General features: G+C 61.4%; 48 protein-coding genes (1 of these 48 running past the window's edge). 20 read left to right on the top strand and 28 right to left on the bottom strand.

Going from position 1 to position 57671, the window contains the following annotated elements; genetic code table 11:
• Window positions 1-319 carry the beginning of an L-aspartate oxidase gene (locus HMPREF9463_RS00760; protein WP_232219716.1) on the bottom strand. The gene continues 1058 nt to the left of window position 1, outside the view, so 319 of the gene's 1377 nt are visible here — the first part of the coding sequence; its start codon is at window positions 317-319; its stop codon lies beyond the left edge, outside the window.
• A gap of 57 nt (window positions 320-376) precedes the next feature.
• Window positions 377-1402, bottom strand: coding sequence for a quinolinate synthase NadA (gene nadA / locus HMPREF9463_RS00755; RefSeq protein ID WP_035136619.1), 1026 nt, complete (start codon window positions 1400-1402; stop codon window positions 377-379).
• Between the two features lie 292 nt (window positions 1403-1694).
• Between nadA and HMPREF9463_RS00750 the strand changes: the two genes are divergently transcribed.
• Both HMPREF9463_RS00750 and HMPREF9463_RS00745 read left to right on the top strand, forming a co-directional pair.
• Window positions 1695-2417, top strand: coding sequence for a LytR/AlgR family response regulator transcription factor (locus HMPREF9463_RS00750; RefSeq protein WP_035136618.1), 723 nt, complete (start codon window positions 1695-1697; stop codon window positions 2415-2417).
• Window positions 2417-3694: a sensor histidine kinase gene (locus HMPREF9463_RS00745; RefSeq protein WP_052043977.1), complete on the top strand. Its 1278-nt coding sequence runs from the start codon at window positions 2417-2419 to the stop codon at window positions 3692-3694. The genes HMPREF9463_RS00750 and HMPREF9463_RS00745 overlap by 1 nt, the downstream gene beginning before the upstream one ends.
• An 18-nt stretch (window positions 3695-3712) precedes the next feature.
• On the opposite strand, the gene HMPREF9463_RS00740 is transcribed toward HMPREF9463_RS00745, so the two are convergent.
• Window positions 3713-4288 (bottom strand): hypothetical protein, encoded by a 576-nt coding sequence (locus HMPREF9463_RS00740; protein WP_035137124.1) that lies wholly within the window; start codon window positions 4286-4288, stop codon window positions 3713-3715.
• Window positions 4289-4424: 136 nt separating this feature from the next.
• On the opposite strand from HMPREF9463_RS00740, the gene trxA reads away from it, so the two are divergent.
• The 8 genes from trxA (at window position 4425) to HMPREF9463_RS00700 (ending at window position 11725) form a co-directional block, all read left to right on the top strand.
• Window positions 4425-4745, top strand: coding sequence for a thioredoxin (trxA, locus tag HMPREF9463_RS00735; protein WP_035137123.1), 321 nt, complete (start codon window positions 4425-4427; stop codon window positions 4743-4745).
• Window positions 4746-4976: 231 nt separating this feature from the next.
• Window positions 4977-5225 carry a hypothetical protein gene (locus HMPREF9463_RS00730; RefSeq protein WP_006235225.1) on the top strand — a complete coding sequence of 83 codons (249 nt, stop codon included), beginning with the start codon at window positions 4977-4979 and terminating at the stop codon, window positions 5223-5225.
• Window position 5226: 1 nt separating this feature from the next.
• The gene (nikR, locus tag HMPREF9463_RS00725; RefSeq protein WP_198019884.1) at window positions 5227-5739 is read left to right on the top strand and encodes a nickel-responsive transcriptional regulator NikR; all 513 of its coding nucleotides are present in this window, start codon (window positions 5227-5229) and stop codon (window positions 5737-5739) included.
• Between the two features lie 117 nt (window positions 5740-5856).
• Window positions 5857-8328 carry a carbamoyltransferase HypF gene (hypF, locus tag HMPREF9463_RS00720; protein WP_035136617.1) on the top strand — a complete coding sequence of 824 codons (2472 nt, stop codon included), beginning with the start codon at window positions 5857-5859 and terminating at the stop codon, window positions 8326-8328.
• Window positions 8329-8459: 131 nt separating this feature from the next.
• Window positions 8460-8720 carry a HypC/HybG/HupF family hydrogenase formation chaperone gene (locus tag HMPREF9463_RS00715; protein WP_006235228.1) on the top strand — a complete coding sequence of 87 codons (261 nt, stop codon included), beginning with the start codon at window positions 8460-8462 and terminating at the stop codon, window positions 8718-8720.
• On the top strand, window positions 8720-9832 hold the full coding sequence (gene hypD / locus HMPREF9463_RS00710; protein WP_232219715.1) for a hydrogenase formation protein HypD: 1113 nt from the start codon (window positions 8720-8722) through the stop codon (window positions 9830-9832). The genes HMPREF9463_RS00715 and hypD overlap by 1 nt, the downstream gene beginning before the upstream one ends.
• An 84-nt stretch (window positions 9833-9916) precedes the next feature.
• Window positions 9917-10951, top strand: a complete 1035-nt coding sequence (gene hypE / locus HMPREF9463_RS00705) for a hydrogenase expression/formation protein HypE (protein ID WP_035136616.1) — start codon at window positions 9917-9919, stop codon at window positions 10949-10951.
• A gap of 105 nt (window positions 10952-11056) precedes the next feature.
• Window positions 11057-11725, top strand: coding sequence for an HAD family hydrolase (locus HMPREF9463_RS00700; RefSeq protein WP_035136615.1), 669 nt, complete (start codon window positions 11057-11059; stop codon window positions 11723-11725).
• A 478-nt stretch (window positions 11726-12203) separates the two neighbouring features.
• On the opposite strand, the gene HMPREF9463_RS00695 is transcribed toward HMPREF9463_RS00700, so the two are convergent.
• Window positions 12204-12761, bottom strand: a complete 558-nt coding sequence (locus HMPREF9463_RS00695; RefSeq protein WP_035136614.1) for a hypothetical protein — start codon at window positions 12759-12761, stop codon at window positions 12204-12206.
• 236 nt (window positions 12762-12997) lie between these two features.
• A complete protein-coding gene (locus tag HMPREF9463_RS00690; protein ID WP_035136613.1) occupies window positions 12998-13534 on the bottom strand; it encodes a PTS sugar transporter subunit IIA in 537 nt (178 codons plus the stop codon).
• Between the two features lie 581 nt (window positions 13535-14115).
• On the opposite strand from HMPREF9463_RS00690, the gene HMPREF9463_RS00685 reads away from it, so the two are divergent.
• A complete protein-coding gene (locus HMPREF9463_RS00685; RefSeq protein WP_035136612.1) occupies window positions 14116-15288 on the top strand; it encodes a Fic family protein in 1173 nt (390 codons plus the stop codon).
• Between the two features lie 353 nt (window positions 15289-15641).
• Here the strand turns inward: HMPREF9463_RS00685 and pyrE are convergent, their stop codons facing one another.
• Entirely contained in the window at window positions 15642-16322 is a 681-nt protein-coding gene (gene pyrE / locus HMPREF9463_RS00680) for an orotate phosphoribosyltransferase (RefSeq protein WP_035136611.1), read from the bottom strand.
• 437 nt (window positions 16323-16759) lie between these two features.
• Between pyrE and mgtA the strand changes: the two genes are divergently transcribed.
• Window positions 16760-19528, top strand: coding sequence for a magnesium-translocating P-type ATPase (mgtA, locus tag HMPREF9463_RS00675; protein WP_035136610.1), 2769 nt, complete (start codon window positions 16760-16762; stop codon window positions 19526-19528).
• A 182-nt stretch (window positions 19529-19710) separates the two neighbouring features.
• Here mgtA and HMPREF9463_RS00670 read toward each other — a convergent pair whose 3' ends face one another.
• Complete coding sequence (locus HMPREF9463_RS00670; protein ID WP_084591721.1) at window positions 19711-21255, bottom strand: helix-turn-helix transcriptional regulator; 1545 nt, start codon at window positions 21253-21255, stop codon at window positions 19711-19713.
• Between the two features lie 377 nt (window positions 21256-21632).
• Between HMPREF9463_RS00670 and HMPREF9463_RS00665 the strand changes: the two genes are divergently transcribed.
• The 4 genes from HMPREF9463_RS00665 (at window position 21633) to HMPREF9463_RS10300 (ending at window position 25930) form a co-directional block, all read left to right on the top strand.
• Window positions 21633-22370 (top strand): DUF4428 domain-containing protein, encoded by a 738-nt coding sequence (locus HMPREF9463_RS00665; RefSeq protein ID WP_035136607.1) that lies wholly within the window; start codon window positions 21633-21635, stop codon window positions 22368-22370.
• Between the two features lie 24 nt (window positions 22371-22394).
• On the top strand, window positions 22395-23717 hold the full coding sequence (locus HMPREF9463_RS00660; RefSeq protein WP_035136606.1) for a hypothetical protein: 1323 nt from the start codon (window positions 22395-22397) through the stop codon (window positions 23715-23717).
• Window positions 23718-23765: 48 nt separating this feature from the next.
• Window positions 23766-25007, top strand: a complete 1242-nt coding sequence (locus HMPREF9463_RS00655; protein ID WP_035136605.1) for an SPFH domain-containing protein — start codon at window positions 23766-23768, stop codon at window positions 25005-25007.
• Window positions 25008-25087: 80 nt separating this feature from the next.
• Complete coding sequence (locus HMPREF9463_RS10300; protein ID WP_052043976.1) at window positions 25088-25930, top strand: hypothetical protein; 843 nt, start codon at window positions 25088-25090, stop codon at window positions 25928-25930.
• A gap of 109 nt (window positions 25931-26039) precedes the next feature.
• On the opposite strand, the gene HMPREF9463_RS00645 is transcribed toward HMPREF9463_RS10300, so the two are convergent.
• From HMPREF9463_RS00645 to HMPREF9463_RS00615, 7 genes are all read right to left on the bottom strand, one after another.
• Window positions 26040-26660 carry a response regulator transcription factor gene (locus tag HMPREF9463_RS00645; protein WP_035136604.1) on the bottom strand — a complete coding sequence of 207 codons (621 nt, stop codon included), beginning with the start codon at window positions 26658-26660 and terminating at the stop codon, window positions 26040-26042.
• Window positions 26657-28150: a sensor histidine kinase gene (locus tag HMPREF9463_RS00640; RefSeq protein WP_035136603.1), complete on the bottom strand. Its 1494-nt coding sequence runs from the start codon at window positions 28148-28150 to the stop codon at window positions 26657-26659. The genes HMPREF9463_RS00645 and HMPREF9463_RS00640 overlap by 4 nt, the downstream gene beginning before the upstream one ends.
• A gap of 2 nt (window positions 28151-28152) precedes the next feature.
• A complete protein-coding gene (locus HMPREF9463_RS00635; protein ID WP_035136602.1) occupies window positions 28153-29952 on the bottom strand; it encodes a histidine kinase N-terminal 7TM domain-containing protein in 1800 nt (599 codons plus the stop codon).
• A gap of 253 nt (window positions 29953-30205) precedes the next feature.
• The gene (locus HMPREF9463_RS00630) at window positions 30206-30850 is read right to left on the bottom strand and encodes a DUF4867 family protein (protein WP_035136601.1); all 645 of its coding nucleotides are present in this window, start codon (window positions 30848-30850) and stop codon (window positions 30206-30208) included.
• A gap of 135 nt (window positions 30851-30985) precedes the next feature.
• Complete coding sequence (locus HMPREF9463_RS00625; RefSeq protein ID WP_035136600.1) at window positions 30986-31474, bottom strand: S-ribosylhomocysteine lyase; 489 nt, start codon at window positions 31472-31474, stop codon at window positions 30986-30988.
• A gap of 103 nt (window positions 31475-31577) precedes the next feature.
• Complete coding sequence (locus tag HMPREF9463_RS00620) at window positions 31578-32552, bottom strand: nucleoside hydrolase (protein ID WP_084591719.1); 975 nt, start codon at window positions 32550-32552, stop codon at window positions 31578-31580.
• Between the two features lie 30 nt (window positions 32553-32582).
• Window positions 32583-33545: a ribokinase gene (locus tag HMPREF9463_RS00615; RefSeq protein WP_035136599.1), complete on the bottom strand. Its 963-nt coding sequence runs from the start codon at window positions 33543-33545 to the stop codon at window positions 32583-32585.
• 186 nt (window positions 33546-33731) lie between these two features.
• On the opposite strand from HMPREF9463_RS00615, the gene HMPREF9463_RS00610 reads away from it, so the two are divergent.
• The gene (locus HMPREF9463_RS00610; RefSeq protein ID WP_052043975.1) at window positions 33732-35948 is read left to right on the top strand and encodes an acyltransferase family protein; all 2217 of its coding nucleotides are present in this window, start codon (window positions 33732-33734) and stop codon (window positions 35946-35948) included.
• A gap of 110 nt (window positions 35949-36058) precedes the next feature.
• Here the strand turns inward: HMPREF9463_RS00610 and HMPREF9463_RS00605 are convergent, their stop codons facing one another.
• From HMPREF9463_RS00605 to HMPREF9463_RS00570, 8 genes are all read right to left on the bottom strand, one after another.
• Window positions 36059-37255, bottom strand: coding sequence for an Nramp family divalent metal transporter (locus HMPREF9463_RS00605; protein ID WP_052044049.1), 1197 nt, complete (start codon window positions 37253-37255; stop codon window positions 36059-36061).
• Between the two features lie 74 nt (window positions 37256-37329).
• A complete protein-coding gene (locus HMPREF9463_RS00600; RefSeq protein WP_035136597.1) occupies window positions 37330-39174 on the bottom strand; it encodes a magnesium transporter in 1845 nt (614 codons plus the stop codon).
• 328 nt (window positions 39175-39502) lie between these two features.
• A complete protein-coding gene (locus HMPREF9463_RS00595; protein ID WP_232219714.1) occupies window positions 39503-40909 on the bottom strand; it encodes a polysaccharide deacetylase family protein in 1407 nt (468 codons plus the stop codon).
• 72 nt (window positions 40910-40981) lie between these two features.
• A complete protein-coding gene (locus HMPREF9463_RS00590; RefSeq protein ID WP_035136594.1) occupies window positions 40982-41737 on the bottom strand; it encodes a PRC-barrel domain-containing protein in 756 nt (251 codons plus the stop codon).
• Window positions 41737-42126 carry a YtxH domain-containing protein gene (locus HMPREF9463_RS00585; protein WP_035136593.1) on the bottom strand — a complete coding sequence of 130 codons (390 nt, stop codon included), beginning with the start codon at window positions 42124-42126 and terminating at the stop codon, window positions 41737-41739. Before HMPREF9463_RS00585 ends, HMPREF9463_RS00590 begins: the two co-directional genes overlap by 1 nt.
• Window positions 42127-42262: 136 nt before the next feature.
• Window positions 42263-43096, bottom strand: a complete 834-nt coding sequence (locus tag HMPREF9463_RS11250; RefSeq protein WP_232219713.1) for a cyanophycin synthetase family protein — start codon at window positions 43094-43096, stop codon at window positions 42263-42265.
• Window positions 43097-43120: 24 nt separating this feature from the next.
• A complete protein-coding gene (locus HMPREF9463_RS00575; RefSeq protein ID WP_035136592.1) occupies window positions 43121-44494 on the bottom strand; it encodes a hemolysin family protein in 1374 nt (457 codons plus the stop codon).
• 113 nt (window positions 44495-44607) lie between these two features.
• The gene (locus tag HMPREF9463_RS00570) at window positions 44608-45291 is read right to left on the bottom strand and encodes a PAQR family membrane homeostasis protein TrhA (protein ID WP_195445615.1); all 684 of its coding nucleotides are present in this window, start codon (window positions 45289-45291) and stop codon (window positions 44608-44610) included.
• A 186-nt stretch (window positions 45292-45477) separates the two neighbouring features.
• On the opposite strand from HMPREF9463_RS00570, the gene HMPREF9463_RS00565 reads away from it, so the two are divergent.
• On the top strand, window positions 45478-46443 hold the full coding sequence (locus tag HMPREF9463_RS00565) for an alpha/beta hydrolase (RefSeq protein WP_035136591.1): 966 nt from the start codon (window positions 45478-45480) through the stop codon (window positions 46441-46443).
• 131 nt (window positions 46444-46574) lie between these two features.
• Here HMPREF9463_RS00565 and HMPREF9463_RS00560 read toward each other — a convergent pair whose 3' ends face one another.
• The 6 genes from HMPREF9463_RS00560 to HMPREF9463_RS00535 form a co-directional block, all read right to left on the bottom strand.
• Window positions 46575-47771, bottom strand: a complete 1197-nt coding sequence (locus HMPREF9463_RS00560; RefSeq protein ID WP_035136590.1) for a DUF362 domain-containing protein — start codon at window positions 47769-47771, stop codon at window positions 46575-46577.
• A 275-nt stretch (window positions 47772-48046) separates the two neighbouring features.
• Window positions 48047-50713 carry an ABC transporter permease gene (locus tag HMPREF9463_RS00555; RefSeq protein WP_035136589.1) on the bottom strand — a complete coding sequence of 889 codons (2667 nt, stop codon included), beginning with the start codon at window positions 50711-50713 and terminating at the stop codon, window positions 48047-48049.
• An 8-nt stretch (window positions 50714-50721) separates the two neighbouring features.
• On the bottom strand, window positions 50722-51435 hold the full coding sequence (locus tag HMPREF9463_RS00550; protein ID WP_035137112.1) for an ABC transporter ATP-binding protein: 714 nt from the start codon (window positions 51433-51435) through the stop codon (window positions 50722-50724).
• Between the two features lie 93 nt (window positions 51436-51528).
• Window positions 51529-52734 (bottom strand): ABC transporter permease, encoded by a 1206-nt coding sequence (locus HMPREF9463_RS00545; RefSeq protein ID WP_035136588.1) that lies wholly within the window; start codon window positions 52732-52734, stop codon window positions 51529-51531.
• The gene (locus tag HMPREF9463_RS00540; RefSeq protein ID WP_035136586.1) at window positions 52721-53908 is read right to left on the bottom strand and encodes an ABC transporter permease; all 1188 of its coding nucleotides are present in this window, start codon (window positions 53906-53908) and stop codon (window positions 52721-52723) included. The genes HMPREF9463_RS00545 and HMPREF9463_RS00540 overlap by 14 nt, the downstream gene beginning before the upstream one ends.
• Window positions 53909-53917: 9 nt before the next feature.
• Entirely contained in the window at window positions 53918-54856 is a 939-nt protein-coding gene (locus tag HMPREF9463_RS00535; protein WP_035137111.1) for an ABC transporter ATP-binding protein, read from the bottom strand.
• A gap of 199 nt (window positions 54857-55055) precedes the next feature.
• Between HMPREF9463_RS00535 and HMPREF9463_RS00530 the strand changes: the two genes are divergently transcribed.
• Both HMPREF9463_RS00530 and HMPREF9463_RS00525 read left to right on the top strand, forming a co-directional pair.
• Complete coding sequence (locus tag HMPREF9463_RS00530) at window positions 55056-56201, top strand: sensor histidine kinase (RefSeq protein WP_035136585.1); 1146 nt, start codon at window positions 55056-55058, stop codon at window positions 56199-56201.
• Entirely contained in the window at window positions 56198-56827 is a 630-nt protein-coding gene (locus HMPREF9463_RS00525; protein WP_035136584.1) for a response regulator, read from the top strand. The genes HMPREF9463_RS00530 and HMPREF9463_RS00525 overlap by 4 nt, the downstream gene beginning before the upstream one ends.
• Window positions 56828-57671: the final 844 nt, after the last annotated feature.

Raw genomic sequence — 57671 nt, 5'->3', positions numbered from 1 at the left:
GCTCAAAATCCACGCCCATGGCCAGCAGGTCGTTGATGACCGAGCGGCTCGAGCGAATCATGATGTCGACGCTCTCGCGGCGGTTTTCGTAGTGGCCGGCGTGCATGGTGTCCTCAAAGAAGGCATCGTAGTCCGAGCCCTCGGGCAGCACGCAGATGCCGCCCTGCGCAAGCATCGAATCGCACTCGTCGACGGCGCCCTTGGAAAGCATGATCACGCGTGTGCTCGTCGGCAGGTTGAGAGCTGCGTACAGGCCCGCCACGCCGCAGCCGGCAATGACGACGTCGCACTCCATATCGGGGTATTGCTTGGTTTCCACAGGAATCCTCTCCCTTGTAATATGGCATAAGGGATGGTCCCTCATGTCACATCTGGCTTAGCGTGCTGCGCACTCGAGCATACGGTCGAGCGTAAGTTTGGCCTGGTCGGCAGCCTCGTCCGACACGCCGATCTGCACCTCGCCCTCGCCCGTCTCCAGGCAGCGCACGAGCTTTTCGAGCGTGATGAGATCCATGTTGACGCAGGTGGGCTGCACCGCGGGGAAGTAGAACTTCTTGCCGGTGCCCTGGCAGCGGCGCTCGAGCTCGTAGAGCACGCCGCGAACCGTCACGATAATGAACTCGCTCGCATCGGACTCCTCGGCATACTTGATGATGCCGGCAGTAGAGCCGATGTAGTCGGCCTCGGCCAGGACGTCGGCCTTGCACTCGGGGTGCGCCAGCACGAGCGCGTCGGGGTGCGCCTCCTGCGCGTCGACGATCTGCTCGACGGTGATGATGTGATGACGCGGACAGTAGCCGTTGTTGAGGATGACGTGCTTTTGCGGCACCTGCTCGGCTACGAAGCGGCCCAGGTTTTGGTCGGGAATGAACAGAATATGCTGCTGCGGCAGCTCGGACACGATCTTAACGGCGTTGGAGCTGGTGACGCACACGTCGCTCCAGCTCTTGATCTCGACCGTGGAGTTGACGTAGCAGACGACAGCCAGGTCGTCGCCGTACTCGGCGCGCGCCGCGTCGACCGTCTCGCGCTTGACCATGTGCGCCATGGGACAGTCCGCGCCCGGCTCGGGCAGCAGCACGGTCTTAGTGGGATTGAGCAGCTTGGCGCTCTCGCCCATAAACTCCACGCCGCACAGCACGATGGTCTGCTGCGGCAGGCTCTTGGCGAGCTTTGCCAGGTAGAAGCTGTCGCCGACGTAATCAGCCACGGCCTGCACCTCGGGCGCCACGTAATAGTGCGCCAGGATTACCGCGTCACGTTGGGTTTTTAGTTGCTGAATGGCCTCGACGAGCTCTGCGGGCACCAGTGCCGCGCGCTCCGTTGCCGTCGTTGCCGATGCTAGGCCGGCCGCGATATCGCGTGCAAGCTCCGACGCATCCATGTTCGCGCTCTGTGCCATCAAGGCCCCTCTCTTTTGGCGAATCTTGGGGCTTTAGTATGACACCTAGGTTTACAGCTGACAAGACAGCTGTAAACCTAGGTGTAAAGTTGAAATAAAGATTCAATCATATGGCAGGTCCATTTTCGAACTGGCAAGCTGAGGATAGCCGAGCTCTCGATAGCGCAGGAAGCATCTTTCGCCACCGCAATACCGCTCGGCGCGAGTTGCACGCCGTGGGGCGCAAACGGTCCGCACCCCCGCAAGCGGCGCGTGCCCGATGTGGCAAAATCGAACTACTTAAGGGGGCCGAATGCTCAAGATTATTGCCTGCGACGATGATGTCGCTTTTCTAGATAGACTGCACCGGATGATCGACCGTTGGTCGACCGAGACGGGCACGGCGGTCGATGTTGCGCTCGTCACGCGCGGCGAGGATCTGCTGGCCCGCCATGCCGCATCGCGCGCCGACATCATTCTGCTCGACATGATCATGCCGCTCGTCAACGGCATGGACACCGCACGCGAATTGCGCCAGGCCGACACCGCCGTGCGCCTGGTGTTCCTCACCTCGTCGCCCGAGTTCGCGCTGGAATCCTACGAGGTCCGTGCCTTCGACTATCTGCTCAAGCCTATGACTTACGAACGCCTGGCGCAGTTACTCGACGAGCTTTCGAGCATGCGCCCGGCGGCAACCGACGAGCTCGTGATCAAAACTTCCTTTGGCTACCACGCCCTGCGCCTGTCCGACATCGAATATGCCGAGGCGCGCAACAAGCACGTGGTCTTCCACTTGCGCGACGGACGCGATATCGAGGCACTCGAGTCGTTCCGCAGCGTCGAGGACCGCTTGGAGCAAAACGCGGTCTTCTTTAAATGCCACCGCAGCTACCAGGTCAACCTGCGCAATATCGATCACTTTGACCGCACGGACATCGTCATGCGCTCGGGCGCGTGCATCCCGCTTTCGCGCAGCTGCAAGCAGGGATTCCAAGACGCCTACTTTGCGGCGCGCTTTGAGGGTGGGAGACACTGATGGTCTCCTCGGTCGAAATGGTCCTTTGGGCAATCCACCACGCCACGACGCTGCTCTTTGGCGTCTTTGCCTCGGCGGCGTTGTGCGGTGTCGAGATCAACCGGCGTCATGCGCTTGAACTGGTGCTGGTCGGCGTCGTGACCGGCGCTGCCTTTTCGATCGCCAATGCCGTCGGCGGTGAGCTTTTCGCCCGCCAGGTATATCCGCTCGTCGTGCATCTGCCGCTCGTCATCTATTTGTGCGCGCGCTACCGTCTGAGCCCGCTGCTTGCCGTGCTCGGCATTACGAGTGCCTATCTGAGCTGCCAGTTCAGCAATTGGATGGGCATCGCCGCATTTGCCGCAACCGATTCTCAGATCGCGTACTATCTGGCGCGCATCGCGACCACACTCGCCGTCTTTGCCGTCCTGCTGCATTGGGCCGGCGACATCGGTCCGCGCTTGGCGATTAAAAGCACCACCGAGCTGGGCATCCTTTTAATCCTGCCGCTCGTCTATTACGTCTTTGACTATGCCACCAACGTCTACACCACGCTGTTCCACTCGGGCTCGGTGGTGACGGTTGAGTTTTTGGCCTTTGCGCTCTGCGCGTTCTACCTTATGTTCCTCGCCGTCTACCTGCGTGAATACGAAGAAAAGGAAACCGCCGAGAGAGAGCGCTGGATGCTCGAAACCCGCGACAGCGTCGCCATCAAAGAGCTCGAGGCTTGGCGTCAATCTGGGCGCGAGCTGTCGATTCTTCGCCACGATATGCGCCACTTCCTACGCGGCCTGGCCGCTTTAATTGAGGAGGGCCACACCGACGAGGCGCTCAAACGCATCGATGAACTCTGCGAAGCCGGCGATCGCACCGCCGTACGCCGCTTCTGCGCCAACGAGACCGTAAACATCGCGCTTTCGTCATTTAACTCGGATATCAATAGAAACGGCATTACCGCCAACCTGCGCGCCGCCGTACCCGAAACCATCCACGTAGGTGACGCCGACCTGTTTAGCGTGCTCTCAAATGCCTTGGAAAACGCTATCACCGCCGCAAGCGCCGCACCCCAAGGAAAGCGATTCGTCGACTTTGACCTGCGATTAGAGGACGGCCAGCTGCTGCTGTTAGTTTCCAACACGTTTGACCGCGCGCCGCGCATGGTCGACGGCATGCCCGTGACCCGGCATGCGGGCCACGGCTTTGGCACCAGGAGCATCAAACTTGCCGTGGAGCGCATGAACGGCAACTGCCAGTTCCGCATTAACGGCGATCGGTTTGAGCTGCGCGCCGTGATGTAGGGGCTGCCGCCAGCCTCGCTACAGCGGAGCGGCTGCCGGGGTCAGCTGCTTGATGTATGCCCACATGCGCTGCTTGGCGGCTTTGTCAGTGAGTGCCGCCTCAAAGCCGTCGAGCGCGAGCACGCGGCGGCCCTGCACATGGGCGACCAAGCCGGGCTTGAGCATAGCGGTATCGAAGTCGTCGATTGCCACAAGCATGTCGGCATAGGTCTCGCGCATGGTATCGGCCGCGCGATCGTCCAGCAGCAAGACCGCCTCGGGGTCCAAGGCCTCGAGCGCCTCGCGGAACAGCTCGCACGGTAGGCCCTCGCCTGTCGCGACCGCCCCGTCACCCACGCCGGCGACGCTTGACAGCACGCAAAAATCCTCGGGCGCGTAGCCGATGGCCCCAAGCGCCTTGCGCAACGCCGCGCCATCCGGGCCGGCGGCAAGCTCGCCACCCGAACGCTCGGCCTCGTCCAAATCGCCTTTGACCAGCACGATCGGCGAGCACGCGTTGCCCGCGATACGCACGCCGCGACCCGCGAGCGATGCGAGCTCCTGCTCGGCCGCCTGGGCGATGGCTTCTTTTTTCTGGCTTTGTGACGTGGACATGCGCTCTCCAATCGTTTGCGTGCCCACCATTATATAAAAGAGCTGCCCGCGAGTGGTTGCTTTGCGGGCGGCTGGGTATAAGCACGGTCGTACTGAGTTTTACGCGGCCGAGCCGCGTCGCATTATGGAGGTCACCATGGCTGACATTAATCAGATTACCCCCGAGAACTTCGATTCCATCGTTAACGACAGTCTGCCCGTGCTGGTCGATTTTTGGGCACCGTGGTGCGGGCCCTGTCGATCCCTCTCGCCCATCGTTGACGAGGTTGCCGATGAGCTGGCGGGCAAGCTTGCCGTTGCCAAATGCAACGTCGACGACAACCAGGACCTGGCCATGAAGTATGGCGTCATGAGCATCCCCACGCTGGTTGTGTTTAAGAACGGCGAGGAGATTGACCGATCGGTTGGCGCTCTACCCAAGGCGAGGCTGCAGGCGCTGCTGGAGAAGCATCTGTAATACGCTTGTTACATGTTGCCGTCTGCCTGCCGTCCATGAGCGCTTTTGCACCGCTCGCCGGACTTCTGGATGCACCGAGTGCAACCACGGATAGTATGGTAGTCACAAACAGCCCCCAGTGAACGGGTGCGGGTCGCACAGACTCGCACCCGTTTTCTTATGCAGCTGCGCACAGAGCGGGCGTAGTAAAATCTGAACCACTGAACTGCCCCATACAAAAGGAGATTTTCCATGCATGACGTCGGAATGAACATGAGCCAGCTTGCCATGAGCGTCAAGCAGGTCGACGACACCATCGAGCTCGCTCACGAGTGGAGCCATCAGCTGCTGCATGCGACCGAGAATTTTGACATGGAGCGCATCGGCGCCAAGCTCGAGGCCGCCATGGCCGCGCTCCACGAGGCCCACGACGCACTCGAGGGCTACGAGGAAGCCATCGAGGCCGACCACAACTCCGTCGGCTCCGTGAAGCTGGTGTAAGGTGGCCGAACACGAGCACTGCTGCGGGTACGAGCACGAGCATCCGCACGGGGCGGACGGTGACGCGGGCTGCCACTGTAGTGGCTCCGGCTCCGAGCTGGTCCGTTTTTCGGTTACCGCACCCGACGACCTGCTGCGCCGTTTTGACGAGCAGATCGCGCGCCGCGGCGACGTGGCCAACCGCTCCGAGGCCGTGCGCGATTTGATTCGCGCCTCGATCGCCAAAGAGCAGATGCGCACGCCCGATGAGCACGTTATCGGGTCGCTCACCATGATCTACGACCATCACACCGGCGATCTGACGCGCCGCCTGGACGAAGTGCAGCACGACTACACCGACGAGATCGTATCGACCATGCACGTGCATCTGGATCACCACAACTGTTTGGAGATTCTGGCGCTCAAGGGTCGTGGCGAGCGCGTCTACGAACTAGCCGACCGCCTGCTGGGCCTGCGCGGCGTTAAGCACGGCGAGCTCACCTGCGCCGCCACCAAGCAGAGCCTGGGGCTATAGCGGGATTTCCCGCAGCGCACCTGCCAAAAAGGGACAGGTTTGTTTTGGCAGGTTTAGAAGTTTTACCTACCAAAATAAACCTGTCCCTTTTTGGTCGGTTTTGATGAGGGGTGTCGCATGCGGCATGCGCATATTCATGTGACGGGCATTGTGCAGGGCGTTGGCATGCGACCGTTTGTGTATCGCGAGGCCATGGCACATGGCATTTGTGGATGGGTGCTCAATGCGGGCGACGGCGTGCATATCGAGGCGCACGCTCCGGCCGATGCGCTCGATGCTTTTGTTGCCGCGCTTTCTGAGCATGCGCCTGCGGCAGCCCGCGTAGAGCATGTCGAGGTTGTGGACTTGGCAGCCAACGGTTGGGATGCCGCCAACGAACAGGGCTTTCGCATCGTAGCATCGCAGGACCAGACCGCGCACACGACGCTCGTCTCGCCCGATATCGCCACCTGCAACGATTGCTTGCGCGAATTGTTCGATCCCGCCGACCGACGCTATCACTACCCCTTTATCAACTGCACTAACTGCGGCCCACGCTTTACCATCATCCGCTCGCTGCCTTACGATCGAGCGGCCACCTCGATGGATTGTTTTCCCATGTGTCCCAAGTGCGCCGCGGAGTATGCCGACCCACTCGACCGGCGTTTTCACGCGCAACCCGATGCCTGCTTTGATTGCGGGCCGCATATTACGTGGCGCGAGGCTGTAAACGGCAATGCGTGCGGGAATTCGTCCGCGACACCGACCGTCGGCACCACACGCGAGGCCAGCGACGCTATCATCGAGCGCTGCGTTGAGCTGCTGGCCAGCGGTGGCATCGTCGCCATCAAGGGCCTGGGCGGATTCCATCTAGCCTGTGACGCTGCCAACGAGCAGGCGGTGGCCGAGTTGCGCCGTCGCAAACGCCGCAGCAACAAACCACTTGCCGTCATGGTACGCAGTCTTGCTGATACCGAGCGCCTGTGTCATATCGACGATGCTGAACGCGATCTGCTCGCTGGCAGTATCCGCCCCATCGTGCTGCTGCGCCGGCGCACTGTTAGCGAGGACAACGACGGTTCCCCCGACATCCTCGCCCTCGCGCCATCTGTCGCGCACGACCTGCCCGAGCTCGGCGTCATGCTCCCCTATACGCCGCTTCAACATCTGTTGCTTGCCGCGGCAGAAGTCTGCGGTATGCACGCGCTCGTCATGACCAGCGGAAACCTGAGCGAAGAACCCATCGAGACCGACGACGACCTTGCCTGGGAACACCTCGTTGCTGCCGGCATCGCCGACGCGTTGCTCGGTAACGACCGCGCGATCCTCTCGCGCTACGACGACTCTGTAGTGCGCGTGGTCGACGGCGCCATTATGCCCGTTCGCCGCGCTCGCGGATATGCACCCCAGCCGCTACCGTTGCCGGCGCTCGACGGCGCTCCGTCCTGCGTGCTAGCCTGCGGGCCACAACAAAAGGCCACGATTGCGCTCACGCGTGAAGGGACGAACGGCGAGGCAACCTGTTTTGTGTCGCAGCATATCGGCGATGTTGAAAACGGCGGGACCTTCGATGCCTGGAACGCCGCGCGCACGCGCTTGGAAGATCTCTTTGACTTGGCGCCCGCCGCCTTGGCCTGCGATGTACACCCCAGCTATCTATCGGGCCAGTGGGCGCGCGAGCAGGCACGAAAATGCAATCTGCCGCTCGTCGAGGTGCAGCACCATCATGCGCATATCGCGAGCGTAATGGCCGAAGCCATCGCCGCGGGCCAGCTTACAACCGACGCGCGCGTCCTTGGCATCGCCTTTGACGGCACCGGCGCCGGCACCGATGGGACCATTTGGGGCGGCGAGTTTCTTGTTGCCAGCCTTGGCGGCTTTGAGCGCGCCGCGCATTTGCGCACCTGGGCGCTCCCCGGTGGGGCGGCCTCCGTGCGCGACGCCCGCCGCAACGCCTTCGCCCTGCTCAGTGAGCTCGGCCTGCTCGAGCACCCAGGTGCCGCTCGGCTTTTGGACGGCCTCGACGAACAAACGCGCAGCGTGACAGCCACCATGATCGAGCGCGGCATCAACAGCCCGCGTACCAGCAGCATGGGGCGTCTCTTTGATGCCGCGGCAGCAATTCTGGGCATCTGCGACAAGGCAACCTACGAGGGCGAACCCGCCATCGAGCTTGAGGCTGCCGCCTGGCGCGCGCTCGACAACGAAATCGCCCATTTTCCCGACGACAACGCCGGCTATTTCGCATCTGGCCCATCGTGGCTGGACGGCCCCTATGTTCTGGACCAGAAAGCACTCTTTGAGGCACTTTTGGGAGGAATTGAAGCCGGAGCGCCCGCCTACAGGCTCGCGCTCGACTTCCATATCGCCATCGCGCGCTCTTCGGCACGAATCGCACGCGAAATCTGCGCGCGCGAAGGCATCGATACCGTCGCGCTCTCGGGCGGCGTGTTCATGAACCGACTTTTGCTCCAGCTCCTCACCCGCGAGCTCAAAAGCATGGGTCTCACTGTCTTGATTCCCCAAACCGTGCCCGTTAACGACGGCTGCATCGCCTACGGTCAGGCGGCAGTCGCAAGCGCTCGTCTTGCGCAGATTGCATCGCAGTAGGCTGTTCGGCCAGCCCGCAAGCCGCCGTCTCACAGGTGTAGCGCGTTTGCCCGCAGCGCCCGCGAGCGCTACCATCAACTGATGGATTATTAAGCGCCCATCCAGCGCAAAGCGTATAAAAGGGGAACAATATGTGCCTTGCCGTTCCCGGCAAAGTAGTCAAACGCGACGACGACCTCAAGGCCACCGTCGACATGATGGGCATCGAGCGCCCCGTGTCGCTGCGGCTCGTGCCGACGGCGCAGGTTGGCGACTATATTCTCGTACACGCCGGCTTTGGCATCCAGATTGTCGACGAGCAGGAAGCACAGGAAACGCTCGAGCTTGTTAATGCCATGTCCGAGCTGGTCGAAGAAGACCAGCTGGCCACCAACCCGGCGGAGGCTTACTAGTGGCGCCCGAGCAGCCGGCTCGCTCCGGTATCGATTTCTCGGCATTCCGCGATCCCAAGCTGGCTCGCGAGCTCATCGAGCGCATTCATGAGCTTGTCGGCGACCGCACCATCAACCTTATGGAAGTCTGCGGCACGCATACCGTGAGCATCGGGCGCTATGGCTTTCGCTCCATTATGCCGGCCGGGCTCAAGCTGCTGAGCGGCCCGGGCTGCCCCGTCTGCGTCACCGCCAACCGCGACATCGACCACGCAATCGCGCTCGCCAACATAGACGGCGCCATCATCACCACCTTTGGCGACATGATGCGCGTGCCCGGATCATCCACCTCGCTCGCTGCGCAAAAGGCGGCGGGGCGCGATATCCGCATCGTCTATTCCCCGCTCGACGCGCTCGACATTGCCGAGCAAAACCCTGATCGCCCGGTCATTTTTATGGGCGTGGGCTTTGAGACTACGACGCCCACCATCGCCGCCGCCATCTTGGAGGCCGAGGCGCGCGGGCTTTTGAACTTCTCGGTCTATTGCGCCCACAAGACCACGCCGCCGGCGTTGCGCGTCATCGCCAACGACCCCGAGACCACCATCGACGGCTTTATCCTGCCGGGCCACGTCGCCACCATCACGGGCTTGGCGCCCTTTAGCTTTTTGGTCGACGAGTTTAAGACTCCAGGCGTGGTAACGGGATTTGAGCCGGTCGACATCTTGCAGGGTATCTGCATGCTGGTCCAGATGGTTGTTGAGGGGCAACCCGCGATCGACAACGCCTACCGTCGCGGCGTCAATGCCGACGGCAATCCTGTGGCGCGCCAGCTGGTCGAGCAGGTATTTGAGCCGTGCGATACCACGTGGCGCGGGCTGGGATCGATTGCGGCTTCGGGACTCGCCATTCGTCCCGAGTTTTCGCACTTTGATGCCAGCATGCGCTTTGACGTGTCCATCGAGCCGACGGTCGAGCCACGCGGGTGCCGCTGCGGCGACGTGCTGCGCGGGGCCATTGCGCCGAGCGACTGCCCCCTGTTCGGCCACGCTTGTACGCCCGAGCATCCCGTCGGCCCCTGCATGGTGAGCTCCGAGGGCAGCTGCGCAGCATATTTCCGCTACCGAGGCTAATAGGTTCCGCCGTTCTAACGAACGGCGGACCAGTCGACGCTGCGCCTCACCCATATAATTCCACCCACGATTGGAGTTTTCGATATGTCCCATAGCGTTACCGATAGCACCGTCCTGCTGGGCCACGGCTCCGGCGGACAGATGATGAAGCGCATCATCGATGAGGTCTTTTTGGATGCCTTTGGGTCGCCCGAGCTGCTCGAAGGCAACGATGCCGGCGTCGCCGCGCTGCCCGCGAGCGGGCGCATCGCCATGTCGACCGACAGCTTTGTAGTCTCGCCGCAGTTCTTCCCCGGTGGCAACATCGGCCGCCTCGCCGTGTGCGGAACCGTCAACGACGTCGCGACCTCGGGCGCCAACGTGCGCTACCTGTCGTGCGGCTTTATCCTCGAAGAGGGCTATCCCATGGATAGGCTCCGCCAGATTGTGCAGACGATGGCCGAGACGGCGCACGAGGCGGGCGTGTCCATAATCACGGGCGACACCAAGGTGGTCGAGCGCGGCGGGGCCGACGGCGTCTATATCAATACCGCCGGCGTGGGCGAGGTGCCTGCGGGCGTGGCGCTCAGCGGCGCAAACTGCCAGCCCGGCGATGTCATCCTGGTCTCGGGTACACTGGGCGACCACGGCATCGCTATCATGAGCCAACGCGAGGGTCTGGCGTTTTCGAGCACCATCGAAAGCGACGCCGCGCCGCTCAACCACCTGATTGCCGATGTGCTTTCCGCAGCACCCGACACACGCTGCTTCCGCGACCCCACGCGCGGTGGCCTGGCCTCGACGCTCAACGAGTTTGCGCAGGCCAGCGGCGTTGCCATGGAGATCGACGAGGATGCCGTGCCCGTGCGTCCCGACGTGCAGGCCGCCTGCGAGATGCTCGGCTACGATGTGCTGCAGGTGGCAAACGAGGGCAAGATGGTTGCCGTCGTGCCGGCCGAGCAAGCCGATGCCGCGCTGAGCGCCATGCGCGCCGCCCGCTACGGCGAGAATGCCGCCATCATCGGCCGCGTGCTGCCACTTGCCGAGGGCGCCCATCCCGCCGTGCGCGTGCGCACCGGCTGGGGCTCGACCCGCATCCTCGACATGCTCGTAGGAGAGCAGCTGCCGAGAATTTGCTAACGACAAAGGCTCAGGGCTATTAAAGATATTCAGATTCCAAACATGCCCGGCACGCATGCCCAGTATCATGGGGTGCGTTTTACAACTCAAGCGGCAGGAGCACCCATGGCAGCAGCTTTTTCCCATGTGATCTTTGACCTGGACGGCACCATTCTCAACACGCTCGAGGACCTGGCGGCCGCCGGCAACCATACCTGCGAGACGCACGGCTGGCCTACGTTTGCCGTCGACGAGTACCGCTACAAGGTGGGAAACGGCATGCTCAAGCTGGTTGAGCGCTTTATGCCCGCCGAGTACGCAGGCGGCGGCCGCATGTTTGAGCAGACGCTTGCCGAGTTTAGGGCTTACTACGGCGAGCACAAGGAAGACCACACCGCTCCCTATGCCGGCACGACCGAGATGCTCGACCGCTTGCGCGCCGCGGGCGTTCAGCTTGCCGTGCTCACTAACAAGGACCACGTCTCGGCGGCTCCGCTTATCGAAAAGTATTTTGGTTCCGAGCGCTTTGCGCTGGTGCAGGGCCGTGTCGATGCGTTTCCGCCCAAGCCCGAAGCACCCGTCACGCTGCATGTGATGGAAGAGCTAGGCGCCGACCCGGCGACCACGCTCTACGTAGGCGATTCCAATGTCGATATCCTGACCGGCCACAACGCCGGCCTTAAGAGTGCGGGCGTCAGCTGGGGTTTCCGCGGCCGCGCAGAGCTGGAAGCCGCCGGCGCCGACTACGTGGTGGACACCCAGGGCGAGCTCGCAGCGCTAATCCTGGGCGAGTAACGAGCGACACTGCTTAACGCAGCTGCGACAATTCTTCCGCGCGGAAAGCGCATCCCGTTTTGAAGCTCCGGAATGGGATGCGCTTTCCGTTTGAGGCACATCAGGGAAACCGCATCCCGTTTCAGAACAATATTCCGGGTCGCACTTTCCGCAACCCACCCCATCCGGAAACCGCGACCCACTATTCGGCCAAAAACCGGGTCGCGGTTTCCCAAGCACTCGATGCAACGCTGGCACAAGGAATGTCCCCAACTGCCGCCTGGTCATTTAAGAACGTCCCCAATGACTACAAGTGCCGCACCATGGCAACGACGCAGGTAGAGGATGGACAGCGAGCGACGTCCAGGACGAACAAGTTGGCATGAAAAAGGCAAGACATAGACCTTCTGGTCATGCCTTGCCTTTTGAATGACAAATTGTCGTCCTGGGCGGCGCGCAGCGTCAACTGGTTACGCGGTTCGTAGAACCGCGTAACCCCCTAGCTCAGCATTGCATCCATCATCTCGGAGTTGACGGAGTCGTCGGCAGACCACTCGCCGTCGTCGTTGCAGGTGTACTTGAAGATAACCGTGGTCTTCCTGGGCTCGGTGGCCTTGGTCACATCGACCATAACCTGACCGGCCATCTTGTACAGCTCGTCATCGGAAGGAACCGTATCAAGCGCGGCGACCTTCTCCTGATACTGGGTGGAGAAGTCCTCAACGATCTTGTTCATAGACTTGCAGGTGATAGAGACCTCGGCGGTCGCGACACCCTTGTCCTCGTCGACCGTCACGTCGCCGATCTTGTAGTCAAAGCCCTCGAGATAGGTCTTGGCATACTCCTTGGGATCGATACCCAGCTGCTCGAACTCGTCGCCTGAAGCCTCCTCCAGACCAGAAAGGAAGTCGTCGCCACCGTTCTTGACCTCGTCAAACTGCGTCGTAAGATCCTCGGTGATGAGCTCCTCAACCGAAGGACCTCCACAGCCGGAAAGCACGACCACACATGCAACCAAGACGGCCATGAGGGGCGCAAGCAGCAGCTTCTTTTTCATGTTGTTCCTCCCAATGAGCGGCACTGCGCTTCCCAGACGCGGCGCACGTTGTAATAAGTAAGCCCATACTATCCACTTATGAACACCCTCGGCAACGCGAAGGCGCGGTCGGTTCGTTTTAGCGTCCGAACGGTTTGCAAGCCCGCCCAACGCGCAATAAAACGCTTCCCCACGGTGCAATAAAAAAGGTGGCCGGAAAACCCGACCACCCTTGCACATCCTTTGAACGCCGCAGTTTACTTGCGAACGACCTTAACGATGGCGTCACCGGCGGCGACGGCGGATTCTGCCTCAACGGTGAGCTCGACGTCGGCAAACTCGGCGGTGTTGGACACGGCCACCACGACGCAGTCCTTGTAACCGGCAGCGGCGATCTTGGCGCGGTCGATCTTGAGTATGGGCTGGCCGGCCTTCACAACGTCGTCGGCCTTGACGAAGCCCTCGAAGCCATCGCCGTTCATGTTGACGGTATCGACGCCAACGTGCACCAGAACCTCGATGCCGCTATCGGACTGCAGACCCACGGCGTGACCCATGGTGACGGTCACCTTACCGTCGCAGGGAGCGTAGACCAGATCGTCCTCGGGCCACACGGCACAGCCCTTGCCCAGAACCTCGCCACCAAAGACGGGATCGGGCACGTCGGCCATCTTGATGACCTTGCCCTTGACGGGCGAGCACAGCACGTCGGCGCCGGCAGAAGCAGAGATGGAGGCCGGAGCAGCGGCAGCCGCGGGCTCAGCCTTCTTCTTGAACATATCAAACAGACCCATACGTTTTCTCCTCTTGATTAAGCGCAACGTTGTGCGCATGCCTACGGTAATTATAGTGCCAAATGGTTCAAATGCTAAGGTGGGGACTCGAATCGCAAGCCCTTCTCGGTAGTGCTCGTGGGATGAGCATCTCCTTTGCATCGCGGTTCGATAAGCCGAGTATCGCCCACGCGCGGGACGGGCAGAAGCGGGCACGCCAAACCCGATACTTCTTTTCGCTCTCGAGTCCTGCCGCCGCCCCGTCCCTGACACTTCCTGATACCGACCGAAACGTGCCAAAATAAACCTGTCCCTTTTTGGTAGGTTTGGCGAGTGTGGATTTTCGGACGCTTAACTAACGAGCGTGGATAATCTCCCACTTTGAGGCCGTCACCGAGCCAAAAACGGGAGATTATCCGCTCTCATTTTGGATAACCCCCCCCCCTTGTACCAAGCCGAGCTCCATGGTCAAGTAATAACGACTTCTCATCATTAGATTGTTTACATCAATTCTAATAACTATTTAATCCTTAAACTCGTTATTAGAATTGATATGATTGGCCTAATAACGAGTTTCCGGCACTAAAGATATGGAGGGCGCGATGCAAATCGAGGAGAACGGCCAGGGAACGCTCCGCAATAATCTATCGGGGAAATTGGCTTACTATTCGTTTTTTCCAACGCCCTTGCAATCATTGAGACAGCTAAACCTCACCGAGGAAACCTATCGCACGCTTTCCGCATGCTCACGAAAGCTTGGAGAGCTTGAAGGCATGCTCTACTTTGTTCCCAACGCCGATATGTATCTGACAATGTACGTGCGCAAAGAAGCACTCCTTTCTTCGCAAATTGAGGGAACCCAGTGCACGTTTGACGACCTACTTAGTCCATCGCAAACACAACTCCATCATAAAGATGTCGCAGACGTCGTGAATTACGTCCGTGCTGTCGACCGCGGCGTAGAACTGCTCAAAAAGATGCCCTTGTGCACGAGACTTCTTAGGCAAGTTCATGCGGTCCTGCTGGACGGAGTGCGCGGAACGGAGAAGAATCCAGGCGAGCTGCGCTCCTCACAAAACTGGATTGGCCCCTCAGGCTGCACCATTGCAACCGCATCGTTTGTCCCTCCAAACATTGAAGATTTGAGTAACACGCTCCAGGACCTCGAACGCTTTATCAATGAGCCTCAAGTCGAAATGGATCCGATTGTGCGGGCGGCGCTCGTCCATTACCAATTTGAAACTGCCCATCCATTCCTAGATGGAAACGGTCGCCTGGGCAGGCTTCTCATTACACTTATGCTCATCAATGATGGCGTTCTTCATTCTTGCTTGTTCTATCCATCGTTCCAGTTCAAGAAAAACCGAAGCGAGTACTACCGGCAACTCACATCCGTAAGGGAGAGAGGCACTTACGAGGAATGGATAGAGTTTTTCTGCAACAGTCTTCTCGAGAGTGCGAAGGACTCGGTAGGGTCTTTAAAAAACCTTGTTGACCTCCATAACCGTTCCACAGCAACCATTACCGAAAATCTCGGAAGGACTGCTGCAAACGGGCAAAGGCTGTTGGGCATTCTTGAAGAGCACCCCATCGTCGACACCGCATTCATCGCTGCCCAACTCGATATCGGCAGGAGTACCGCGAGCTCGCTCGTCAAATCATTTGAAGAATTGGGTATCCTCCGTCCGCTCGACGAGTCAAGACAGAGATACCGGCAGTACGGGTATGAAGAGTATCTTTCGATTCTCAGGGAAGACGCCGAGCCGATTAGATAGGCACCGCAGCCCAGGCAAATTAAAGCGAGCGTGGATAATCTCCCACTTTGAGCCCGCACACAGGCCAAAAACGGGAGATTATCCACGCTCATTCCTGAGTAGTCATTTATGAACGTCCCCAATGACTAGTCCGGCAACGCCGATGCCTTGGCAACGGCAGCGAACGGGCCGCATTCGGAGCAAGACGACGCCGCAGGTAGAGAACGGACAGCGAGCGGGTCGCATTTGAGACAAGGTGACGTGAAACGAAAGGGCGCTGACCTTCTGGTCGCGCCCTTGAAGTTGAACGTCAGATTGTCCAAATGCGGCCCGCGCAGCGTCGAGCAGTTACGGCGTTTGGTAAAACGCCGTAACTAACGTGCTCCGTACTGCTCGTAGTAGGCGTCGATGGCGGTCTTGAGCTCGTCGTCGATGACAACCTTGCCGTCGATCTCGTGGTTGTAGAGGGTCTCGACGACCTCGGCAATGGAGACGATGCTCGCGACGGGGAAACCGTACTTGGCCTCGATCTCCTTCTGCGCGGTGGTCACACCGCCCTTGCCGACCTCCATGCGGTTGAGGGACACGATCAGGCCCTTGATCTCGACATCGGCAGCAGCCTTGACCTTGGGATAGGTCTCGTCGATGGACTTGCCGCTGGTGGTAACGTCCTCGACCATGACCACACGGTCGCCGTCCTTGGGCTCATAACCCAACAGGTTGCCCTTATCGGCACCGTGGTCCTTGGCCTCCTTGCGGTCGCAGCAGTACTTGACCTCCTTGCCGTACAGCTCGTGGTAGGCAATTGCGGTCACGACGGCCAGCGGAATACCCTTGTAGGCCGGTCCAAACAGCACATCAAAGTCGTCGCCAAAGTTATCGTGGATGGCCTGGGCGTAATACTCGCCCAGCTTCTTGAGCTGATAGCCCGTCACGTAAGCGCCGGCGTTCATAAAGAACGGGGACTGACGGCCGCTCTTGAGCGTAAAGCTGCCGAACTTAAGGACGTCGGACTCGACCATAAACTTGATGAACTCTTGCTTGTAAGCCTCCATGCGGGCTCCTCTCGTAATCGCGTACGTGCCTTCCAGTTTAGCGCAGGCGAAGCGTCGATGCGGGCGCGCTTTGGGGCCACGGCATTCTGTAAAGGCTTTGTCAGGGGGAATGGTTTTCCGAACAATGGGGTTGACATGTCAAACCCCCTCATCAAGAATACGGGCGGATTAAAAAGGGGTACGAGATACCCAAAGCGCGCTGCGCTCAGCCTTTAGGAGGTGTGCCATGGAAGGCAGTCCTAGTCGAAAAACCTGCATGTCGCCCTCGGCACGCCGCGAGGACTCCGCACACGCATAAACGCCACCGGCAGATCGCCAAAACCACCGCAAAGGCGCGCTGCACCCTTTGTGGGCTCAAGAGCTTGACGTGAGCGACATCTAGGTTTTTTGAAGCAAATACGACACGTACGCTAACTCCCCTCAACAAGGAGGACCCTATGCTGATGCTCAAAACCGTCACGGTACTCGAAGCCATCTCCAAGCGCCGCCGCACGGCGCGCCCTGCCGCTCATACCGGCCTGTCCAAGAACACCATATTCGCCGCCACCCATAGTGCCGAGGACGCCCTCGTACTGCTTGACGCCACGGCAAACGGCCTCACCGTCGAGCAGGCAACTGAACGCCTGAACGCCGTCGGCCCCAACACCATCGAGGCAACGACCAAAACGCTCGCCCGCCGCATCGCCGACGCGTTCATCGATCCCTTCGCCGGCATCCTCGCCGCGCTCGCACTGGTCTCGCTCTACATCGACGTGCTCGCCGTGCCCGAACCGCAGCGCGACCCCTCCACGGTCATCGTCATCGGCACCATGCTGCTGGTATCGGGCGGCATGAAGTTTATCCAGGAAGCCCGCAGCGGCAATGCGGCCGAGGCCCTCAAGGACCTGGTCTCCAACACTTGCACCGCCCTGCGCGACGGCGAGCGCATCGAGATCCCCTTCGACGAGCTCGTCCCCGGCGATGTAATCCGTCTCTCTGCCGGCGATATGGTGCCGGCAGATGCCCGCATCATCACCGCGCGCGACCTGTTTGTGATCGAGTCCGCACTCACCGGCGAGAGCGAGGCCGTCGAGAAGACCACCGCCGTCACCGTCGTCGAGGGCGCCGACGGCTCCGCACTGCCACTCTCTGCCTGCAAGAATATCGTCTTTACCGGCACCTCCGTGCAAAACGGCGCCGCCATGGCGCTTGTCGTTGCCACCGGCTCGGACACCTACCTGGGCGGCATCGCCAAGATGCTCAACGGGCGCGGCGAAAAGAGCGCGTTTGACCGCGGCGTCTCGAGCGTCTCCATGCTGCTGGTGCGCCTGATGCTCGTTATGGCGCCGGCCGTCTTTGCCATCAACGCCGCCACCAAGGGCAACGTCATCGACGCGCTGCTGTTCGCCACGAGCGTGGCCGTGGGCATCACGCCGCAGATGCTTCCCGTCATCGTGACCACGAGCCTATCGCAGGGCGCCAAGGACCTCGCCCGTCGCCAGGTTATCGTCAAGGAGCTGCCGGCGATTCAAAACCTCGGCGCGATGGACGTCCTGTGCTGCGACAAGACCGGCACCCTCACCGAAGACTGCATCGTGCTCGAGCGCTATCTCAGCACCGACGGCAACGAAGACGCACGCGTGCTGCGCCATGCATTTTTGAATAGCTTCTTCCAAACCGGCCTCAAAAACCTTATCGACCTGGCCGTAATCGACCGTGCCGATGTGACGCCCTCGACCGTCGTGCCCGATTCTATACTGGGCCAGAGTCTGCGCGACCGCTATACCAAGGTCGACGAGGTTCCCTTCGATTTCTCGCGCCGTCGCCTGAGCGTAGTTGTCGCCGACGCCCAAGGCAAAACCCAGATGGTTACCAAGGGCGCTGCCGAGGAAATGCTCGAGATCTGCTCCTTTGTCGAGATCGATGGCATCGCTCAGCCGCTCACCGACGAGAAGCTCGCCCAGATTCGCAAGCAGATCGTCGGACTTAACGCTGAGGGCCTACGCGTAATTGCCGTGGCGCAGAAGACCAATCCGCGCTGCGTGGGCGAGTTTGGCATCGCTGACGAGTGCGACATGGTGCTGATGGGCTTTTTGGCCTTCCTCGATCCGCCCAAAGCAAGTGCCGCGGGCGCCGTCGCCACCCTCGAGGCCAAGGGCGTGGCGGTCAAGGTCCTAACCGGCGACAACGACCGCGTCGCCGCCACCGTCTGCGAGCAGATTGGTATCGATGCGAGCAACGTCTTGCTCGGCTCCGAGATCGATGCGCTCGATGACGCCGAACTTGCCGAGCGCACCGAGAAAACCCACCTCTTCGCCAAGCTCTCGCCGCTGCAGAAGGCGCGCCTGGTACGTGTCATGCGCGAGATGCTCGGCCACACCGTGGGCTTTATGGGCGACGGCATCAACGACGCCGCCGCCATGCGTGCGAGCGATTGCGGCATCTCGGTCGATTCGGCCGTCGATATTGCCAAGGAATCCGCCGATATCATCTTGCTTCAGAAGGACCTGGGCGTGCTCGAGCGCGGCATCATCGAAGGCCGCCGCACTTACGGCAACCTGCTCAAGTACCTCAAGACCACGGTGAGCTCCAACTTTGGCAATGTGCTGTCCGTGACCGTCGCGAGCCTGTTCTTGCCGTTTTTGCCCATGAGCGCCCTGCAGCTGGTACTGCTGTCGCTGGTCTACGAGATCGTGTGCATCGCACTGCCGTGGGACACCGTCGATGACGCCTGGACTGCCCGCCCGCGTGCCTGGGACGCCGCATCCATCAAGGGCTTTATGCTCGAGCTGGGCCCCGTGAGCTTGCTGTTTGACATCGTGACCTTCGCCGCGCTCTTCTTTGTCGTGTGCCCCGCCGCCGTGGACGCAAGCTGGTCCGAGCTTGCCGCCGCGGGCGACGTCGCGGGTATGGCGACCTTTGCTGCGCTCTTCCAGAGCGGCTGGTTTGTCGAGTCCATGTGGTCGCAGACACTCGTGGTCCACATGTTGCGCTCCCCGCATCTGCCGAGCCCGCGCGACCACGCCGCGCCCGCATTGTGCGTTCTTACCGTGCTGGGCCTGGCGCTCGTCACCTGGCTGCCGGCAAGCCCCATCGCCGATGCGCTCGGCCTCATGCCGCTGCCCGCGAGCTTTTTTGGGCTGCTCATTGGCATCGTTACCGCCTATATCGCGCTCACCCAGCTGGCAAAGCGCCGCTACATTGCCCGCCACGGCGAGCTGCTGTAGCAAGTAGACGGAAAACACCCTGCCAGCTGCCGTTGCCACTACCACAGCTGCCAACGCCGCTGCCGTTGCCTCTGCCGCCGCCGCAGTCTATCCCCCCCAGCAATTGCGGTGAAATAGTTCCTGTTTAAAGCCCCGTGACTTTAATTTAGGGACTATTCCACCGCAACTTATTGGGAGATTAGCTAGTCCTTGGGTGTCCAGGACCAGAAGAAGTTGATAAGGGCCACACGCGAGGCGGTACCGGCCTTTTTGTTGATCGAGGAAATGTGGCGATAGAGCGTGGAGCGCGAAAGAAAGAGCGTTGTGGCGATGTCCTGAACGCTCTGGTCCGAAACGACCAAGACCTCAAGAATATCGCGCTCGCGCTCTGTAAGCCCAAAGGTGGCGACGAAGGCATCAAGGCGTTCATCGGACGTGAGCTCCGCTGCCTCCACGGGCTCGGGGTCGGAGCATGTGGGCGCAAGATCCCCACCAAGATCGTCGGTGGCAAGCGGCAGTCCGTCCCGCATCGCGGCATCATCGGCTCGTTGCCCCAACTGCCCCAGCAGCGTAATCGCAATGCCCACAAACATCACGAGCGCCGCACCGACCGCAGCCAGCACGTTTTGACTCGAGATAATCGCCACTGCCGGCGCCGTCACGAACATCGAGCACACGTTGTTGACGACGCGACCCATGCACGGCCAAAAATATGACCAGCGCGCATAGAGCGAGACGGCGGCATATTTTGTGGTAAAGAACACCACGAAAAAGCCCGAGCCCAGATAAAAGATGATCGTGGCAGCAAGCTCGTTGCCGCCATTGCCATCGACGATGAGCACAAAGAACGAAAGCGTAGACAACATGGCGGCGCATGTCATGCCGATATTCATATACGAACGGCCGCGCAGGTCAAATAGGACGCCGGCGGCCAACGAGCTCACGACAAGCAGCAGGCGCGGCCAGTCACCCAAATCAACGGCTCCGGTAGCATGCAGGGTCGCGAGGCCCGCGTTGAGAGCGGCGAATACGCCGGAAAGATACGCTGTCGCCACGGTCAAGCGAGCTGCAGTGCGGCGGAATGCCGCCTTTGCCTCGGGATCGTCATGCCACTTGGCGCCATATTCCAGAGCATCTACCGAAAGCCCGGCAACACTGGGTTCAAAGCTGGGATCGGACTCGTCGCGCAGCTTGGCGCGTCGGGCACCGTGGAGCGACGCCACCTGCGCGATCGCGCAGACGACCAGAACAGCCTGCTGAGGAATGCCGGCAGGCATCACCATGTGGTTGAGCACCTGCACCAGAACGCCCATGGCGTAGGAAAGTGCAGCCGCACGCGCCAAGCAGGGCGTCCGTGCAAAGCGCCGCGCAAAGTTTGCGTGGGCAGTCGATCCGCAGTAGCCCAGCGCGCAGCACGCCACCAAACCGCCGGCAATTACCACCTCAACCTGAACCGCCATAATCAACAGCAGCAATGCCGCCACCAGCAAAACGCCCGTGACGTCACTCGTTGCTTCAATGGCATGGGGACGGCGATAGTACAGAATGGGACGCACAAAGAAGCCAATCACGCTCGCGCCGATGACAAGGCTCTCATAAATAACGACCTCGTTCGGAGACACGAACTCGGCCATGCGCACATCAAAAAGATACTCGCACGCCAAAAACGTGAAGAAGAACAGCGCCAGGCATATAATCTCCCGAATGCCTCGACGCAAATATGCGGTTGTGTCTCCCATGTCCCTCATGGTTAACCCCCAGCCGCTCAATTGTCTGGAAATCTATTTTAATAAAGAACCAGTCTCAATATCGAAGCCGAGCTCGAAATGCTGCAAATTTGACCCCAGCCGTCCACATCACGCCGCGGTTTTGAGCCTCATGGACCAGAAGGGACACGCGCGGCCTCAAGCTCGGCAGGGAGTGTCTCCAACTACCACTCATTTAAGTACGTCCCCAATGAGTGGCGCCCAGCGACTAGTCGTTTAAGAACGTCCCCGGCGACTAGTCAAAAATGGGCCATGTGTCCCAGCTGTGGAGACTCCTTGAGCCGTCTGGGTATCGCGAAGGATCGCGCACTCCCCCATCATCAAAAGTGACACACGCTACCAGTTGATGGGAGGCAGCCATGGGTTTCTTTGACAAGATGTTCGAGAAGAAAGAGTGCGCGATTTGCGGTACCGAGCTGGGACTTCTAGGTAAGACAAAAATCAATGAAGGCTACCTGTGCAAAGAGTGCGCCGGCAAGCTCTCCCCCTACTTTCACGGCTATCGCTCCAGCACCGCGGACGACATCCGTGAGCAACTCGCCTACCGCGAGGCCAACGCCGAGCGCCTGTCTTCGTTCAACCCCACGCGCACGCTTTCTGCCGGGCGCACCAATATCATGCTCGATGAGGACGCGGGCCTGCTGATCATCACTTCGCAGAGCCGCTGGCGCGACGCCAATCCCGACATCATCGAGTTCTCGCAGGTACTCGGCTGCGATATGGATATCGACGAGCATCGCACCGAGATCTATCGCGAGACCAAGGACGGCGAGCGCGAGAGCTACAACCCGCCGCGCTACGACCTGGATTACGACTTTAATCTGACCATCCACGTCAACACGCCGTACTTTACCGAAATCAACCTGCGCGTGAACGACTCCACCATCGATCAGCGCGGCTCCATCGAATACCGCGAGGCCAAGCGCCAGGCAACCGAGGTCCGCGACGCGCTGGTGCAGCTGCGCCAGGAGACGCGCGACAGCGTCGTGGCCGCCAAGGCCCCCAAGACCGCGGTGACCTGCCCCTTCTGCGGAGCCACCACCATTCCCGATGCCAGTGGGCGCTGCGAATACTGCGGCGGCGCCATCGGCGCATAGCCTCCGGCAGCGAAAGGACCGATCATGGCCTTCGAGAGCGTTAACTATCAGTGCCCTGCCTGCGGTGGCCCCTTGCATTTTGCCAGCGCCGAGCAAAAGCTCGTCTGCGACTACTGTGACTCGCGCTTTGAAGTCGAAGAAGTCGAGGCCCTCTATCGCGAGCGCCAGGACAAGGCAGATGCCAAAGCCGATGCCGCAGCCGCGGCCCCCAAGCCTGCTGTCGACGATGCCGTGCAGGAGCTGGCCCAAAACGCCGGCTACATCTGCTCGTCGTGCGGCGCCGAGCTCGTGTCCGACGGCACCGTCGCCGTCACCACCTGCCCGTACTGCGGTAACTCCGCCGTGGCACCCGGCCAGCTCTCTGGCGACTTCTCACCCGACCTGGTGATTCCGTTTAAGCTCGGGCGCGATGACGTCACGGCCGCACTCAAGGAACACTACAAGGGCAAGATCCTGCTGCCCAAGAGCTTTGTCACCGGCAACCATATCGACGAAGTCCAAGGCGTTTACGTGCCGTTTTGGCTTTACGGCGCCCGCGTAGACGGCGAAGTGTGCTTTGATGCGACCAACGAGACCGTGACTGAGGAATCCGATCGCACCGTCACGACCACCGACCACTACGACGCCTACCGTAAAGGCAATATCTCGTTTGAGCGCGTGCCCGTCGACGGATCGTCCAAGATGCCCGACGGCCACATGGACGCCATCGAGCCGTTTGACTACGATGCGCTGCGCCCGTTTTCGGTCGCGTATATGCCCGGCTACATCGCCAACCGCTACGACGAGGATTGCGAAACCTGCAAGGCGCGCGCCGAGCGCCGCATGGAAGAAAGTACGATCTCGGCCCTGCGCGAGACCGTCGTCGACGAGTATGACGACGCCACGGTCGAAAGCAAGCAGCTCGACTACACCTGGGAAGACAGCGACTACGCCCTGTTTCCCGTGTGGATGCTTTCCACCTCGTGGAACGGCAAGAGTTATCTGTTTGCCATGAACGGCCAGACCGGTCGCATGGTCGGCGAGCTCCCCTGCTCCAAGCCCAAGCTCGCCATCGCCTCGGTGCTGTTCTTTGTGATCGGGTTTGTCCTCTCCCAGATTCTCTTTATGGGCGAGAACGCCTTCAATCCGGACTACCTCACCTTTGATATCGAGGGCGTCCTCATCAACATCGTTGCACCGCTGATCATCGTAATCATCGCAGACATGCTGCTGGTGGGCCAGCTCAAGACGGCCAACGAGGCCACCCACGCCGATTGCTACTGTGGCGAGCTCGACCTGACCGAGAAGCACGACACCTTCAGCCACACCGAGACCACCGTTGTCATGAAGGACAACAAGGACGATTAACCATTCTGACCAATACCACCCGGCCTTTGACGAGAAAGGAAGATCACCATGGGACTCTTGAAAGCTGGATTGGGTGCTGCCGGCGGCGTCATGGCCGACCAGTGGAAGGAATTTATCTATTGCGAATCGATGCCCGCTGACGTCTTGGCCTGCAAGGGCAGCAAGCGCACCGGCGGCCGCAGCTCCAACACGCGCGGCGAGGACAACGTCATCTCCAACGGCTCGGTCATCGCCGTCAACGACGGCCAGGGCATGCTCGTGGTGCAAAACGGCAAGATCATCGAGGTCGCGCTGGAGCCTGGCGAATTTGTCTTTGACACCGGCAGCGAGCCGAGTGTCTTTAGCGGCAACCTGGGCGACTCCATCAAGGAGACGTTCGCCAATATCGGCAGCCGCTTTACTTTTGGCGGCGACGCGGGCAAAGACCAACGTGTCTACTTCATCAACACCAAGGAGATCATCGGCAACAAGTACGGCACCGCCTCGCCCGTGCCCTTCCGCGTGGTCGATAACAACATTGGCTTGGACGTCGACATCTCCGTGCGCTGCAACGGCGAGTATTCGTACCGCATCACCAACCCGCTGCTGTTCTACACCAACGTGTGCGGCAACGTGACCGATAGCTACACGCGCGACAAGATCGACAGTCAGCTTAAGTCCGAGCTGCTCACCGCTCTGCAGCCCGCCTTTGCCAAGATCTCGGAGATGGGCATTCGCTACAGCGCCATCCCCGGTCACACCACCGAGCTCGCCCGCGCGCTCAACGAGGTCCTCTCGGCCGACTGGCGCGACCTGCGTGGTGTCGAGATCGTGAGCTTTGGCGTCAACTCCATCGCCGCCTCGCAAGAAGACGAGCAGATGATCAAGGACCTGCAGAAGGCCGCGGTCATGCGCGATCCCACCATGGCAGCCGCCAACATCGCCAGCGCCCAGAGCGATGCGATGCGCGCGGCAGCGGCCAACCCCAACGGCGCGATGGCAGGCTTTATGGGCATGGGCATGGCAGGTGGCATGGGCGGCATGAATGCCAGCCAGCTGTTCGCCGCCGGCCAGGCACAGCAGCAGGCTGCCCCGCAGCCGGCTCCGGCTCCCGCCCCCGCACCAGCTCCTGCCGCTGCCCCTGCGGCCGGCACGTGGACCTGCAGTTGCGGTGCCACCAACACCGGCAAGTTCTGCCCCGAGTGCGGCAGTCCCGCGCCCGCCCCGGCACCGGCCAAGTGGTTCTGCCCCAACTGCGGCAGCGAAAACGGCGGCAAGTTCTGCAGCAACTGCGGAACGCCCAGGCCCTAGCCCCTCTATCTGGTAATTGGCGGGGGATCCGCCACCCCCGCATTTGCTTCTATGGGTTTCGTTCGATAAAGGAGGACACCATGAAGACAACGTTCAAAAAGTCCGTACTCGCATTTCTGACATGCGTTCTGGCGCTCGCCTTTGCCCTGACGGGCTGCAGCGGCGGCGGCAAAGACCCCAAGGCCAACTTCGTCGGCAGCTGGCAGTACTCGGGTGGAACCTTGGACGGCGAAGAGCTCACCGATGAGTACATGGATATGCTCAAGGAGTGGGGCCTCAACTGTATCCTGATCCTCGACGAAGACGGTACGGGCGTCCTCGACATGTTCCTTGAGGTCGCCGACCTGAAATGGGAGGCCAAGGACGCCACCACCGTAACGATTACCGCCGAAGATGAGTCGCACGACCTGAAGCTCAAGGACGACAAGCTCATCCTCGAGGTGGACGGCGACAAGCTCATCTTTACCAAGTCCGACAAGGACCTGTCCGGCACGGTGAAGAAGGATCGCGAGGCGGCCGAGAAGGAAGAAGAGATCGATGAGGCCGTCGAAGACGACGACGTCCAGAGCGTCGAAATCTCCCCCGCCGTCACCGTCGCCGATGACGACCTGTGCACCATCACCATCACCGAGAAGTTCAAGGACGACTGGGGCGACATCGGCTTTGTCGTCAACATCACCAACAAGAGCGACAAGGACCTGACCTTCTACGCTCCCTCCGGCAAGACCAATGTCAACGGCACCATGAAGGACCCCTGGTTCTCGGCTCACCTGATGCCCGGCACCAACGCCACCGAGGAATTCACGTTCTCGAGCGGCGAGCTTGACAGCCTTGACGACCTGGTCAACACGACCATCGGCATCGACGCCTACCTGACCGATTCCTACGAGGACGTCGCCTCCTACAGCGCAACCATCGCGTAGCGGCACGTAACATCAGCCGCGGATTGGCGGACACATCCGCGCGCACCAGGCGGGGCCGCAGGAAATGATCCTGCGGCCCCGCCGTTTTTATGCCGATACGCAACGAGCGTTAGCGCTCCATGTTAGGAACGATGCTGCCCTCGGTCACCGCATGCACGGCCAGGCGCATGATGTTGTCGTAGCCGGTCTTGCTTAGGATCTCCGAGATGCGACGCTTGATGGTGCCCTCGCTCATAAACAGCTCGGCCGCGATCTCGCGGCGGCTCTTGCCCTCGCAGGCAAGGCGCAAAATCGACAGCTCGACATCGTCGAGAGCTGCCGTGCCCGAAAAAATGCTCTCGGGCGGCTTGGGAAACGTGCAATAGCCCGCCAGCGTGGAGCGCATCACGGCGAACAGCTCGTCGATACCGACGTTCTTGTACACAAAGCTATCGACGCCCGCCTCGCGGGCCTGATCGACAAAGGTGATCTCGGGCATGCCGGTCATGATAATGATGCGGCACTCGGGCAGCTGCTCCTTGATGCGCGCCGCCGCCACGATGCCGTTGGAATCATGCTCGGTGCATACGTCCATCAGTATCATGTCCGGGCGCTCCCTGAGCGCGACACCCAAGGCCTCGGAGGCATCGGCGATTGCGGAAACAACGGCCATATCGGGCTGGTCGCCAACGGAGCGCGCCAGGCTCTCGCGCAGGATGGCCTGGTCTTCGACGATCAACACGCGGATCATGAGCTTCTCCTTTGGAACGTGTCGTTGGCTTTAAGCGGAATGGATACCGCAAGCGTAAAGGGCGGGGCGGCGTGGACCCCTAGGCTGCCGCCCAGATTCTGTGCGACATGCCTCATGCCTGGGATACCCGTTCCCTCGCGATACGATACGGGGGCCGGCGCGCCGTCATTAGAGATGGTCATGCGCGCGATGTCGCATCCGTTCGACTCCTCCTGCCACAGGTGCACATGGACCTGGTGGGCCTGCGCGTGCTTGGTGGCGTTGGTCGAGGCCTCGCGGATAATCTGCAAAAAGGCCGCCGCGACACGCGTGTCCTCGGGAAGCGCACCCTCAACATCGATCTGCACACTCACCAGGCCAAAAGCATGGACGATATCACCCAGCTGCTCTGCAGGCTCGCTGGCACCGCCACTGCGCAAATCGGCGGCGATTGAGCGCAGCAACGGGTCAATCTGCTCGAGCGACTCGTCGTCCAGACGCCCCTCCTCCAAATAGCGATGGAGGATGGACAGGCGCTGACCGATCACGTCGTGCACGCGGGCGCGCATGCGCAGGTAGGCCGCATTGTCGGCAACCTTTTTAACTTCTTCGATCTGGGACTGGAGCTCTTGGCCCGCGACCTCAAGCAGGTGGTTGGCTTGCGCCAAGCGATCATGAGCATGCGCGTACTCTGTCACATCAAGACCGATAATGCGCTCGAACGAACGGCCCGAAACCATAACACGATCGCACACAAACAGGCGAATCTCGGCGGGAGAGACCTCGACCACCGCCCGCGCCTCACCAAAGCGGTCCAGATTAATCCGCACACGGTTCCTGCTGCTTTCGGGCATTTGCATGCTAAGTTTGCGCAGGTCGTTCCATGTGCCGCTCATGTCGCGTAGATCGGTTGGCATATGAAGCTCCACCAGGTTTTTACGCATGCAGCGGTTCATGAGCAGCGGACGGCCCCTCGGGTCTAGATACAGGATGCCCACGGGAATCACGTTGATGGTTTCAATCGTCGAGAATGCGGTGATATCCTCCTGGCGGTTACGGACGTCCATCAAGAGCGCGGCGATGGAGCGGAACAGGAAGAACGCGGCATCCGCGATAGGAACCGCAGTCCACACCGGGCCCATGACGTAAACCGCCGGCGGCGTCGCGGCAGCAACGAGCAGCAGTTCAACCAGCATGACGGGGCGGCGATAATGCACCATAAGGACCGCGCCATAGGCGGTAATCGCGGCGTTGGCCCACAGCAGCCCGCCCGCTGTCTCGGCAATGACAGGGAGTGGTGCCACCAGATGCGAACCGCTCGCTGCGAACATAATGACGGCAGAGATAACCAGGTGTACAACCAGGCTCGCTTCATAGGTGCAGATTACTTTGCGGTTATAGGACGAACGACGCGACGCGATAAGCGGAACGTGAATGGTCTGCAAGCACGCCGCCAGGGCAAAGGCCACGTCGAGCGCGACAATCTGGGGAAGAATGAGCGGGATCTGCATCGTCACTCACCTGCTCGCGGCATCAACACGATCAGGCGCAACTGGCCGGACTCGCCCTCAAGACGATACGCCACGTTGCGTCCCTGCAGCTCGTTCTCGAGTTCACGCGCGGCGGACGCCTGCGACAGGTCTTCCTCGTCGTTAGAGAAAAGCGTGGCGCGCAGCTCCACACTGCACGAATCGTGGTCGCTCAGGTGATACATGAGCGCCGGATGGTCGGTGGCGTAGGCAAAAAACGCAAAGTCATACACGCAGTCGTACAGGGCACTTACCGTACTGGCGTGCATCGGGCGCCGTATGGCGATAATCGAGGCGCAATCGATATCGATCGTGCGCAGGTCGCTTGCGAGCTCGTTGGCAATGAGCTGAATGCGGTCGCGGTCAAAACCGCTCTCCCCGTGCTGTGCCAACGTGAGCGATCCCTTGCGCTTGCAATAGGCGACGAGCATCTTGGCGCGCTGCAGCATACGGTAACGCTCGTGCAAAGACGCTTCATCGGTCAACGGAGGCAGCGAGCTCAGCAGGTCGTACATCCCTTCGAGCGCGCGGGCAAGCGCTTGGTCCACGTCTTGGACCAGCAAGGTCTCGGCTTCTTGATCTGCCAAATGCGTCTTAAGGTCGTAGTCGGCGGCGAGCAGCTCGTTTTGACGCTGCAGCTCCATGCGACGATGTGCCAGTTCACGGTTAAGCTCGTTGAGCTCCGACACGTCTTGGGCAAGCAGGGCCGATCCGCCCAGTAGCGGAAAGGCGCGGTACATCACATTGGGATCGGACGCCACGGCAAAGGCATGGGCGCGGCCGAGCTCCTGGGTCCGCAACTCCTCGCGCACACCTACCGGCATTGGCTTTGACACCGGCGTGGCATAGACTTCCTGCAGATCGCGCGTTAGAACTTTGAGGTCGAGCGGCAAGGTGTCGAAGATGCCGGCGATGTCGTGATACGACGGAATGACACCGCAATCGAGACAAATCTCGAGCGTCACCACGCACAGCACGCAGTAGACGAGCGAAAAGTTGAGCCTCCATGCCCAGGGCACGCGCAACGCATACGAGACGGCAAAGAATGCGCCACCCAGCAGTACGAGCGCCGCCGTGCCCGAGAAACGCTGGATGCGAAAGGATGAGGACCGACCAACCAAGATAAAAAAGGCCACAAAGTTAAAGGCCGTCCACACTAAGACAGCGAAATAACCCCAACCGTACGTGTAATCGTTGCTCCAGGTGTCGCTTGCACGGTCAAAGTGGAATACCTGCCGATGGAAATCGTTGGTGAGCACAAAACCGATAAGTAGGATGGCCACGATCCACAGGATGCTGCGGTAGCGGCGGCCCGCGCGGTGTTGTTCCAGGCCCGTAAGGCGCAGACCACACAACTGGTAGAGCAGTGGAATGAGCGTCATGGGCACGTAGTACAGGTACCACAGCACGGTGGCATAGAACGGCGTGAACGACTTGTACTTGAGAATGACTTCGATCATCCACAGGGTGCAAATGGTGGCGACGGCAACAAGGCGGCGGCGCAACACATAGTCCAAACAGCGCAGATAGACCGATACGCCCCAAATCGAAAATGCAATTGCGGCGACAAGCAGCGGGAGAGAGCTCGAATGGACGAGCGCATCCACGACCTCTTCGGACACCTCGCTATAGGCGGGCACGACGTTAGAAAGTTTGGGGTCGGAGGCGAACAGCGCCGGCAAGACTGCCAAAAGCATGAGGAACAGTGCGGTGATGGCGCCGGCGATAGCAAAGACGCGGTGACGATACGCCTGATGTGTTATGCCAACAAGGAATCGCGGCATGGCGAAGAGCCTGCCGCCCCTGGGATCCGCCACGGGTGCGGATCGGGCGGCCGCGTGGCCGATATGTCGCTCGCGGGTACCCATAGTGCTTTTAGTGTACCGACAGGCGGGCCCAAAAAGCGGGCCACATGTCCCAAAATCCGCAGACGGCAAGGCGCCCGGCAGCCTCCCCCGTCCGGCACTTCCCGATATCCGCCCGCCCCAAACCACCGCAAAGGAGACAGGCACCTTTGTGGTGGTTTGGGGCAATGCGCTAGTCCACGGTGATGTCGAGATTTTTGCCGATGAGGCCTACGTAGCCGCCTTCGGCTGCCTTGGGGCTGTCAGCATGGCAGAGGACCCACTTGTCGGCCTTCCAGTAGCAGTAGCTGTCGCCGGCCGAGGGCATGTCGGCCGCGACCTCGGGGCGCGGGCCGTTGGTGCCGGCGGGCAGCGCCACCATCACCTGGAAGCCACCGTCGTCGACCATGCACGGCGTGTAGTGGAGCGTGGTGTTGAAGACTTCGACGGCCGTACCCGCCGGCACGCGGAACGCCTTGACGCACGCGGTATCGAGCTTGCCGTCCTCGATCTCCCAGCGATGCGCCACGAGCAGGATAAAGTCGCGTGCACCCAGGTTGAATTCGCTCGCGCGGTGGTACTCCAGGCAGTTGAGACGCGTGTTGTGGCCGTTGCACCAGCCCAGCTGGAAGGGACGACCGCCAAACATGAGAAAGCCCAGTTTATCGGCATCCTTGACGCCCTCGAGCTCCGGCGCGCTTGCTACGTACTTGCTGCCCTCGGGGATGGGCGTAGCGGAGAGCGCCTCGACGAGCGGAGCGGTCAGGTTGGACGGAACGTCGTTCCACACGCGGCCATAAGATTTGAACTCGGGATCTGATACAGAGTAGATATGCATGCTCGCTCCTGTTCGCTTATGTGACAGTATGAATATTCTAGAACTATCTCGTTCCGTTTTGAGCGCCCAGCATGAAAAAGCGCCCCACAAAGAGCGGGAGCGCTTCTGGCGCAAACGCTATTCCTGCCAGCAGCCTTACGCCCGCTGATAGTGCAGGTGCTTCTCATCGATATCGGCCAGGTCGCGGTCGAGGTAGCGGCGCGCGAGCCAGTTTGCCATGGGGAGGTTCTGGTCCAGGTAGTTACCGCACTCCTCGGGAGCGGCACCGGGGACATCGCCCTCAAAGCCGGCGACGAACTCGAACAGCTCACGCACGAGCGGCAGAATCTCCTCGCTCGTCACCTCACCAAACACGACAAGGTAAAAGCCCGTGCGGCAGCCCATGGGCCCAAAGTAGACAATGCGGCTCGACCACTCGGCATGGTTACGAAGGAACGTCGCGCCCAGGTGCTCGATAGTGTGGCACTCGGCCGTGTTCATGACCGGCTCCTTATTGGGCGTGGTCAGGCGCAGGTCAAAGGTGGTGACGGCAGCGCCGGTCGCCGGATCGCGGTCGATGCGGCTCACATACACGCCGGGCTCGAGCAGCAGATGGTCAACGGAAAAACTCGCGATGCGCTCCATGGCAGATCCTCTCGTTAGTCAATTAGGGACGGGGCCCTTTTAGCCGGTTCGAATGGTCGTACCAATCATACCAGTCAAAAAAGCCCCGTCCCAAAAAGACAGCTTAGCCCAGGACACGGGCCATGCGCGTCTTGAACTCGGACAGGAAGCGCGGGGCATCCACGGTCAGTGCCACAAGCGCGCTCTTGTCCGGATCGGATAGGCGGCGCTCGTCGCAAATGGTGCGGCCGCGATACTCGCCCAGCAGATCAACACGCAGGTTGCAGCCGAGCGCACCTACGAGCGTGGGGTCGATCGCCACGGCAACGGCCAGCGGATCGTGCAGCGCACAACCACCCAGGTAGGGTGCGTTCATCTCGTACGAGCCAATGTAGTGCTCGACCATGCTCGCAAATGCGCAGCCCGCCATGGTGCCCGAGCCCGTCCAGCCGGCAATGTCGCGGCGTGTGAGCACCACGCGATGCGTCACGTCCAGACCCACCATGGTGAGCTTACGGCCCGAGCGCAGCACCGCGTCGGCTGCCTCGGGGTCGCTCGCCATATTGGCCTCGGCGCCCGCGCTCACGTTGCCGGGCACGGTAAGGGCGCCGCCCATCACGACCACGCGGCCGATGGACATCATCGCCGCCGCATCGCGCTCCAGGGCGAGCGCCAGGTTGGAGAGCGGGCCAGTCGCTACGTAGACCAAATCGGGACCATAGGTGCGCGCGGCATCGATCAGATAATCGACCGCAGCGTTGCCGTCGGCCGAGGTCGCCCCCACCGGCTCGTAGGGCGACGCGGGCACGCTCGCGCCGCCGATGCCGTTCTTGCCGTGAATGAGCGCGGTGGACGCCGGCGGCGTATAGGGCTCAGTCGCCTGCAGAGGACGGTCGGCACCCAGGTACACCGGAACCTCGGGGCGACCCAGCAGATCGAGCACCGCCAGGCAATTGTGCGCCGATTGCTCGACGCGCACGTTACCAAAGCACGTGGTGATGCCCACGAGCTCCACCTCGGGGCTCGCGATGGCATAGGCCAGCGCCATCGCATCGTCAACACCCATATCCAGATCAGGGATCAGCTTCTTGATTGCCATTGTTCTACTCCGCTTCTCCGTCTTTATCGTTTAACCAAACCAATGTTCAACTTCGGCGCGCGTGGGAATCGATTGCTGAGCGCCCAGGCGCGACACCGTCACTGCCGAGGCGCGAGCACCCGCGGCCATGCACTCAAAGAGCGGCAAGCCCTCTAGGCGAGCCGCCGCCAACGCGCCGATAAACGTATCGCCGGCGGCCGTGGTATCGACTACCGTACTCGAAAGTGCCGGCATGCGCAGCAGCTCACCGCCATCGCCGAGCGTAACCGAGCCGGCACCGCCCAACGTGATGACCGCGGCGCCGGCGCCCTTGTCGAGCAGCGCATTGAGCGCGGCGACGCAACTCACATCATCCGTGGGCAGAATGCCCGTCAGAACCTGGCACTCGGTCTCGTTGGGACAGACCAGGTCGACCGCAGGCCAGACCTCCGCAGGCAGCTCGCAGGCAGGCGCCGGATTAAAGACCGTATAGAACCCCAGCTCGCGAGCGCAAACAAGCGCCTCGGCCGTCGCTGCAAGGTCACATTCGCCCTGGGCGATAAAGACGCTTCCGGCAGCCGGGGCAATCTCGCTGGCGTCGCCGTCGAGCTCATGGGCCACCAGACGCCTCAGCGCGCAGGCAACGTCCGCGCCCGCAAGCGCATGGTTGGCGCCCGGTGACAGTACGATGCGGTTGTCGCCCTCGCAGCGAATGATGGTCGCCGTTCCCGTCTCCACGTCATCGCGATGCACTACAAAGTCACAGTCCACGCCGGCGTCTTGGAGCCCCACCACGAGCGATGCGCCGAACGCGTCGCGACCGACCGCGCCGATCATGTGCGTGCACGCGCCCATACGCGCGGCAGCTACGGCCTGATTGGCGCCCTTGCCGCCGGCGTTGGTGATAAACCCGCTGCCGCCGACGGTCTCGCCCGCACGCGGTATGCGCTCGCACGCCACCGAAAGGTCCATGTTCATGCTGCCGAACACCGCAACGATGCCGCGATCTGCCATGGAAACCTCCTCATCTGCGGGCTTTGCACCCACCGTCGACCGTCGATTGCGCGCCTTCGCACCTCTATAACTTTAGTTCACTTTGATGTGAACGCACCCTTGAGGTTGCGCCAGCAGCAAGCATTCACAGGAGCAGGCAGCTACAATGAATACGTGCTGATTATTCTCGTCATTGGATGATGTTTTATGGAACAATTCTCGCAATCGGGCTCGCGCGGTCGACGCCGCACGGGCAACGAGCCGGCGCCGCACGAACGCGTGAAGAGCGAACGCCGTGCCAACGAGCCGCGACGCACCACGAGCCCCCATCGCGCTTCTGCCAACAACGCGGGCCGCGCCAACACTCCCGCCGCGGAGCAGACGCCTGCTCGCCCCAAGTCCCGCTACATCCCTGCACTCGACGGCCTGCGTACGCTCGCCGTCGTCGCGGTGGTGCTCTATCACCTTAACCTCACGTGGGCTCAGGGCGGCCTGCTCGGCGTCACGATCTTCTTTGTGCTTTCGGGCTATCTGATCACGCGCTTGCTGCTCAACGAAGTCGCTAAGACCGGCCGCATCGACCTCAAGAGCTTCTGGATCCGCCGCATCCGTCGCCTGGTCCCCGCCGTGGTGACCGTCGTGGTGGTGACCTGTGCTCTGTGCACCGTCTTCAACCACGTGATGCTCACCAAGATGCGCCCCGACATCCTGCCGTCGCTGCTGTTCTTCAACAACTGGTGGCAGATTGCCCAAAACGTCTCGTACTTCAATGCTCTGGGCGACCCCTCGCCGCTCACGCACTTTTGGTCGCTTGCCATCGAGGAACAGTTCTACCTGATTTGGCCGCCACTGCTGTTTGCCATGGTATCCATGCATGTGAGCAAACCCAACACGCGCCGCGTGGTTCTGGGCCTTGCCGCGATATCTGCCCTCGCCATGATGGTGCTTTACAACCCTGCCGCCGACCCCAGCCGCGTGTACTACGGCACCGACACCCGCGTGTTCTCGCTGCTGCTGGGTACCTGGATGGCCTTTATCCCCGATTGCGACCTGGCGCCGGTGCGTCTCGCACATCGTTTGGGGCTCAATCGCCTGGCTGGCGCCGCCAAGCACGGCAAAAACGCCGAGGGCAAGCCTGGCGAGAAGGCCGACGAATCAGCCGAGACCGCCCCGGCACAGCCGAGCGCCCTCGTGCGCTTTTGGTCCTCGCCCGCATCCATCGATGTACTGGGCGTCGTGGGTCTGGTTGGCCTTGCCGCCATGGTCGCGCTCACCAACGGCTACACCGCGTTCCAGTATCGCGGCGGCACACTGCTATGCTCCATCCTCACGCTCATGGTCATCGCGGCCTGCGTGCAGCCCCAGGGAATGGTTGCCCGCGCGCTGTCCGCCGAGCCGCTCGTGTGGGTTGGCAAGCGCTCGTACAGTATCTACCTGTGGCACTATCCGCTGCTGCTGCTTATGAACCCGGTCGCCAACATCAACGATACGCCCTGGTGGCAGTACATCTTGCAGGTACTTGTGGTGGTCGCCGTAGCCGAGTGCTCCTATCGCTTTATCGAAACGCCGTTTAGGAAGGGTGCCTTCGGCCGCACCGTCGCCGAATTCCGCGATGGCACCACCACGCCCGCCAACTGGGCACGCGCGCACATCCCTGTCTGCGCAGCCTGCGCTATCGTGTTGGTCGTTGCACTGGGCGGCCTGATCTTTGTGCCCGAGACGTCTGCGCTGAGCGGCGAGGGCGCCGAAGTTCTGAACAAAGAAGCCAAAAACACCGCGCCCACCGACCAGCAAGCGGCCGACGACACCGACAAGGACAACGACGGCTTCCCCGATGGCTCCTACGATCTGCTTATGATCGGCGACTCCGTGTCGCTGCGTGCCGTGGACACCTTTGACGGCGTGTTCCCGCACAGCCATATCGATGCCGAAAAGGGCCGCCAGTTCGATGCGGGCCGTGCGACATTTGAGGGCTATATCCAGCAGAACCTTGCCGGCAAGATCGTGGTCTTTGCCCTGGGCACCAACGGCTTGGTAACCGACGACCAGATCGACGCCATCATGGCCGATGCAGGAGATAGGCGTATTGTGGTGTTTGTGAACACGCGCAGCCCGCAGCCGTGGGTTGGCTCTACCAACCAGGCCATCGCCAACGCCGCTACGCGCTACAAGAACGTGCGCGTTATCGATTGGTACGGATACAGTGCTAACCGCAACGACCTGTTCGATGGCGATGGCACGCACCTATCGACCACTGGCGTGACTGAGTACCTCAACTTGATCCACGATGCTGTCAAGAAGGACCTGCCCGTACACCCCGAGGATCACGTCAACGATCCGCAACCGGCAGCCGTCAAGTCCGCCACCGACGCGCTCGTCAATGCTCTCGCTATCAAGCCACACAAGCTGGGCACCGACAAATAGCCCGCAGCAAACAACCCAAAATCACTCTTTTCGAGCCGGCCCCAAGAGGTCGCGGGCAAAAAACAGGCCGCAGCCCATCGCTGTGGCCTGTTCGGAAGCAAAAGTGGGCGCTACGCGCTGTAGCCCATCGCTTGCAGCACAAACATGACGACTGTCAGCACCGTAATCACGGCGATAGTCGCCCAAGTGAGCACGTTCCACACGCGGCCATTGCGGTTGGCACCCATAATGTGACGGTCGGCTGCGATAACCACCTGGAACACCAGAACCACGGGCAACAGCACACCATTGATGACCTGTGAGGTCATCATAATCTGGAACAGATCGACGCCGGGCATAAGCACCAGCACGGCAGAGATACCGATGATGGCCGTAATGATGCCGCGATAGACCGGGGCCTCGTCCCAGCTGCGGTCGGCACCGCGCTCCCAGCCAAATGCCTCGCAGATAGCGCTCGACGTAACGCCCGGCAGCACGCAGGCAGCCAAGAAACTCGCCGCGACCAGGCCCGAGGCAAACAGTACCGTGGACCACTGACCCGCAATAGGCTCCAGCGCACGGGCAGCATCGGCAGCATCGCTAATCTGAATGCCCGCCGGGAACAACACCGCACCGGTCGTGATGATAATAAAGCCGGCAATGACATCGGCGGCAAGCGAGCCGCTCACGGTATCGATGCGCTGCAGCACGATATCGTCCTCGCCCGCGTTCTTATCGACCACGTTGTTCTGCGCCAAGAAAATCATCCACGGCGCGATGGTGGTACCGATCGTTGCGACCACGAGCGACACGTAGCTGGGGTCATTTTGAATGTTAGGCACGACCAGGTCGACCGCGACCTCACCCCAGTTGGGGCCAGCCATAAACGCGGCGACAATATAGGTCACGAAGACGCAGCTTACCAGCAGCAGAATCTTCTCGATGCGCTGGAAACTACCCGACATGGTAAGCATCCACACCAGCAGCGCCACCAACGGCACCGAGATGCTCGCCGGCACGCCAAAGAGAGCAAGGCCGCTGGCGATGCCCGCAAACTCCGAAATGGTCACAGCCGTGTTGGCGATCAACAGCGCCGCCATAGCAAGTACACTCTTGCGCACGCCAAAGCGCTCGCGAATGAGCGATGCCAGGCCCTTGCCCGTGACGCAGCCGCAGCGCGCCGCGGTCTCCTGCGTCACGATGAGCAGCACGGTCATGACAGGAAGCATCCACAGCATCTTGTAGCCATAGCTGGCGCCCGCGCTGGAATACGTTGCAATGCCGCCGGCGTCATTGCCCGAAAGCGCCGCCAGCAGACCGGGACCCATAGCGCCAAAGATGGCCGCGATGGTCAACTTTTGCTTGGTGCCCGACTTTTGCTTGGTATTTTGCACGCGACCACCTAACCCATGACCGACATGGTGAGCAGCACCGCAGCGGCGCAGTACGCTATGCACGAGATCATGACGGCAATAACGTTCATGGCGGTGCCCGACGTGTTGAGGTCATGCTCGTCACGCCAGAACAGCACCATCAGGTAAATCACGGCGCTCATGTTGCCAACCAGGCAAATGATGGCAGCGATATTAAAGCAGCCGGTAAAGAGTTGCTCCTCAAACATGGGCGCATCGGGAAACGCGGCGGTGCGCACCAGCTGGGCGCACAGATAGGTCACGAGTGACAGAATCAGGCCCATGCCCGTGCTCTGGAAGAAGAACCCCAGATATGGCTTGGGCTCGTCGTCGTGACCGTCATACTCCAAGAAGTAGTTCTTGACGAACGACACCATGCGCGAGGCAGCAAGCAGCACGAGCGGCATGGCGCACATGGGGAACACCACCAGATGCGCGGAGCCGAGCGCCGTCCCCAGCACCGTTGCCATGATGCACGAGGCAATGCCCCACACGACAACCCAGTACTGGCGATGCACGAACCAGCTGAGCACGTTCGTCGAGTCGTCCGACGCGCTATCGCCCGAGCCGACACCGGCGATCTGCAGGTCCTCCTGATGCTCCTCGGCGATAACGTCCATGGCGTCGTCGAAGGTCACGATGCCCAGGATATGACGGTTCTCGTCGCAGACAGGGATGGCAACCAGGTCGTACTTGGTCATCTCGTCCGTCACGTCTTCCTGGTCCTCGTCGGGCGACACGTAGACCAGGTCGCGATAGGCGAGCTGGCCCAGCGTGGCATCGCGGTCGGCCACGATCAACGTGCGCAGCGAGAGCACGCCGGTGAGCATGCCGCTCGGATCCTCGGTATAGACGTAATAGACACTCTCGAAGTCCTCATCGAGTTTGCGAATCGCCTCGATGGCATCGCCGACCGTCGCCGTGGCGGGCAGCGAGACAAACTCCGAGGTCATGATGCGGCCGGCGGTGTTGTCCTCATACCCCAGCAGGTTACGAATCGCTTTCTCTTCCTTGACGCCCATCAGGCGCAGGAGCTTCTCGGCCTTCTCGTAATCGAGCTCGTCGATCAGATCGGCGGCGTCGTCCGGGTCCATCATGGCCAGCATCGACGATGCGTCGGTGTCGGACAGGCCCTCGAGCATCTCGGTCATAAGCTCGTCGTCATCGAACTCCGAGATGGCCTCGGCGGCCTGGGCAGTATCGAGCTGCGCAAACACCTGCGCACGCAGGCGCGGGTCGAGCTGCTCGATAATGTCGGCGATGTCGGCAGGGTGCAGCTCGCCGAGCGTCTTGTGCGACACCGAGAGTTGAATGTTCTTGGTCGAGCGGTCGAGCAGGTCCATGTAGGACCAAGCGATGATGTCCTCACTGAGCGGCTTGCCCAGGTGCTTCATAAAGCCTTCGACGATATGCTCGAGCGCGGGGCTGATGGCGCGTAGCAGACCGCGGGCACCGACCTCGGCGCCCAGCAGGCGCAGCTGATTTTCGCCCGACATGGAAAACTTGATGTCGTTGACGCGCACGACCTTCATGCCCTGCGTGTCGACAATCTGCTTGTTGAGCACGTCGCGGGCGAGCAGGAGTTCGGTCGGCTGCAGGTACGAAAAACGGATTTCGGTGGCCGACGTCTTAAGGTGTACACCCGTCTCGTCGATACGGTCGACCCATTTGCGCCAGCTGATCATAAACGGCGTCTTGCCGGGTCCGCGGAACGCGAGCGACGTCACGTGCGGAAAAACTTCGCCGGTAGCAATGCCAAAATCGTTCACCACGCCGAGCTTTTCGCCGTCGACGTCCAAGACCGGCAATTTGAGCATCTCACTCAGATAATTCAATGGTGCTCCCCATCATTATTCCTCCGGACGCGGCCGCGCGTGCGGCGTCCGGGGGCTTCTGGATATGTATACGCATGCGCGGGCGGCACGCCGCTCGACGCTTACACCCCGTGCATGCGCAAAAAGCACCTGCATGGGGTCATCGACTGTATGGTCGAGGTTTGGATTTCACCTGTAACCTTTCTCTTGACCCTCATTAACCGCAGTAACTATAGCATCAGCATCGCCCTGCGGCATCGAATTTATGCGCTGCACATTGCAGGCATACCAAACGCTGACGCATCCGTGACATAGTCATTGGGGACGTTCTTAAATGACTACCCAATAACTACTCTGTGGTGTCGTTGTCCTCGGCAAGTTGGGGGAACACGGCGTCCTTGGGCATGGTGGCCTTCGTCAGCGAGGTGAGCTTTTTGCTCAGCGACGTGTCCGTCTTGACCAGGTCGCTGAGCGTCACGATCTTGTAGCCGTCGGCAATGAGGCCGTCGATAATCTGCGGTAGCGCCTCGAGCGTCTGCTCGGCGCATTCGTCTCTATCGGTGAGCAGCACGATATTGCCCGGCGTCACCGAATCGAGCACCGTCGAGACCTGCTCGTCGGCACCGTTGAGCAGCCAGTCGCCCGAGTCGATATTCCACGAGACCACGGCGGAGACCAGGTCCATCGCATCAATCCAGTTTTGCTCGTCAAAGGCAGCGTAGGGAGCACGCAGCAGCATCGTCTTCACGCCGGTCGCCGACTTAATCGCATCGGTGCCTTTCGTGATCTGTTCGCGTACCGCCTCACGGTCCTGACCCTTGAGCAAATCGTCGCTGTAGCTGTTGGATCCGATCTCGCACCCGGCATCGACAATCGCCTTGGCCGTGGCAGGCGAGGCCTCGGCCGCATCGCCCGAAAGGAAGAACGTCGCGGTGACGCCCTTTTCCTTGAGCACCTGCAAGATCTGTTTGGTGGCGCCGCTCGGACCCTCGTCAAACGTCAGCGCCACGTATTTTTCGTTACCCTTGGGCGCCACGCTGGCGCACGCAACGACGCAATCGGTGGCGGGCACAACCTCGCCGCGGTCCTGCGTCTTGCCCGACTGCTCACCAACCCACACCTCGGAGCGGCCCTGGACACCCCACGTCTGCACATACTCGATAGCGCCCGTACCCTCGACCTTGAGCTTGGGCTCGATAACCGTAGCCTGAACCTCGTGCTTCTCGTAGGTGTTACGGCCATCCTTGACCGTCACCTTCTCGCCGCCCTCAAGTTCGCGGCTATCCCATTTGCCCTGTTTCACGCGCTTGCCGTCGACCTTCACCGACAGCTTTTCGCCCCCATGGCGCTTGAGCACGCTGTCATCGACGGCCAGCAGGTCGCCTGCGTCGTAGGTGTCAGTCAACTCCTGGTCGTCGATGAGATTCTGCAGCGTAGAGCCCACACGCACCGCGGTCTTCTGGCCGTTGAGCTCCACGTCCACACTGCGGTTGACGTAGCCCACGACGGCAGCAATAAACAGCACGAGCGCACAGCCCACGGCAATGAGCGCATAGGGCAGGCGAGACGAACGACGGGGCGTACGGTTGTTGCCGATGCGAGCGCTGCGGTCGCTAAAGCCGCGGCTATGGTTGAGATACATCGCGCCGGGCTTACGGTGACGCTTGCGCTGACCGCTGGGCAGCTGCCCCAGATCGCGGCGCGCCGTCGGACGCGCACCCGAACGCCCGTTTAAGTTGGATCCGTTTTGGCGCATGTGCCCTCCCCCATAAACACAGCAAGCCGGAGCAACAGGTCTCCGGCTTGCCTCCCATCATTTGGTACGTCGCTATTTTGTAGCTTTTGACGAGCCTCCGCTCGCCTTTTGGTATTCGTCCTTAAAGGCCTTGAACATGCCGCGCGTCTTGCCGAGCTGCTTGCCCAGTGCGCGACTGCCCTTGTCCACGGCAACCGATCCCTTGTCGTCGAGCACCTTGGCGCCCTTTTTGACCTTGTCGCCCACCACGACGCTGGCCTCGGCGGCCTTGGCAGCCGCACCGCCCGAATACCCGAGCGACTTGACCTCGTCCGAAACAATCATCGCGCCGTCCGCATAGCCGCGCAGCATCGTCGGCGGCACCTGCGTGTCACCAACCAAAACACTCGAAGCAGCACCGGCGGTCACATAGAATGCCTGCACGATGCCCGAGCGTGGCTTGAACTCAACGTCCGAGCAATAGCCCACGACGTCGCCCGATTCCGTGCGCACATCCATACCGACCCAGATGATGCAATCGTCCAGGTTGATGTTGAGGCGCTTGGCAGCGGCGGCATCGTACGTGTCCTTGACGTCATCGACCGCAATGGCGCCCTCGTAGACACCAATGGCGTCGAGCGCTACGAATCGGTCGGGACGCTCGATCATGCCCGCGATATCGGACTGGCGGACCATAAAGCCGACCACGCGCGTACCGCCCGGGGTAAAGACCGGAAAGTGAATCTTTCCGAGCTTTTTAGGGCTGCGCGGTGTGCCGTCCTTTTTGGTGCGCTTGTCCTCGGTAGGCTTGCGATAGATCTTGGCGCCGACAAAATCCCCGGCGCGCATTATGCCTCGGTCGAGGGCTCCGCAGCCTCGGTATCAGCCTCGACGGCGTTCTCGACCACGACGTCGGCGGCAGGCGTCACGTTGCCGCCCGAAATGGCGTCGTTGAGCTGCTCGCGCAGCTGGTCCATGCGCTCGCGGGCAAGGTCGACCTTGGCGCGCAGGTCGTCGGTCTTGGCGTCGACCATCGGGCCAAAGTCATTCACCGCAGCACGGGCCTCCTCGGCGCTGTGCTCGTAGGTGTCGCGCATATTGTCCCAGGCGTCGTTGGCGATATCGGCAGCCATGGCGCGGGTCTCGGCGCCCGAGCGCGGGGCCAGAGCAACGCCGACAATAGCGCCGGCAGCGGCACCAAAAAGTGCGCCGGAGACAAAGCTGAAAGTCTTACCCATGATCATTCCTCTCCTGCGGGCACGTCGGTGCCCACCGTTTGAATGCTGTCCATTATACCCGCAGCGCATCACTTGCCGCTCCGCTCATCTGCGTACGGCAAAGGCGCAGGTACGTGATGGTGATAAACGCGTAGGCCTACTCCTGAGGCATAGCCGGCATGGTCACCGTGGCACCCGGGTCCTCGCCGGCGCCGTCCACGAGCGGCAGGCCGCCCTCATGCGCAGGTCCTGCCGGAACCGTCGCCGCACCGCCAAAGACGGCAGCGGAAGCCTCGTGGTTCTCGGCAACCGCGCCCTCGGTATCAATCGCCACCTGGGGCTCGTCGTCAAAGTTGGGGACACCCTGGGGCTCGGTGGGAACGGGCTCGGCGGTCGCATCGGCAACGGGCTCGGCGTCGGCCGGCACATCGCCCTCGTCAGCGCCCTCGTCCTCGGCAGCATCTTCACCGTTCGCAGCGGCGACGGCCTCGTGAGGATCCTTGCCCTCGGCCTCGGCGCGCATGCCCAGCACCAGGTTGCGCAGGCCCGCGACCGTGCCTCCCACGTCGGGGGCAGGCTGGTCGGCGTGCAGGTACGCCCAGTCCATCATAAAGGTGGCCGAAGACAGCGCGCCGATGGCCAGCGCGTCGTCGGGGCACGAAAGCTCAACCTCAAAGACGCGCTCGTCGTGCTCGCTTACGCGCGTGCGGCCGCACGAGATGCTGCCGGCAAGACCGGTCTCGTTCATGAGCTCGACCGTCACATGCTCAAGCAGATGGCAGAGCTCGGTCTGGCCCATGCAGTCCTGGAACTCGCGACCGGAATCGCCCAGGCACAGGTGCTTGGCAATCGCCGGCACCAGGTAATACACGCGCGCCGTGGCCTCGATATCCTCCGAGGTCATGAGCGGCATGCCGGGGTTCACCAGCACATGCGCGCAGATCTTGTCCTCGCTGACGGTGACCTTAAGGATGTTGAACAGGCCTGCCATAACTCTCCCCTACTCTTCCTTGTCCTACTCGTCGCCGTCGTGCGGGTCCACAGAACCCGCACCCGACGTCGTCGGCTCGTCTACCGAAGACTCGGAATCCTTCTTATCGGTTTCGGCCGGAGCGATCACGCGAATGAGCGAGATGCGCTGGCCACGCATCGACTGCACTTTAAACTTGTACCCCGCGACCTCAAACACCTCTCCGATGTCGGGCACCGAGTCGCAAAGCTCCAAGATCCAGCCGGCGATGGTCTCATAATCATCGCTTTCCTCGAGCGGCCAACCAAGCTCAATCGCGTCATCGCACGAAAAACGCCCATCAACGAGCCACTCGCGGCGCGAAAGGCGCGTGAGATACTTGTTGTCGGGGTCGAACTCGTCCTCGATCTCGCCGACGATCTCCTCGACGATGTCCTCGATGGTGATAATGCCGGCCGTGCCGCCGTACTCGTCCACGACCACCACGATCTGGTCGTGAGAGGTCTGCATCTCGGACAGCAACGGCAGGATGTCCTTGGTGTCGGGCACAAAGGTGGCGTCGCGCAAAAAACCGGCGATGGGCTGGTCGCCCTTGCCGTCGAGCGCGGGCTGGATCAGGTCCTTGATGTGCGCGATGCCGGCGACGTTGTCGGGATCCTCGTGATAGACGGGGATGCGGCTAAAGCCGGTCTGGCGCATGGTGGACAGCACGTCGGCGACCGTCTCGTCGTCCTCGCACATAGTGGTGTCCACGCGCGGCACCATGACCTCGCGGGCAACGGTGTCGCCCAGGTCGAAGATCTCGTGGATCATGCGCTTTTCCTCGTCGAGCAGGTCGTCCTGCTCCGAGACCATGTACTTGATCTCTTCCTCCGAGACGTTTTGACGGTCGTCGGCGCTCTTGATGCGCAGAATGCGGGCCAGGCCATCGGAGCAAGCGCCAGTCAGCCACACGAGCGGACGGGCGATCTTCTGGAAAAACGACAACGGTCCCACGACCTGCTTGGATACGCCCTCGGCATTGGCCAGACCAATGCGCTTGGGCACAAGCTCGCCAATCACGATGGACACGAAGGCGACCGCGACGGTGATGATGACCGGCGCCAGGCCGCGTGCGATGGCGGAGAGCGGCGCGATGCCAAAGCTCATGAGCCACGTGGCGAGCGGGTCGGACAGACTCGTCGAGGCGACGGCGGACGAGGCGAAGCCCACGAGCGTGATGGCAACCTGGATGGTGGCGAGCAGCTGGTCGGAGTCGGCAGCCAGCTTAATGGCACGCTCGGCGCGCTTGTCGCCTTCCTCGGCCTCGTGCTCCAGCACGGCGCGCTTGGCCGTGGTGAGCGCCATCTCGGACATAGAGAAGTAGCCGTTGATGAGGGTCAAAACGAGGGTGGTGATAAGGGAGATGGTTATGTCCATCGGGAGTTTCTCGAACCTCCAAGATTCGGGACGTCGGATTAAAACGTTGACGGCGGATAGGGCAGTTGCACCCGGCGGGCGCCCGGACGGGCCCGCGGGCGCAGGCGCGATCGCTAGATTACGAAGAGGATCACCGCCATGAACTGGAAGATGCTGCCGGCGAGCACCCACAAGTGAAACACGCTGTGCAGGTAGCGCACGTTTTTGGCGATATAGAACGGCACGCCCGCGGTGTAGCACACGCCGCCGACGGCGAGCAGGGCAAGTGCCACGGGGTTGAGCAGCGCCACAAGTTCGGGCAGCTTAAAAACAACGAGCCAGCCCATCAGCAGGTAAACCAGGCCGCTTACCCAGTGCGGTTGACGCTCGCGCATAAAGCACTCGAGGGCGATGCCGATAATGGCGATGGCCCATACGGCAAAGAACAGCGCAGGGCCGCCGTCGTTTGCGAGCGTGATAAGGCAAAACGGCGTATAGCTGCCCGCAATGAGCAGGTAGATGCAGCTGTGGTCGATGATGCGAAACACGCGCTTGGCGCGCGCGGGCTGAATCGCGTGGTAGAGCGTGGAGGCTAGGTATTCGAGGATAATGCTGACGCCATAGACAATCGCCGCGGCCATGTGGGCCGGGCCTCCGCCGCGCAGGGCGGCGAATACGATCAGGAGCACCAGGCCCGCGATACCCAGCAGGCAACCGACACCATGGGTGACGGAGTTCATGATCTCCTCACCCACCGTGTAATGTGGAACGGCCGCGGTCTTGGGTCGCGGCTTAGAACTGTCGCTCGAATCGGACATGCCGGTTACATCCTCCAACGTAAAGAGTTCTCAACACTATATCAAAGCGTCTGGGTACGTGCGAAATTTGCACCATACGTGACCCTTTGTTTACCCATTCTTTGCCTGTTGACGCATCAACGGCGAACGTCCATAATGCGCTTGCATTAAATGTTGATGTATTAACATCTTATAGGAAAGCTTCTTATGTCTCAAAACGCACGTTCCCATCGAAAGCTCAAGATAGCCGGCATCGTTGCACTGGTGCTCGTTGTCGCGCTGCTGGGGTTTGCCGGCAACTTCTTGTTCGACTTTGCCCTGAATCCCCAAGCGCCGTACACCATGAAGATGATGCAGGATGGCAAAGACGACAAAAAAGGTGAGCAGCCGGATGCCGAGGAAACCGAGGCGCGGGCGTGGTTTAAAGAGAATCGCGAGAGCAGCAACCTCACCGCGGACGACGGGACCGAACTTGCCGCCTGGTATTTTGCTGCGTCGGAGAGCACACACGACTACGCCGTCTGCCTGCATGGATATACCAACGAGCCCATCGGTATGGCCCGATACGTCAAGCGATTCCACGACCGCGGCATGAACGTACTCGCACCCGCCGCCCGCGCCCACGAGCGCTCCGGCGGCGACTATATCGGCATGGGCTGGCCCGAGCGCCTCGACATCGTCGCATGGATCGAGCGAATCGTTCAGGCTGACCCCGAGGCGCGCATCTTGGTCTTTGGCGAGTCGATGGGTGCGGCAACCGCCATGAACGTCGCGGGGGAATCTCTGCCCGCAAACGTGAAATGCATTATCGAGGACTGCGGTTATACGAGTGTGTGGGACGAGTTTTCTCTGCAGCTCAAGGACGTGTTCGGCCTGCCCAGCTTTCCCTTGCTCGATGTAGCAAACTTAGTGTGCAACGTGCGCGCAGGCTACGACTTTCATACGGCAAGCAGTGTGGAGCAACTCAAACACGCGACGGTTCCCATGCTGTTTATCCACGGCGACCAGGACACCTTTGTACCGTACAGCATGCTCGACCAAAACTACGACGCGTGCGCCAGCAAAGTCAAACAAAAGCTCACCATCCATGGCGCCACCCACGCCAAGAGCGCGCAGGTCGACCCCGAACTCTACTGGAACACGGTCGACAACTTCCTCGACGAGTATTTTTAGGAAATAGGACGGTTTACTGGTCTATCTGACCCCCTAGCACTTCCAAAAAGCCGCCCGTGGGCACTGTGCTCACGGGCGGCTTTTGCTAACGTTGCGATACAAAAGCGCTTGATATGTCCAATAGACAGGTGTTACTTGACCTCGATAAGCTCGTACTTGCTCGTGCCCAGGCCGATCTTCTCGGCGTGCGCGATGCACACGCGCCAGTCGGTGTCGGGATGCGTGATGCAGAAGGGGTCCTTGGCCTGCTCGCCCTCCAGATGCTCGTGGTTGTGCTCCATCTTGGCCGCGCTATCGGTGAGCTCGGTGTTGGGCAGCGGCTCGGATGCCATGACGGCATCGGCGCAGGCCTGGTCGATGGCGACCGGGTCGAAGCTCGCGAACATGCCGATGTCGTTGACGATAGGCGTATCGTTTTCGGGATGGCAGTCGCAGTTGGGACTGATGTCCATGGCAAGCGAGATGTGGAAGCTCGGGCGGCCGTCGACAACGGCCTTTGTATACTCGGCGATCTTGCAGTTGAGCACGTCGGCCGCGGCGTCATAGCCGGGCTTGATGCAGTCCTGGTTGCATGCCGCAATGCAGCGTCCGCAGCCCACGCAGCGATCGTGGTCGATAGCGGCCACGTGCACCGTGCGAGTAGCGCCGCTGGCAAGCTCGCGCTCGCGGGTGCCGTCGAACGAGACAGCGTCGTGCGCGCAGATCTTTTCGCAGGCACGGCAGCCAACGCAGTGCTCGGTCGAGACGTTCGGCTTGCCGGCGGCATGCTGCTCCATCTTGCCGGCACGGCTGCCGCCTCCCATGCCCAGGTTCTTCATGGCGCCGCCAAAACCGGCCTGCTCATGGCCCTTAAAGTGGGTGAGGCTGATCACGATATCGGCGTCCATGAGTGCCTGACCGATCTTGGCCTCGTGCACGTACTCGCCGCCCTCGACCGGGACAAGTGCCTCGTCGGTACCCTTGAGGCCGTCGGCGATGATGATCTGGCAGCCCGTGGCATACGGGGTAAAGCCGTTCTGGTAGGCGGTATCGATGTGCTCGAGCGCGTTTTTGCGGCTACCCACATAGAGCGTATTGCAGTCGGTGAGGAAGGGCTTGCCGCCCAGCTCCTTCACGACATCCGCGACGGCGCGGGCGTAGTTGGGGCGCAAAAAGCTCAGGTTGCCCAACTCGCCAAAGTGAATCTTGATGGCGACGAACTTGTTCTCAAAGTCGATCTGCTCGATACCGGCGTGACGGATGAGGCGCTTGAGTTTGTCGAGCTGACTCTCGCGAGCATGCGTGCGCAGGTTGGTGAAGTACACCTTAGCGGGTGCAGTTGCGGTCATAGATATATCCCCTCGGTCTATATGGCGTTACAGACATAGAGGATGGTACCAGTTAAAGCAGAGTTAAAGTCAAGTACGGCACCTAGTCGCTGAGGACGTTCCTTTCTAGTCATTGGGGACAGACTTAAATGACTGAAACCACTCATTGGGGACGGACTTAAATGAGTGCCTCGCCACCTGGCAGCTAGGGACGTTCCTTTCCTGCCGGCAGCTGGGGACAGTCCTTGCCAGCACGGCCGGCGAACCGGCGAATCGGCAAAGACTGTCCCCGATGACTACTCCTGCACCTTGAGAGCTTCGGCCAGGCCCACACGTTTGATGGAACGCATGTGCAGCAACGCCACGACCAGGTAGGTCGCAAAGCCAATGCCGACGCATGCAACCATGGACCAAGCGGGCACGTAGATCTCGATATTGCCGTTGTAGGCGAGCAGCATCGAGCGGAAGATGGCCGTGAGCGAGCCAATAATGACCGGCAGGCTCAGCACGAGCGACGCCGCCACGCACAGCGTGATCGAGCGGATGTACAGATGCGAGATCTCGCTATCGCGATAGCCAAAGACTTTCATGTAGCTGATCGAACGGGCGCTGTGGTCGATCACAGCCTTGGTCAGCAGGTACATAAACAGCAGGAAGATAAACACCGCGAGCCCGATCATCATTCCGATCATTTTGCTCATCATGCCGATGAACTGGTCGCCCACGGCCCGCATGTCGTCGGGCGTGGTGTCGCCGGCAAAGTAACGAGCATCGAGGTCGAGCTTCTCGTCGCTCACATATCCGTTAAAGTAGGCGGCGTCGTTGTCGAACAGCTCGTTAAAGTCGTCGATACTCATATAGATATTCATGTCCGACTTAGAGCCCCAAACGTAGTCCTTGCCCGCGTACTCAAAGGAATAATTCTCGCCCTCATACTTGTCGCGAAGCGTGACCTTCTGGCCCTCGCTCCAGCCAAACTTATCGAGCAGACCGCCGCCAAAGACGACGCGTCCGTCGCCGACGTTGAGGTCTTTCCAATAGCGCGAATCGGGCGAGATGCCGTAGACGGAAATCGTCTCCTGCCCATTTCCGTCGCCGCGATCGTATTGCAGCTGGTAGACGGCGTATTTCTCGGCCTGCGCGATTGCGCCTGCACCGTTGTCGATCGTGTTGACCGGGTGGATATCGTCGTTGTCAGTGTCAATCTTAGAGGCCTTGTCAATCAGGTCGATGGCCTCATCGCGGTCGCAGCCGAGGGCATCGGCAAGATCATCGAGGCGCGCATAAAGCGCATCCTTCTTGTCCTGGACCTTGGCGAGCGCGTCCTGCGCCGCAGCCAAGCTCTCGGCAGACGGAGATGCGGTCGCGGCATCGGCTGCCGCCTGCGCCGCATCGGCCGCGTCGTCAAGCTCATCATCGGCATCCCGGGCGGCGGAAAGCAGCGCGCCGTCCACCGACTGCAGACGCTCGAGCGCCGCCCACTGCTCACGCTCCTCGGCGGTGCCCTCAAGCTCCAGCGGAGCCTTGAGCGTGTACTGGTGCTCGGCGACAAGGCTTGTCTCCAAGTTGTCCGCGTAGTGCGTCATCGTGGGCAGAATCGCCAGGCCAAAGAGCAGCAGCAGCGAGGCAAACGCAATGCCCACGAAGAGCGTGGCGAAGTTGCCCAGGTTGCGCAGGAAGATGCGCAGGCGGAAGCGCGAGACAAAACCCATGCGCTCCGGCAGCTGCAAGCCGCGCTTGGTGCCAGACTTGCCGCTCGCCTCGTGGCGAAGAAACTGCAACGGCGTCTTGCCCATCTTGCGAAGCAGACCCGCCAGCGTGATGAGGATGAGCGCAGCGGCGGGAACCACGGCGCACTTCACAAAGATCCCCCAGCTCCAGTACACCTGGAAGGGAGGCAGGCTGTACGAACCGTAATAGAGGCTGCGCATGGGCTCGGTAAAGAACACAACGCCGAGCGCAGTGCCCAAAAGCGCCGCGATCACGCCCACGGTAGCGGGAAGCGCAAGGTAGTGCAGGACGATCTCGCGTCGACGATAGCCGCTGGCGAGCAGCGTGCCGATGATGGCGCTCTCCTCCTCGATGGTGGCGTCGGTAAGGACCACAAAGACGAACGCCATGATCACGATGATGATGTCGAGCAGCGTCATCCACATCATGGAGTCGCCGTCTACGTCGTCGCGCGCATAGCCAATGCCCTGGTTGGAATCGGCATCGATCAGATCGTCCACGCGCGCATCGGCGTCGGTCAGCGCCTCGACCATATCCTGCTCCGCATCGATGCGATCTGCAGTGGAGAGATCGCGATCGGTAAAGGTAAAGGAATAGGTGTAGGCGGGCGCGCCGCCAGCGTCCTCGAGCGCGGCAAAGCCGGCGTCGCTGATCTCGGCCACGCCATAGGTGATGGTGTTCACCGTAAAGTCCGAATTGTTGAGGAACAGCGCCTGGCTATCGGGCTGGGTCATGATGCCGCAGATGGTGTAGGTACGACCCTCGAGCTCGACCTTATCGCCCACGGCGAGGTCGTTGTTGGTGGCGAAGACACGGTCGATTGCCACCTCATCGTCCGTTTTGGGCTCCTTGCCCTCACAGTAGGACGCAATGTCCACCTTAGCGCGGTGCGCATAGGTGCGCAGCGTGCGCTTGGTGCCGTCGTCGCCGGCGGTCTTTTTGATGACGGCGTCAATGGAGAAATTCTTATAGAGCGTGACGCCGCCGACGTCACTGACAACATCCTCGGCGGCCTTGAGTTGATCGTCGGTAGCCTCGAAGGAGGTGGTCACGCGGCCGTCCTCAATCGTGTACGCATCGCGCATGTCGTCGATAAGGCAGCCGATGGAATGCGCTGCGAGCAAAAAGCCCGAGGTAAGGGCGATGCTTCCGCACATAAGCAAAAAGATGCCCAGGTACTTGCCGATATTGCGGCGCAGCTCGCGCGGGAGACGTTTTGCGAGAGGTGTCATGGCGCCGCCTACCAATCGAGCTCGGCGGCTGCGACGGGCGACTCGTTGAGCTCATCCTCGACGATGCGCCCGTCGCGCAGGCGCAGCACGCGATTGGCCATGCGCGCGATGGCGGCATTGTGGGTGACAATGATGATGGTGCAGCCGTAGGTGCGGTTGACATCCTCCATGAGCTGCAAGATTTCCTTGGACGTCTTGTAGTCAAGTGCGCCCGTGGGCTCGTCGCACAGCAGCAGGCCCGGGTTTTTGACGAGCGCACGGCCGATGGCGCAGCGCTGCTGTTGGCCGCCCGAGACCTGGCGCGGGAACTTGTTGCGGTGCTCGTAAAGGCCCAGCGAACGCAGCAGGTTGTCGACATTGAGCGGGTTTTTGGACAGGTGCGCCGTAACCTCGATGTTCTCCTTGATGGTGAGATCGGGCACCAGGTTGTAGAACTGGAAGACAAAGCCCAGCTCACGGCGGCGATACTCGCCCAGGTCGGCAGGCTTGAGCACCGTGAGGTCGCAGCCGTCCACCATGATGGAGCCGCCGTCGGCATCCTCCAGGCCGCCGATCAGGTTGAGAAAGGTCGACTTGCCCGAGCCCGAGGGTCCCAGCATGACGCAGATCTCGCCGCGATTGATGGACGTGTCGATGCCATCGAGTACCGTCAGGCGCGCATCACCGTCGCCGTAGTGCTTTTTGAGATCCTTGACCTGGACATAGGCTTCCTGCGTTGCCATGGTATCCCCCATTGTTAGCCTCGTACTACTTTATGAACGTAATAGTAAACCTTGGCGAACTATTTTGGGGCGAGGGCTAGGATTTATTTCAGACTAGGCGCGGGATTTGGCGCGTGCGAGAGCCAGGCCTACGGCGGCAATGGCGGCGGCGAAGAGCACGGTGACGCCCAGGTCGCAGGCGATGTCGCCCAACACGGCAGACGTCAGGTCCGAAGCGAGCGCCTTGCCAATCGCGTCGTTCACCCAATACGTCGGCACAAAGTGCGCCACCGTCTGCACGGCCGAGCCCATGAGCGACAGCGGCATCCAAGCGCCGCCCAAAAACGTCATGAGCATGCCGAGCAGGTTGCCCACACCGTTGAGCAGCTCCTCACGCGCACCCAGGCTCGAAAGGGCAAAGCCAACGGCCAGAGGCGTGCACGCCAGGGCAAACGTCGCCGCCAGCGCCAGGCACACACGACCCACGCCGACCTCGGCAACCGCGCCGGCAAAGCCCACGACGCCCATCATGCTCGACACAAACCAGATGCAGACGGTGATCACAGCGGCGGCCGCAAACACGGCGAGCGAACGCCGGCGCTCGGAGATTGGGCCGGCATCCATACGACGCACGCGCTCGGGCTCGTTCATGCCCGAGAACACCAGCCCCACCGATATGATGACCGACGAGATAATCGCGTACGCGCCAAAGTTGAAATACGACTTGAGCATGGCGGCGGCAGTCGAGCCAACCTTGACCTGCTCGATCTGAACCTCGGCGCGCTTTGCAGCGGCATGCTCGGCGGCCTTGGCAACGTCGCCGTTAGAAGCGGCGGGCTCAAGTGCCGCCGCAGCACCCGCGAGCGAGATCCAGCGCGAGGCCTCAGCAGACGAGAGCGCCGCCGCCATGGTGCCGGAGCCGTAGGTCACATCGAGCTTGGGCAGGGACTCCCCCGCGCGGGCAGCCGCGACCAGGTCGTCCTCGAACCCCTCCGGGATAAAGAATACGCAGTCGGCGCTGCCCTTGGCGCTGTTGCTCTTGGAGAGCGCGTCCGCGAGGTCGTACGTGTCATCGCCGACGCCCGTGACCAGGTCAAAGCGCGACCCCAGATGCTTGGTAAGCGCACGCGAAAGATCGCTGTCGTCGCGGTCGACCACAATCACATTGGCGTCGTAGGGCTTGTACTCGGTGAGCTGCGACGAGTTCCAGCTCACCGATGCCGCGATGAACACACCCATCAGCGATATGAACACCGTATAGATGAGCAGGTAGAACGGATGCGCGAGCGCCATGCGCAGCGCAGTCTTAAAGGTGCTCATAGCGGCTCCTTCCAAAAATCAGCGTGGCGGCGGCAACAAACACCAGCGTCATGAGGACCAGCGCGCCCGCACGGATGACAAAGGGACCCAGGTCCTCAAAGAAATACAGGCGGTTGAACATGTCGCAGATAAGCTTGACGGGGTTGAGCCAGCACTCGGCCGGGCAGGCGCGGGCGACGTCGTCGGCAAGCGCCATCGCCGGCTCGCCGTAGAGGCCGGCGAACAGGGCGCACGTGGTGGCAAAGCCCGTGAGGATGCCCGACTTGGACGCCTTGCCGCCCTTAACGGGAAACGTGCCCACAAAGAGCCCCAAGCCCGTGGCGGCAAGCGCGGAAGCGGCGGCGCCGACGAGGCACAGCCCCTCGCGCCCGCCAAAGTCGACACCCACGACCAGGCGCACGTAGCCGATTGCGATCGCCATCGAGGCGAAGGAAACCAGCCACGAGCCGACAAAGATGCCGGCCAGCGACGCCGTCTTGGAAAGACCGCCCACGCAGCGACGCGCGCCAAGGCCCGACAGATTGGGCTGCAAATCGACGACGCTCAAGGCGGCAAACTCGGCAGACATCATCGCCACCAGACCAAAGAGCGCGTAGTAGTAGATGACCGTGCCATCGGGCGTGGTGCGCGTCAGGCTCACGCGACGGGTGCCGCCCTCGAGCGACAGGGCGCGCGCAACCGCCTCCGGGTCGGCGAGCGCCGCCGGGTTGTCCTGGGCAATCTGGGACATGAGCTCGGCGTTTTGCGTATACGAGCTTGCCACCGTCTCCAGAATGCTGCGGTCGGTGAGCACCGATGAGGCACGCGAGCTGTCGTAGCTCGAAAGCAACGTGAGTTTGGGCGTGCCCGCGTCGTCGACCGTATAGATGCCCGCGACCTCGCCGGCCTTAAGCGCACGGCTCGCGTCGGCTGCGTCGTCGCACTCGTGGATCTCGAGCAGTTGGTCGTCGCCCTCCTTGGCAAGCGACGTCGCCACGTCCTTAAAGGTCGAGGCATCCCAGGCCTCGTCCGCCACGATGGCAACCGGCACCGGATCGACCGTGCCGTCGGAGCTGAGGTTCGCAAACATAAACATGAACATCGTGGAAAGCGCGATGGGAAAGAGAGCGCCCCAAACCCACGTGCTCGGCCGGCGCAGCAGCGTCTTGACCGTGGTGATGATGGTGTTGAACATGACTGCCCCCTAGTCGCGCAGCTCGCGGCCGGTGATCTCGAGGAACACGTCGTTGAGGGTCGGCGGCTCGCTCCACACGCGGCCGAGCGCCACGTCGGCGGCGCGCAGCGTGTCGAGGATGTCGACCAGGTTATGCGGGCTCGCTTCACAGGTGCAGACGAGCTCGCCGCCGGACAGCTCGACTGAAAGCACGTGCTCGAGGGCGCGCAGCCGCTCGACCGTGGCCGACTCGACGGCGCCGACCTCGACCGTCACGCGCTCGCCCATCTGAATCATGCGCTTGAGCTCGTCGTTGGTGCCCTGCGCCAGCACGCGGCCGCCGTCCATGATCATGATGCGGCTGCAAATCTGCTCGACTTCCTCCATGTAATGGCTGGTATACACCACCGTGGCGCCCTCGTCGCGCAAGCGGCAGATGCCCTCCAGGATGGCGTTGCGACTCTGCGGGTCGACTGCCACCGTAGGCTCGTCAAAGAAGATGAGCTCGGGCTTGTGCGCAATGCCGCAGGCAATGTTGAGGCGACGCGCCAGGCCGCCCGAGAGCTTGCCGGGGCGAAACTTGGTAAAGTCGCCCAAGCCCACAAAGTCGATCGCCTCGTCCACCAGCGCGCGGCGGCGCTTGCGGTCGTTAACGTAGAGGCTACAGAAATAGTCGATGTTCTCGCGCACGGTAAGCTCGTCAAACACCGCAACTTGCTGCGGGACCACGCCGATGCGGCGCTTGAGGTCGTAGCGGGCGGGCGTCATGGGCTCGCCGAACAGCTCGATAGTGCCTTTGTCGTAGGCGAGCAGCTGCAGAATACAGTTGATGGACGTGGTCTTGCCCGAGCCGTTGGGGCCCAGCAGGCCAAAGATCTCGCCGGGGGCGATGCTCAGGTTAAAGTGGTCGAGCGCGATAAGATCGTCGTAGCGCTTGACGAGGTTTTCGACGTGGACGATGTCTGTCATGAGGCGGCCCTTCTGTTGCTTGCGGCCCGGTACGATTGCATCATCGCAGGAGCGGACGGCGCGCACCAGTGAGCTTTGTCACGAGTGCGGGGGCTCGGTCGCGTGGCCCGCTGACGCGACCGCCCCACCGTGCGGGAGGAATGTCACGGTTGCGCTAGGCGGCCCCTCCACCACGCGCAGCTTCGCGTACAATACCCGTATGAACAGGCTTTTCGACAAATCGATCGTGCTGGCGTGCTGTATTGCGACCGCCATGGGTCTTGCCGTGGACGCTCGTCTGGTTGTGGCGTTTTGCCTTGGCATTATTGCCACCTCGCTGGCCGAGGTCACACAGGGGAAACGCACCCGACGCGCAAGCGAGGCAGCGAGCTACGCCTGCATCATCGCGGCTGTCTTCGTGCCGCCGTTTGTGCCGTTTGCGCCTCTCGCCCTCTATGACATCGCGCGACGCGTGCGCCGCGAGCACGCCTGGGTCGCGTTGGGCATTGGCTCCGTCTTTGCCTTTGCGCTCGTCGCGGACCTTCGCGCCGATGCGCTTACCGCACGAACGCTCCTGCTGACCGCCATCCTTTCGGTTGCCGCCACCTTGCTATCGCTACGCACCGCCCAGTTGGAGCGCGAGCAGCGGCGCATGCGCCGCACCCGCGACGAGCTGCAGGAACGAGCCCTCGCGCTCGAGGCGCGCAACCGCGATCTTGCCGATCGCCAGGACTACGAAGTCGAGCTCGCGACGCTCGCCGAACGCGCCCGCATCGCGCGCGAGATCCACGATAACGTCGGGCACCAGCTCACGCGCGCCTCACTGCAGGCCGAAGCCCTACGCGTGGTCCACGCCGATGAGCCTGGCGTCGCCGCCGATTTCGCCGACGTTAAACGCACGGTTGACGAGGCGCTCCAGCTTGTGCGCACCAGCGTCCACGCGCTCAACGACAACGCCGTCGACCTTTCCGTGCAGCTCGAACGCATTGTCGAAGGCACACGCTCGGACGGCGGCCCGCAGATTGAGCTTGAAGTTATGGCCGAACATGCGCCCGCAAACGTCGCCAACTGCTTTGCGGCGGTCCTGCGCGAAGCGCTCTCCAATACCATGCGCCACGCTTGCGCCCAGACCGTCACCGTACGGTGCATGGAGCATCCGTCGTTTTACCAGCTCATTGTTACCGACGATGGCGTGGGTGAGGTCCAAGCAAGCGGCCGCGGCGCTGCGGAGGGCATGGGGCTCGCCTCCATGCGCGAGCGCGTCGAGGCGCTTGGCGGCACCTTCACCGCCGGCCCGCGCGCCGGCACCGGCGGCTGGCGTGTGTTTGCCACCGTTCCCAAACAGCAAGGAGATGAGGGCCGATGAGGCTCATCGTTGTCGACGACGACCGCTTGGTGGTCGATTCGCTCAAGATTATCCTGGGCGCCCAGCCGCAGATCGAAGTGGTGGGCACCGGTGCCAACGGCAACGATGCGGTGGCGCTCTACGCCGAGCACGCACCCGATATCGCGCTGCTCGACATCCAGATGCCGGGACGCGACGGCCTTTCGGCCGCACGCGAGATCCTTGAGCGCGACCCTTCGGCGCGCGTGGTGTTTCTAACGACATTCTCGGATGACGAGTACATTGTGTCGGCGCTCAAGCTGGGCGCCCGCGGTTACCTGATCAAGACCGATGTCGCCGCCATTCCGCCGGCGTTGGCACAGGTCATGGACGGCAAACGCGTGCTCGAGGGCAAGGCAATCGAAGATGTTGACTTTGACGGGATGGGCAACAAGGCAGACACGTCCCGCCGGCCCGCGGCCTTTGCCGGCCTGACCGACCGCGAGTTCGAAGTCGCCGAGCTCATCGCCCGTGGCCTCGACAACAAGGAGATTGCCGCCACAGCCTATATGGGCGAAGGCACCGTACGCAACCACATCAGCTCGATCCTGGCAAAGATGGGCCTGCGCAACCGCACGCAGATCGCCATCGCCTACCTGCGAGGGTAATTACCCAACGACCGACCACCCCGGCATAGCAAAATGGCTACCACCGATTTAATACCATTTCAAAACTATGCCGGTTTACGGGGCTAAGCTCAGGGCCCCCATCCATACCCGCGTTTTCCGTAAAATGACGGCTTGTCTACCTGCGGTTTTATTTTCACGGATATCGGCATGGTTGGGAGCGCGTGACTTAGCCCCGTAAACCGGCATAGTTTTGTCCGAGCGGCTCTGCACGAGCGCCTCCGCAAGCCTCGCGGGACCAAAATAATCCGTTTTCCTCCGTCCCCAAGGAATCACCCGGAACCGCTCGCCACGAAACCCGCCCATCTACTACGTTTGACTCGATACCCTTGACCATACCCCCGTTTTCCAGAAAACCGCAGGCGTTCTACCTGCACTGATAATTGTCCTTGGGGGAAGCGGGCACTGCGGGGGCGCGTCAACAGCGCGCGATTTCCGCGTCGCAGCGCTACCCTGATGCTGAACGCCGGGACGATGACCCACTGACCTGCTGACGCCTCTTCGGCCGTCCTCAAATCCGACCTGTCTCGCCCCGGCTTCCGCGACCCGGAGTCCTGCCATGACCTAATAGGAGCATGAGCGCGGACAATCGGATAAGGCAACTTGATTGTAGCGCTCCCGTCAGTGCAATGTCTGGGAGGCTCGGGCGCGGAGCAGGCGGCAGACCGAGGGGAGCGAAAATGGAAGGCGAAACGGTCATCGCGGGCGTCGACACGCACAAGGACGTGCATGTCCTGTGCCTGCTCGACGGCCTCGGGAGGAAGATCTGGAGCGGGAGCTTCAGGGCCGACCCCGAGGGCTACGACAGGCTGGCGGAGGCGATAGG

This window comes from Collinsella sp. 4_8_47FAA (genome assembly GCF_000763055.1).
In the GTDB taxonomy this organism is placed as follows: Bacteria; Actinomycetota; Coriobacteriia; order Coriobacteriales; family Coriobacteriaceae; genus Collinsella.
The sequence above is the reverse complement of the archived record's forward strand: the minus strand, read 5'-3'. Positions and strand labels throughout refer to the sequence as shown.

Coding starts and splice junctions, on each gene's coding strand:
- nadA (WP_035136619.1), bottom strand. CDS start 1,402: ATGGCACAGAGCGCGAACATGGATGCGTCGGAGCTTGCACGCGATATC.
- HMPREF9463_RS00750 (WP_035136618.1), top strand. CDS start 1,695: ATGCTCAAGATTATTGCCTGCGACGATGATGTCGCTTTTCTAGATAGA.
- HMPREF9463_RS00745 (WP_052043977.1), top strand. CDS start 2,417: ATGGTCTCCTCGGTCGAAATGGTCCTTTGGGCAATCCACCACGCCACG.
- HMPREF9463_RS00740 (WP_035137124.1), bottom strand. CDS start 4,288: ATGTCCACGTCACAAAGCCAGAAAAAAGAAGCCATCGCCCAGGCGGCC.
- trxA (WP_035137123.1), top strand. CDS start 4,425: ATGGCTGACATTAATCAGATTACCCCCGAGAACTTCGATTCCATCGTT.
- HMPREF9463_RS00730 (WP_006235225.1), top strand. CDS start 4,977: ATGCATGACGTCGGAATGAACATGAGCCAGCTTGCCATGAGCGTCAAG.
- hypF (WP_035136617.1), top strand. CDS start 5,857: ATGCGGCATGCGCATATTCATGTGACGGGCATTGTGCAGGGCGTTGGC.
- HMPREF9463_RS00715 (WP_006235228.1), top strand. CDS start 8,460: ATGTGCCTTGCCGTTCCCGGCAAAGTAGTCAAACGCGACGACGACCTC.
- hypE (WP_035136616.1), top strand. CDS start 9,917: ATGTCCCATAGCGTTACCGATAGCACCGTCCTGCTGGGCCACGGCTCC.
- HMPREF9463_RS00700 (WP_035136615.1), top strand. CDS start 11,057: ATGGCAGCAGCTTTTTCCCATGTGATCTTTGACCTGGACGGCACCATT.
- HMPREF9463_RS00695 (WP_035136614.1), bottom strand. CDS start 12,761: ATGAAAAAGAAGCTGCTGCTTGCGCCCCTCATGGCCGTCTTGGTTGCA.
- HMPREF9463_RS00690 (WP_035136613.1), bottom strand. CDS start 13,534: ATGGGTCTGTTTGATATGTTCAAGAAGAAGGCTGAGCCCGCGGCTGCC.
- HMPREF9463_RS00685 (WP_035136612.1), top strand. CDS start 14,116: ATGCAAATCGAGGAGAACGGCCAGGGAACGCTCCGCAATAATCTATCG.
- pyrE (WP_035136611.1), bottom strand. CDS start 16,322: ATGGAGGCTTACAAGCAAGAGTTCATCAAGTTTATGGTCGAGTCCGAC.
- mgtA (WP_035136610.1), top strand. CDS start 16,760: ATGCTGATGCTCAAAACCGTCACGGTACTCGAAGCCATCTCCAAGCGC.
- HMPREF9463_RS00670 (WP_084591721.1), bottom strand. CDS start 21,255: ATGAGGGACATGGGAGACACAACCGCATATTTGCGTCGAGGCATTCGG.
- HMPREF9463_RS00665 (WP_035136607.1), top strand. CDS start 21,633: ATGGGTTTCTTTGACAAGATGTTCGAGAAGAAAGAGTGCGCGATTTGC.
- HMPREF9463_RS00660 (WP_035136606.1), top strand. CDS start 22,395: ATGGCCTTCGAGAGCGTTAACTATCAGTGCCCTGCCTGCGGTGGCCCC.
- HMPREF9463_RS00655 (WP_035136605.1), top strand. CDS start 23,766: ATGGGACTCTTGAAAGCTGGATTGGGTGCTGCCGGCGGCGTCATGGCC.
- HMPREF9463_RS10300 (WP_052043976.1), top strand. CDS start 25,088: ATGAAGACAACGTTCAAAAAGTCCGTACTCGCATTTCTGACATGCGTT.
- HMPREF9463_RS00645 (WP_035136604.1), bottom strand. CDS start 26,660: ATGATCCGCGTGTTGATCGTCGAAGACCAGGCCATCCTGCGCGAGAGC.
- HMPREF9463_RS00640 (WP_035136603.1), bottom strand. CDS start 28,150: ATGCAGATCCCGCTCATTCTTCCCCAGATTGTCGCGCTCGACGTGGCC.
- HMPREF9463_RS00635 (WP_035136602.1), bottom strand. CDS start 29,952: ATGCCGCGATTCCTTGTTGGCATAACACATCAGGCGTATCGTCACCGC.
- HMPREF9463_RS00630 (WP_035136601.1), bottom strand. CDS start 30,850: ATGCATATCTACTCTGTATCAGATCCCGAGTTCAAATCTTATGGCCGC.
- HMPREF9463_RS00625 (WP_035136600.1), bottom strand. CDS start 31,474: ATGGAGCGCATCGCGAGTTTTTCCGTTGACCATCTGCTGCTCGAGCCC.
- HMPREF9463_RS00620 (WP_084591719.1), bottom strand. CDS start 32,552: ATGGCAATCAAGAAGCTGATCCCTGATCTGGATATGGGTGTTGACGAT.
- HMPREF9463_RS00615 (WP_035136599.1), bottom strand. CDS start 33,545: ATGGCAGATCGCGGCATCGTTGCGGTGTTCGGCAGCATGAACATGGAC.
- HMPREF9463_RS00610 (WP_052043975.1), top strand. CDS start 33,732: ATGGAACAATTCTCGCAATCGGGCTCGCGCGGTCGACGCCGCACGGGC.
- HMPREF9463_RS00605 (WP_052044049.1), bottom strand. CDS start 37,255: ATGGGTCCCGGTCTGCTGGCGGCGCTTTCGGGCAATGACGCCGGCGGC.
- HMPREF9463_RS00595 (WP_232219714.1), bottom strand. CDS start 40,909: ATGCGCCAAAACGGATCCAACTTAAACGGGCGTTCGGGTGCGCGTCCG.
- HMPREF9463_RS00590 (WP_035136594.1), bottom strand. CDS start 41,737: ATGCGCGCCGGGGATTTTGTCGGCGCCAAGATCTATCGCAAGCCTACC.
- HMPREF9463_RS00585 (WP_035136593.1), bottom strand. CDS start 42,126: ATGGGTAAGACTTTCAGCTTTGTCTCCGGCGCACTTTTTGGTGCCGCT.
- HMPREF9463_RS11250 (WP_232219713.1), bottom strand. CDS start 43,096: ATGGCAGGCCTGTTCAACATCCTTAAGGTCACCGTCAGCGAGGACAAG.
- HMPREF9463_RS00575 (WP_035136592.1), bottom strand. CDS start 44,494: ATGGACATAACCATCTCCCTTATCACCACCCTCGTTTTGACCCTCATC.
- HMPREF9463_RS00570 (WP_195445615.1), bottom strand. CDS start 45,291: ATGTCCGATTCGAGCGACAGTTCTAAGCCGCGACCCAAGACCGCGGCC.
- HMPREF9463_RS00565 (WP_035136591.1), top strand. CDS start 45,478: ATGTCTCAAAACGCACGTTCCCATCGAAAGCTCAAGATAGCCGGCATC.
- HMPREF9463_RS00560 (WP_035136590.1), bottom strand. CDS start 47,771: ATGACCGCAACTGCACCCGCTAAGGTGTACTTCACCAACCTGCGCACG.
- HMPREF9463_RS00555 (WP_035136589.1), bottom strand. CDS start 50,713: ATGACACCTCTCGCAAAACGTCTCCCGCGCGAGCTGCGCCGCAATATC.
- HMPREF9463_RS00550 (WP_035137112.1), bottom strand. CDS start 51,435: ATGGCAACGCAGGAAGCCTATGTCCAGGTCAAGGATCTCAAAAAGCAC.
- HMPREF9463_RS00545 (WP_035136588.1), bottom strand. CDS start 52,734: ATGAGCACCTTTAAGACTGCGCTGCGCATGGCGCTCGCGCATCCGTTC.
- HMPREF9463_RS00540 (WP_035136586.1), bottom strand. CDS start 53,908: ATGTTCAACACCATCATCACCACGGTCAAGACGCTGCTGCGCCGGCCG.
- HMPREF9463_RS00535 (WP_035137111.1), bottom strand. CDS start 54,856: ATGACAGACATCGTCCACGTCGAAAACCTCGTCAAGCGCTACGACGAT.
- HMPREF9463_RS00530 (WP_035136585.1), top strand. CDS start 55,056: ATGAACAGGCTTTTCGACAAATCGATCGTGCTGGCGTGCTGTATTGCG.
- HMPREF9463_RS00525 (WP_035136584.1), top strand. CDS start 56,198: ATGAGGCTCATCGTTGTCGACGACGACCGCTTGGTGGTCGATTCGCTC.